Below are 57,671 nucleotides of genomic sequence, written 5' to 3' on the forward strand. Positions count from 1 at the left end.
AAAGGGGATTTTTTGCTTATTCAGTTTCCGACAAAGGTGAAGTTTGGTGGTTTAATAATTATTTTAGAGAACAGGAACCGAAACCAAAAGAATTAGGAAAAACATTAAATACCGAAATTCAGGGCTGTTTAGCAAACATTCATCAGAATGACGATCCTTTATTCTCCAAAATAATCAAAAATAGCCATCAAATTATTGCATATCCTATTTATGATGTACCTAAGCTTTTACATTGGTATAAAGGTAGGGTTTGTCTTATTGGAGATGCGGCACACGGTATCTCTCCACATATTGGGCAGGGAGCCTCCTTGGCATTGGAAGACACGATTGTAATTGCTGAACTATTAAAATTACACAAAGACTTTGCACCTGCCTTTCGGCTTTTTCAGACCGAACGTCAGTCCAGGGTAGAGCGGATAATAAGTAGTGCAAGGAAAGTAGGGAATACCAAAACAAAAATCAATCCAATAGCAGCCTGGTTTCGTGATACTTTAATCGGCTTTTTTATTAAAAAACAAATCAAACAGCTTGACTGGATATATAGTTGGATCTATTCACAGAAGAATGGGAGCTAAGGCAGTTCCCAAAACTTAAACAAATATTTAGGACGGAAGCCATTTCTTGCGAATTTTTCAGGAGATCCCGAAAGTGAGTAGGATGATTAGGACCGTTGTATTCCGAGATTAGATATGATATACTTAGTTGACAAAAACTAAGTATATCATAAAGATCGCATAGTTATCTACGAATCGTAACACCTCCGTCTACGGCTAGGTATGAACCCGAAATATAAGAGGCTTCGTCTGAAGACAAAAAAACAATTGCGTTAGCAATTTCCTCAGCTTGTCCGATTCGTTTCAATGGAACTGCTGCCGCTATAGCATTTTTTATATCTTCAGGCGTTTGATGATTCATAGGTGTATCCGTCAATCCGGGAGCAACCACATTCACCCTTATTTTTCTGTCGGCCAGTTCAGTGGCTGCAGTACGAGCAATCGCATCGACCGCACTTTTTGTTGCAGCGTAAGCCCCCATTTGTGCATATCCGCTGACAGACACGCCTGATGAGAGCAGAACGACCGAAGCTCCTTCTGCTAAATGAGGAATTAATTTTTGCAGAGTAAAGAATAGTCCTTTGACATTGATGTTGTATAGGTCATCAAAAACTTCTTCGGTTGTATCTTCAATTGAATATTGCTTTGCTATTCCCGCATTCAAAACAAGCACATCCACTTTTTTTCCGCTATCTGCAACTGTTTCCGCCAATTTCGCAATATCTGCCAGTTTGGACGTATCCGAAGCCAAATTTTTCAATTTTGGGCTATTGATACTTGCTGATGCTGTTTGCAGGCTATCCATATTTCGGCCTGTTATCAATACATTTGCTCCTTTTTCAATAAATGTTTTAGCGGTGGCTAATCCAATTCCTGCGCTTCCGCCTGTAATTACAACGTTTTTATTTGTGAAATTCATTTTTTAAATTTTTGATAGTTAAAATTCAATTCTTGTCAAGACTTTTTAAACTGTTTATTTTTGAAATCGATTTCTTTTACTATGCAAAGTTAATTTGATTAAATTTATTTTGGTAACTTTGTAACTAAAAGTAACGGTAACTTTTGGGTAACGAGGTAACTTATGATGGAAATTGAATGCTCTAATAACGACATGAACAGAAAACATATTATGGCTGTTCACGATGCCATGGATGTGTTGAATGGTAAATGGAAAATCTCAATAATATCGTCAGTTTGTTATTACAACAAACGACGTTTTTCTGATATTTTAAACGATGTGAAAGGTATCTCCAATAAGATGCTCAGTAAAGAGCTCAAAGAACTGGAAATGAACCAGCTCATTAAACGCATAGTTCTTGATACGCAGCCGATAACAGTTCAATATCAATTAACAGAATACGGTTTGACGTTAAAAAAAATCATCAATACTTTGGCTGAATGGGGAATTGAACATCGAAGAGTGATTGTCGGGAAGTAATATCAATTTTTCCGGCTTCTTCGAAGTGAGATTGAACAGGACTTCAGGTTATTTCCTCTATCATCTGTTGTGTTATAACCTGAAGGTTTCAAGCCAAGTTTAAACTTAGTGGATCATTTTGTTATTTTGGGTGCTGTAGACGGGCCTGAAGCGCTGGAGATACAGCATGGTTAATGCAATATTTGTAATTGACGATTTGGAAGCTTTTTGGAAAATACTTGAAAAAGAGTCAAAAAGAATAATTATTCCAGTTAACAGAGTCAGTACAGGAGTTCAATTTATAGTAGAACAAAAAGACGGAAAAGTAATTGAATATCTTCAACTTAATGATAATTAATTCGGAGGTATTGCTCCGGGCTATACTATCTGTGATTTTAATGATAATAAAAAAAACAGCTTTCGAGGTTGAAAATTTTACAACTTCGAAAGCTTAATAATAAGCCTCCTTATAATCACTCTTTAAATCTATGTAAGCAAAAATTATGGAAGGAGAAGACTTTTAACAAGTATTAATCTCAATTATTTTTTGTCTTAAATCGATAAAGAATTATTTTAATTTACAATTCAATATAAAGTTTTCCTGATCTTTTGTAAGTACAATCGGTTCAGTCATTATTTTTTGAACGGCTTTATCATCAGCAGCACGGAATCCGTTAACAAACTTCTCCAGATCTGCTTCGCTCTTAGGAAGGAAAGATGCCGCATTATTCTTTGCATTGGTCTGAAATTTTTCTACAATAGGCTGCATCAATGTGTTATAGCTATCACAGGCGGTTAAGATATCATCCGGATATTCCGCAATATAGTGTGCCAGTGCCTTTGCCCCATAAATAGACAGAGAGGCTCCCATTCCTGATAAAGCCGTAGGGCAATAACCTGCGTCTCCCAACAAAACCAAACGGCCATTACGCAGGTTTGGAGCATTTACCATGCCCATTTTATCCATAAAAAACAAGCCATCGTCCAAAAAATTTTCTAATAATTGCTTTACTTCCGGATTATAATCAGCAAACGTACCCTTAAGAATAGATGAGGCATTATTTTTAATATAGCCAATGTCTTCGGAGCTACGGATGTAACACTGAATGGCTATTTCTTCCTCTGCTATGGGGTATATGGACAGCATTTTGTTGACATCTATATAGACCTTAAATACACCAACTTGCTTTCCATGGTTTTGTTTTAATTTTCCTCCTACATAAAGCGTATTGAAATCTTCTAATTGGTAATTGGTAAAATACCGTTCTCTTGTTGGGGAACGCAATCCTTCGGAAACAATGACTAAATCAACATCTATCGAACTTCCGTTTGAAAGTGTAACTTTTGTCTTATCTGATTTATCTTCCAGTTGTGAAATCGTTGTGTCAAAAAATATATTTACATCGTTTTTGATTGCCTCATACAAAACGTAATGTAATCCACCACGAGTTATAAGAACGGAACGTTCAATATTCTCATGCATTTTATCATATTCAATGCTTTGAATGATTTGCTCATTAGTTTCTACAAAATGAACCGTTTCAGAGGGTGATGATTCTGCTTGTAGATTTTGAGTTAGCCCCAATTCGTCCATGATTTTTACACCGAAACTCTTGAGGGAAATAAGAAATCCTGCTTTACTGAATGAAGGCGATCTATCAATTACAGTAATGTTATGACCTTGTTTTGCCAAAAAGTTAGCAGCTGTTAAACCTGCAATCCCTGCTCCGGATATTAAAATGTGTTTTTTCATTTCTTCTATTTTTAAATTGATATTGCAAATTTATTTATACTTTTAATGCTAAAATATCGCATTAAAAAATAAAAATAGTCCGATAAAATGAGTGATAATAAAAAGAAACAAGAGATGTACTATTGGGTGGAGCGATTAGGCGTTTCGCTCACACCATCCAGATCTGAATTAGATATCCTTCATCTCAATGAGCTGAAAATCTTAGATTTATTGCCCGATATGTTAGTTATGGTTCGCTCTGTAGTGGCGAAGAAAACATTCTGTATTCGGAGAAAACCTATAACGGCTTTTAAAAACGGAATATCTATTTCATTTCAAAATATTATTCATTCTCGATCAGACACATCTGTCAAAGACATAGAATTACAACAAACACAACCACACGTACGCATTATCCCGCTGCATGTTGAAAGTGACGTTTGCTTTCCAAAAGATATAAATATTCAGCAGGTAACCATAATTATAAGTCTTGATTATTTGAAAAGCTTTATCGGAAAAGACCATAAAAAATTCGATTATCTTTTTAATAATGAAAAAACACTTTGGATTGAGGAGTTCATGTCTCCGGAAATAGCAGAAGTGGCCAATGAGATTTCGATTACAAAAATGCCGGATACACTATCAGATGCTTTCTACAGGCTAAAGTCGCTTGAACTACTATTTTATTTGTTTAAAAACCTATCAAGAAGAGCAAATGTTGCACATCAACATCTGTCAAAATATGAACTGGAATCGGTTTATCGTGTCCGGGACAAAATCGCAGCTTCAATAGACAAACCGTTTCTTCAGGACGAGTTAGTGCATTTAAGCGGTATGAATGTCATTAAACTTCGGAAACTTTTCACGCAAGTATTTGGTAAAGGTATATTTGATTATTATCAGCATCTGCGTATGCAAGAGGCAGCAAGACTTTTACGAGAAGAACATCTCTCGGTTTCTGAAGTCGGTTACCAGTTGGGTTTTAGTAATTTAAGTTATTTCGGTAGATTATTTGCGGGACATTTTGGATCCACACCGAAGAAATGGACTCAGAATAATATGAATAAACATTAGTCCCCTTCCATTCCCTTAAATTCAGTAGGTATCAATTGGTGAGTTGATATCCTGGGGAATTAAACTATCCAAACTCGTCTGATAAAATAATTGGGGAGTGAATTTTTTGTATCCTTGCATACTTAAAAACACCCAATATAGACCTATTTATCAAGTAAATTAAAACATATTGGAGTTGTGCAACAAACATATCGGTTTTGCGTAATGGAGTCTGAACGGCTAAAATTGAGCATTTTGCTCCTAATAAACTTGCCGTATGCAGACAGTGAGTTAGTCCATAATACCCCGCACTACGCTTATTCTTGACCGTTGTGGTTACCGGACAAAATACACAACAACACATACACAACAAACTGATTGAAAAAGCCAAAGAACAACTTTCTACAACAGACCTTTTAATCAGCGAGATTGCTTACGGATTGGGATTTGAACATTCACAGGCTTTCAGCAGACTTTTCAGAAGCAAAACCAATCAATCGGCTTAAGAGTTTAGGCGATCATTTAACTGACAAGCGACAAACAAAGACCGACAAAAGCCCGTGCTGGTAACACCGTGCAGACATTAACCGATAGACAAAAACGGAATACCAAGCCCACCCACCATCCCAAACCATTTGACTGTTTTCGTTGACAAATCACTTTTGACTAACACAAAAGTCGTTTTGGCTAAATCTGTTTTTTTAAGTAGTTGCAACTTTGCTTAAACTAAAAGACAGAAATTATGGCAACAAAAAATTGGAACACATCTAATATTCCACAAAGAAAATAAGGATTAGCCGTAGTGACAGGTAGCACAGAAGGAGTCGGATTTGAAGACGCAAAAGCCTTAACATCTGCTGGTTGGACTGTAGTAATGTTAGGACGCAACCCACAAAAAGGGGCAGAGTCAATCGAAAAAATTAAACAGACCAATCTAAATGCAAAAATAAGTTTTGAAAAACTTGACCTTGCAGACTTGTCATCTATAGAAGCATTTGCTAATAAAATGATAGAAAGTGGACAAGCCATAGATCTTCTCATCAACAATGCTGGCGTAATGACACCGCCAAAACGTCTCGAAACCAAAGACGGATTTGAGCTTCAGTTTGGCACTAATTATTTAGGTCATTTCGCTTTAACAGCCCAATTGCTTCCTTTACTTCTTAAAGCCGAAGATGCCCGAGTAATTACCTTATCAAGCGTTGCAGCTAGAGACGGGAAAATTAATTTTGACGACCTTCAATCAAAATCTTTCTACAAACCAATGGTAGCTTATGGGCAATCAAAACTAGCAGACCTTATGTTTGCCTTCGAGCTGCAACGCCAAAGTGTTAAGAATAATTGGGGCGTTACCAGTATTGCCGCCCATCCGGGTATTTCTCGGACCAACCTACTCATTACAGGTGCAGGGCGATGGACTGCCGCAGGAATGGCGAGAACTTGTCTTCCATTTTTGTTCCAGCCATCTGCACAAGGAGCCTTGCCAACATTATTTGCAGCTACCGCTCCAGAAGCTAAAGGCGGATTGTATTACGGACCAAACAAAATGAGCGAAACCCGTGGATTTCCATCTATTGCAAGAATACCAGCACAAGCACAGAATTTGGATGTTTCTTTAAAATTATGGGAAGTATCGCAAAAGTTAGCAAAGATTGAGTTCCCAAATTCCTTTTGAAATTTGGACACAGAGCTTTTAAAAAATTTAAAGAGTTAAACAAGAACAATCAAAAATAAGAAAAATGAGAAAATTGCTTTTTATAGTCACAATACTACTTGTATCGGTTGCGACCTTTGCACAGGCATTGCCTGCCGATAAAATAATCGGGGTTTGGGAAAGTGTGGATTCTGACCCAAAGTTAAAATTTGAGTTTTATAAATCAGACGATAAATACTTTGGTAAGTTATTATACGCCTCAAATATGTTTGAAGGAGACGGAAAAACACCAAAAAAAGATTTCAAAAATCCCGACAAAAACCTGCGTAGCAGGTCAAGATACGGCATAACCAACATTACCAACCTTTCTTATGAAAATGGCGAATACACCGGCGGTAATCTATACAACCCTTCGGAAGGCAGAAATTACAGCGTAAAAGCAATATTAAAAAATGAAAAAGAAATGGATTTTCGTGGCTATGTTGGTTTTTCTCTATTTGGAAAAACAATGAAACTTAAACGAGTTCAATAAAACAAAAATGAAAGGCGAAAACAACAAAGACGAATTGTCAAGACTTTGGTCTATGCTTTCGCAAATGTTACCACCAATCGGATTTTTCCTGTATGTAAAACACAGAAAACCATTTCCAAACAAAGCAAAAAAAACGTTCAGAAATGCTTTAATTGGTCTTCCGATTGCAATAGTATCGGGTTACGTTTTTAATAAAACTACATCTTAAATGATAAAGAACATAATTTCATTAGTGTTGCTGATTGTTTCGGTAGTATTAAGTTTCAAACACGGCTGGGATACATTTAACTACAAGAAAAATCACGAAACACTAAAAATGTTGAGTGAGTTAGGTATAAGTGAATTGTTTATACCGTTCTTTGGCGTTTTAACCATTGCGATTGGCGTTTTATTGCTGACACCCAAAACATTTTTCTTAGGGAATGTCTTGAATGCAATGTCAATTCTTCTCATTATGGCGTTATCACTAAAAGTGGGAAATTTTAAAATAGCTTTGATAGAAATTCCGTTCTTGATAATTCCTTTGGTAATGATATGGCTGAAATATCCGTTTAAAAACTAACTTTGTATTATGGCAGATACGAAACCATATAGAATACAATCCATAACAGACATACACCGTTTAATGGGGCTTTCAAAGCCGCATCATCCGCTCATTGGTATAATTGATGTATCAGGGCTGAAAAATGGTTCAGGTATAAATGCGGTAATATTTGACCTTTATGTCGTATCGCTGAAAAGGGGATGCGATAAACTTCTTTACGGACAACAAAAATATGATTTTGATGAAGGTTTAATGGCGTTTATGTCACCAGGGCAGATACTACGCGGTGAAGAAGGCGGGATACCACCAAACCTAGAAGGATGGATGTTGTTTATACACCCCGATTTTTTATGGGGAACTTCGTTAGCCCAAAAAATAAAGAAATATGAATACTTTGACTATTCCGTAAACGAAGCATTATTTCTTTCTGACAAAGAAGAAAACCTCATCAACGACATTGTAGAAAACATCAAAAACGAATATCACGCAAACATTGACAAGTTTAGCCAAGACATTATAATTTCGCATCTTGAAACGTTGCTGAACTATGCGGAACGATTTTACGGGCGACAATTCATTACCCGAAAAATAACCAATCATCAAATTCTTGACCGATTGGAAAAACTACTTTCCGACTATTTTAACAACGATGATTTGGTAACAAAAGGTTTGCCGACAGTTCAATATATTTCAGACAACTTAAATGTTTCGCCAAGCTATTTGCGTAGTTTACTCAAAACGCTGACAGGACAAAGCACACAACAATACATTCACGACAAACTAATTGAAAAAGCGAAAGAAAAATTATCTACTACCGACCTTTCAGTTGGCGAAATTGCTTACGAATTAGGCTTTGAACATTTACAATCATTCAGCAAGTTGTTTAGAAGCAAGGTTAAGGAAAGTCCTTTAGAGTTTAGGGCGAGGTTTAATTAAGCTCTTTGTAGGACTGCCACTATGCAGTAGTTGAAATAGCAAAAGATGCATCGGATAAATTTCAGAATCGTATCGGTAAGGAATTTTATCTTATATGCAATTACCCGAGAAAAAGATTGGAATAAGAATTGCAAAATAGTTTGTTTTTTATAAGTTTGGAGGATGCAGAGTATTAATATAAATGACTTTTTAGATAAATCGGAAATTAGACACAAATCTAGTCCAGGCAATTTTAATATTCTACGGATCACAGAAAAGGATCCCTGTGCTTTACAACCTATACCTTATAACCGGAGGTCGTTCTATAAGATAAATTTACTGAAGGGCTCCTATAACATTCATTTTGCTGAAGAGACCTATGAAATCAAGAAAAACGCAATTTTCTTCGCTAATCCTTTGAACCCGTATAACTGGATACCAAATGATGGGGAACACAGCGGGGTTTATTGTATTTTTGATGCTGACTTCTTTCATAATTTTGGTTCTTTGGGATCATATTCCGTTTTTCAACAGGATGGATTAAAAGTGTTTGAATTGGAGGAGGAACAATTTTTTCGCTTAGATAACATTTTTAATGAAATGGAAGATACGTATGATAGCCATAATGAGCATAAGTATGATTTCATTAGGAGTAAAATATATGAACTTCTTCATTTTGCTTCGAAGTTGTCTCCTCAAAAATCGAACGTAGACAGGCATAATAAAACTTCGACACGTATTGTTAAAGCATTTCTGGATTTACTCGAACAGCAGTTTAATAAAGCAATAATACCGAGTGGGCACATTTTAAATAGAGCTTCTGATTTTGCAGAGGCATTGTCTGTACATCCAAACTATCTTAACCGTATTCTGAAGGTAAATATGGGAAGCTCAACAAAGCAACTTATCCAAGAACGGTTTTTACAGGAAGCCAGGCTGCTCTTAAAGTATACCGATCTTGATATTTCCGAAATTTGCCATATTTTGGGATTTCGTGAGCTTACCCACTTTTCCGGCTTTTTCAAAAAGTTCGAAGGTATATCTCCATCTTTATATAGAAAAGTTTGATTTTTATAACTATCGGTTTTTATTTCGTTAACTACTAATACACGGTTAGTTCGAAATTTGCCCTATAAATAAGAACTACTATGAAAAAAAAATGGTTTGTCACCGGCGCATCAAGCGGTATAGGACGTAATTTAACAGAACAACTTTTAGAGGCAGGGCATACAGTTTTTGCTACACTAAGAAAGCCGGAACTGTTAAAGGAATTAGTTGAAAAGTACCCCGGAAGACTTTATTTGGATTATTTGGAACTAACGGATTTGACAAGTATCGAAAAAGCGGTCAGTAATGCTTATGAAAAATTAGGCCAACTTGATATTGTGGTCAGCAATGCAGGAATAGGTGTTTTTGGAGCGGTAGAGGAATTGGATAGTTCGACAATCATAAAACAACTGAACATAAATTTACTGGGTTCCATCATGCTGATAAAAGCATTAATCCCTTTTTTAAGAAAGCAACCTGAAGGTGGGCATATTATTCAGGTATCATCGGAAGGCGGGCAAATTACCTATCCAGGATTCAGTCTTTATCACGCCTCTAAGTGGGGAATTGAAGGTTTTGTAGAAGCTACTGCCCAAGATGTCTTATCATTTAATATTAGGTTTACCATTGCAGAGCCAGGACCTACGAGTACTAATTTTGGAAACAGTCTAAGCATTGCAGAACCTATGGAAGCTTATCAAGGTACCTCAGTTAATGAAATACGAAAACTTATCGACACAGGCTTTGGTAAACTGGATGATGTTGCAGATGTTGCAAAGGCGATTATTGAATGCACTACATTACAAGATCCTCCCTTACGTTTGCCGATTGGTTCAGTAGCTACAAAAAATCTGATTACAGGTTTGCAAAGAAGACTTGATAGTATTAAAATGATATAAATAATACTATTTGTTTTGATATTTAATTGGGAACAACCTGATTTTAAAATTCGGCTGTTCCTTTAAAAATTACAACGGTAGTGTATGCCGATTTTGAAGATTTGAAATACCAGGAACTTTTAATTATCTTACTAAAAAACCAACCAGAACTCTCAGCCATTTTGTTTGATTATGCACCACAGGAGAAAATTAATCTGGAAGCATTTATGAATAAAAATTATGCTGTTAATGTAAGTGTCGAACAATTTTCCATTTTAACAGGTAGAAGTTTATCAGCCTTCAAAAGAGATTTTAAAACCATTTTCGGTGAAACACCAAGCCGATGGTTAACAAGAAAAAGACTTGAAGAAGTCCATTTATTAATCTTCCAGCAAAACAAAAAACCTAATCAAATCTATTTAGATTTGGGCTTTGGAAGTTTATCACATTTTTCTGTAGCATTTAAAAAGGAATTCGGAACCGCACCAACGAAATTGCAAGAAAAGTAGAATAACCATCCTACAATACCACAACTTTTTGCCAAATGACAAATGCCAACAAACGACAATTTCTAACTTTGCACAATGGAAAAATTTATTGATTACATATTGCAGTTTGGCAATTTGAACAAACAGCAAATTGACCTCATTAGAAGCAAAGGGGCAGAAATTGAAATCTGCAAAGACGAATATTACTGGGAAGCTGGGAAAACCGTAAAACAAATTGGATTTCTTACCGATGGTGTAATCCGTGTGTTTTATTACAACAACAAAGGCGAAGAAATTACCCGTTATTTTATTGACGAAAACCATTTGATTTTATCGGGAAATACGGTTGATGAAGTTTATACTCCGTCTGAATATTTGTCGGCAATTACCGATTGTACATTGGTGGTTTTTACAAAAAAGGATTGGAAAGAAATTTTAGATACCATCATTGGCTGGGATGCGATTGTTCAAAAAATAGTAACCAAACATCACAGCGAAAAAATTACAAGAAGAAGTGAATTAATTTCGCAAGACGGAACCGAACGCTACCTTGATTTTATCCAAAAATTTCCGACATTGGTTAATCGTGTTCCGCTGTCGTACATTGCTTCGTATTTAGGGATTACGCAATCGTCTTTGAGCAGGATAAGAAAAAATATCCGCTAAAATCGCTTTTTGCCAAATGGCAAATGTTTTCATTTTTTATTGAACAACCTTTGTGGTGTCAAGTTTTAAAATCAAGAAAAAATGAAATTAAGAAAATTAGGAAACAGCGGATTAGAGGTATCTGCATTGGGTTTTGGTGCAATGGGTTTGAGTTTTCCAAACGCACCGACAAAAGAAGAAAGTATAAAATTAATTCGCTCGGCAGCTGAACTAGGCATTACGTTTTTCGACACGGCACAAGGCTATGGCGAAAATGAATTGTTGGTTGGCGAAGCACTTGAACCATTTCGTAATAAAGTTGTAATTGCAACAAAATTCGGCTTCAAAGACGGAAATGTAAGACTTGGGTTAGACAGCCGTCCCGAAACAATAAAAACCGTTGCCGAGGCATCTTTGAAACGATTACGAACTGACGTAATTGATTTGTTCTATCAACATCGTTTTGACCCGAATGTGCCAATTGAAGATGTCGCAGGAACAGTAAAAGATTTAATTCAACAAGGTAAAGTAAAACACTTTGGTTTGTCAGAAGCACCTGCTGAAATCATTCGCAAGGCTCACACTGTTTTGCCTGTAACGGCTTTGCAAAGTGAGTATTCCATGTTTTACCGTGAACCCGAAACAGAGGTTATTGCTACATTGGAAGAATTAGGAATTGGCTTAGTTCCGTTCAGCCCATTAGGCAAAGGTTTTTTGACAGGGACAATCAACGCAAATGTTGAACTCGACAAAGACGATATAAGAAATTTTTCTCCACGTTTCAGTAAAGAAAACCGGGAAGCCAATCAGGCATTGGTTGATTTGGTTGCTTCCATAGCGACAGAAAAAAATGTCACACCTGCACAAATTGCGTTGGGTTGGTTGTTGGCTCAAAAACCTTTCATTGTTCCAATCCCAGGAACATCAAAATTGAATCGTTTACAAGAAAATATTGGTGCAACAAACGTTTTATTGACGAATGACGAATTGAGCAAAATAAATGCAGCATTGGCTACAATCAAAATCGTAGGCGAACGCTATCCTGTACAAGTACGGGACACCGCAGAAAGAAAATAGACAACAACGTAACGACCGACACAAAAAACAGCTGGCAATGGGTTTTATGCAATGCGGGGTTGAAGGAATAATAGAGCGTGTTTGACAAAACGTTATGTATGATGCTATTCTGGGCAATGCTTTAATCATATTTGTCTTTTTCATGTACTAAATTTCCCACTGTATCAATGACAAAAGCCATCTTCGGATCAGCGTGCAAGAAATCAATGTTGGATGATTGAATAAAATTGAGTTAATCCAAAATAGGAGGCTCAGCAAAAGCCTGCGATAACAGGCTTATTGATAATAATAGATATAAATGATAAAACATTTTTTGCACTTCTATTTTTTAATCTTATTTATAATACTTTCCGTCGCGGAAACCCGTAGTTCTGTCTCTTATTTCTATTGTCCATTCTGATGCATTGTATTTTTACTGCATCAATCAGATTATAGTAAAATGAACAAGAGTGAAACGATAACAAACGTGTCCGAACGATCAAAGGTAAGTCCGGATTAAAGATGATCTATCTGGACATCTCTTTATTCCTCCAATATCTTTTGTCAATTCTCCTGACATTTTCAACATTTTTAAATTTCTTTAAATAGGAAGCCAATAGGAGTAACTCATCATCGTTAGCATTTCCCGTGAACTCAGCTATTTGGATTGCGTTACCATAGTTCAGCATTGATTTTTCAGCGGTGTCATCTATTATAAGCGTTCTTTCCAATAAGAAGCCCTTTCGTTTTACTTTGGATAACCTTTTTACGTAATAGTATTCATCAGTCAAACTCATCCGTTTTTTTGTCGTGCGAGATCGTCCCCAGATAAATTCAAAATCGACAGCGGCTGGTTTTATTTTATCAACGAGTTCATGCACATAACTATCATCCGCAGAGCTCCAAATGGCTAGTTTAAAATCTCCAGCCATCTCTGATAAAAAATAGGCTAAATTTGGACGGACATATACATAATATTGCCCTACAACAAATTCTTCCTGCTGTATCAGCTTATCTTTTGTCGCGTACAACAATGTTTCGTCCAAATCCAATACTAAAAGAGTTTCCTTCATATTATGCACCATCAGAAATTGCATAGCCCGAGTTGCCCAATGTGCAATCCGATAGTTCAGCTTTGACGATATCTTTCGAAACGAACCACTTTAAAATATCATTTACAACAACTTCATCAACAGCGTACCTGGACACTTTAGGCACAAGCGAAATAGTATAGTCACTCATAGACTAAAAATAAAGAATTATTGGAACAATGCGCTAGTGGTTTCATACAAATTTTTCGCGAAGTAGTTGGGTCATGAAAAGATTTCTTGATTTTGAGCTTCTGCCTTATCAACTAGAGGTTTAGCAGGAGCTGAGCGCAGAAAAGCTCTTGAGACTGCTAATCCAATTAAATCAAAATGATCCAAATACAAAATCAACTTTGAATTTTATTGGGTATCTAATGTACTGTTACTACTAATAAAGTTTAAAGTGTTACACTTTTGTTCAATAATTGATCAGTTGGTGGCAATTTTTCTGGAGTATTTCTATCTTAACATAACAATTAACCACTTATAGATCAACTATGAAATCATTTATTTTACCATTTTTATGGCTATGTTTTGTCGCGTGCAACAAAATAGCACCTTCAAAAGAAGAAGCTGAATTTCTGAAATCAGCAAACTCGACTGTCCATGCTAATTTAAGCACAGCAGTAACAACTTATCCTTTGCCCAGCGGTCTACCAAATCAGTACAAGTCAACGGCCTTTACAGTTAGTGCGGGTGGAAATCCAGTCGGCCTATATAACGCCGGAAATAACAGCTGGGGAAATAGCGTTAGTTATGGTTACTTTGATTTCAGCGGTACTGTATCGATATCGGTTACCCCTTCCAGCGGCTTCAGTAGCTTCAAATTAGTGCCTTCATCATTGGGTATCACAGGGGTGAGATCCGGCAACACGATTACTTTCACACTCTCTCAGCCGACCAATATATCACTTGTATTAGACAACGATTACCAAGGAAAGGTATTGCATTTATTTGCCCAGGAGCCAGAAAGTGATATTCCATCAGCGACAGATCCCAATGTCTTGTATTATGGTCCAGGATATTACGATTTGAGCGCACAGCCGCCACTGACTTTGAGTTCCGGAAAAACCTTATATATCGGCGGCGGAGCCGTTATCAGAGGTAGAGTAAAAATAGATAATGCGTCAAATGTGACAATAAGGGGTAGGGGCGTTCTGCTCAACGATTACAACAGTCCCACGGATGATATCGCCCTCGCCTTAGGCGCAGTAAGCAACTCGACTGTGAAAGACATCATTGTCAATCGAAACATAGGAAGCTGGACTTCTGCCATGCACAATTGTTCCTTTGTAAATGTAACTAATTATAAAGCTGTCAGCCCATATTTTGCCAGTTCCGATGGATTTAATATCAACAGCAGTCACGATATCACTTTTGATAAATCTTTTATCCACTCTGCAGATGATGCAGTCGCCATCAAAGGAATGTCGGATCAAATTCCTGCAAATTCACTGCCCGTTTATAATATAACCTACAAAAATGCACAATTATGGGCTGATGCAAATAATACCATCGGTATCGGTGCTGAAACACGCGCTGCCTATTTTCAGAATATTAAGTTTCAAAACATAGATATCCTATATAATTACGATGACAAAAATCATCCGGATGTTCTCCCTGATCGTTCCGCTATCAATATTTTTGCCTTACATGGCACCTATTTTAATGATATAACCTTTGAAGACATCCGGGTAGAAAGAGCAAAAAGACTGATAAACGTTCAGATGGATGAAACATTTTATTTTGGTTCGTTGACTGGAAACTGGAATTGGCCTGGAGCAATGACAAACATACTTTATAAGAATATTACATCCACATCTGGCGGTAGTAACGAAATCAAATTGATCGGTTGGAATGACAGCCATCGTATTGAAGGAGTGACCCTGGAGAATGTTAAGATTAACGGTAACTATGTTAAAGATTTTAAAGATAGCCATTTGACCATGAATCAGTATGCGAATTCGGTCAAGATTGTCAGTCCATCCGGAACAGTTAATAGCGATGTCTATAATGCATCGACCGATTTTTCGCCGGTACAAGGAACCCGCAGGTGGTACTATAAATACTGGCAGGCTGGAATAGGAACAAGTTTGATGAGCTGGAATCCGGACGGATCCAACCATTGGTGTGGTTCGGGTAGTTATGACGCGATATGGAACGGTAGCGGTAACATCTATATTCATCCCGATAATAGCCAGCCGATCCTTGTTTGGAATGCGCCAAAATCGGGTACCGTAAAAATTACCGGATTGGTTCGTAAAAATGATATCGGGGGTGGAGATGGTGTCAACGTAAGCATTTGGAAAAATAATATGATGGTCTGGCCATCCAGCAGCTGGCAGACTGTGGTTTATAATAATACCACTGGATTTTGGCATGATATTAATGTGTCTGTCACCTTTGGCGACGAATTATCCTTTCGTGTGGATCAGCGTTCCAATTCAGGCTGGGATACTACATACTGGAATCCAGAAATTGCATATCAATAAGCATTTTTGCTATCCATTTCAATCGTCAGGATTGAAATGGATAGTGATTATTTAGCCTTTCTATAGTGGCTTGGCGTTATACCAAAGAAATCCTTAAACTGCTTGCTAAAATAGTTTGCATTGGAATAGCCTAACTTATATGCAATTTCAGAAATGCTAAATGATGGGTCTTTTAATAAGGTTTTAGCATAATCAAGTTTGACTTTAATAATGAAATCAGTAGGAGTGAGATCTGTTATTTTTTTTAGCAATAGATACAACTGGGTTCTGCTAATACGCATTTCCTGCGCTAGTTGATGGACTGAAAAATTATTTTCCGCAATGTTTCTAACGATAATCTCCTGCACTTTTAAAATAAAAGTTTCCTCCTGAGAGTTTGCTTCTTCTTTAATTCGTAAAGGCTCCGCCTGACTGTAGTAATGGCGTAGCGTAGCTTTATTTTTTAATAAACTACCCATTTTAGCCAGTAGCTCCTGCGTGCTGAAGGGTTTATTGATATATCCATTTGCAGCTAATTCATAACTTTTGATTTTATTGGCAATCGTATCATAAGAAGTCATTAGGATAATCGGGATGTGTTTGGTCTTCGGGTTACTTTTCAAATGCTTGCATAATTCATATCCATCCATGATGGGCATCATAATATCACTGATCACCATGTCGATCGGATTATTCCTAATGTATTCTAAAGCTTCTTGTCCATTGTGAGCGATGATGACATGGTAGGATTCCAGTAATTTATTTTTAAATAGTTCTGCCAGATCAGTATGGTCTTCTACTAGAAGAATTTTATGCGTATTGCCTTCCAACGGAACATCAAATCTTATTTGGCTGTTATCAGTGTAAATCACGTCGTCTATGAGCTCAATTGTAGCATTTAACTCGAGATCAGGGTCATCCGGAAGCTCGGATGCAAAATTATCCACCGGTATAGTGAGTGAAAATTGTGTTCCAGTTTCAATGCTGCTATTTACATCGATCTGTGCGTTTATACGCTTTGTGAGACCTACGACCAAAGCTAGACCAATGCCATTATTGTCATAATAATTGCCGGTTGACTTTTGTCTGAAATAAGGTTCAAATATTTTTTCAATCTGGTCCGGTGGTATATAACTGCCCGTATTGCTTACATGAATAACAACTTCATTGGTATCTTTTGAAACGCATAGTACAAGAGCTATCTGGCCACCCACCTCACAGTTTTTAAACGCATTGCTCAGCAGGTTGCTGATTATTTTTTCCAGTTTGTCAAAGTCGAGGTCGACATTTACTTCTGTTGATGGGTTTTCAAATCGATATTTAATGTTTTTACGGTCGAATAAAGGCGCAAACATCGAAAAGATATTTTGACAAAAGGTGACCAGGTCTCCGTTAACGGTATTTAATGGCAAATTACTGCTTTCAATTTCTCTAAATTCCATTAATTGACTTATCAGGAACGTAAGCCGTTTGATATTTTTTTGGGAGATTTCATATTCTTTGATGTTTTCAATCTTATGATTGGAAAAAAGGTCTTCCTGTATCGCCATAATAATAGCTAAGGGAGTCTTAAGTTCATGGGACATGTAGGTGAAAAAATCAAGCTTACTTTTATTCAGTTCCTCTAATTTAGACGTTTCTACTTCAGCCAGTTTTATCTTCAAGATTTTCAAATGCCGTCTTTTTAAGAACTTTCTAAATAGGATGAGGGCCACAATAACCAATGCCCCATATACCCACAGGATAATATTGCTCAACAAGAAATGGGGTTTGATTTTGATCAGCATTTTTTTTGTCGCAATGATATTATTGTTCAGATCTACTAACTTAATATGGAGTTCGTAATTTTTTGGTTTTAAGGAAGTAAAAGTTATTGTTCCTGAAGCTTTCGAAAGTTCATACCAACGCTTGTCAATGTCTTTTAAAGTATAAAATATGCGGTAGTTTTCGCGGCTTTGCGGATCGAAATTTACTTGGTTCACTTCAATAGAAATCATATTTTGATCATAAGGTAGTACGATTTCATTCGTATGATCAATGCCTTTTTCAAAATACTTTTTGTTTCTAAGTTGGCTGATATTAAATATTTTAAAATCAGAAAAGTAGAGTAAAGGTTTATGTGTTGGAAGTGGGTCTAACTGTGGCGCCTTAAAAAAACATATTCCATCAACAGACCCAAAGTATAAGGTGTCATTGTAATAGTAGGCAGAGCGTTCGTTAAACCAGGACGTGTTTAAACCCCAGCTGACATTAAAATTTTTAATGGACCGGTCGGTATCAACACAGTACAAGCCATTTGTTGTTGATAGCCAGTACCGCTTCAAGTTGTCTTTCTTGATACCATGTATTTGAACATTGATTTTTCCTCGACCGGGATAAGGAAGTAGGTGACCATTTCTGTCAATAAAATAAAGGTAGTTTTGCTTTGTCCCTAAAAGGACATTTTCTCCATCAAGGAGCATCGAAAGAAATTGTATCCTATTTCCCTTACTCAGTTCTTTCTTATATATTTTAGTTGTCTTTTTGCTCCAATCATAACATACGATCTCATCGAGGCAGCAAATCCATATCAGATGATTGTTTACCATGATGTCATTGATCGTCGAAGTCGTTTTAAGTAGAGTTGTAAAATTATCTTTATGGCGGTCATATATGCTTACAAAACCATCTGTCCCCACAAGTAGATAATCCTGGTTGAGGTTTCGGATGGAGAATATTCTATTATTCGGTAAAGATGACGTGATGTTCTTGTCATATTGATAATGCTTGATTTTGCTTCCCTGATCAGCTAAACAGTATAAACCGTTTGATTCAGAACCAGCCCAAATATTTCCCTGAGCATCTTCTTCTAGTGATATGATATTATCACTGATTTTGCTTTTTTCCTGATTAAACCTTTTTATTACCTGTGATTGTCCATTGTATACATTTATCCCGATGGCGTTGGTTGCAACCCAAAGCTGTTTTTTAGATGACATGAGAATATTGTTGATCACGATTCCACGGGCTCTTCCGGGATTGGTGACGTGTAAAAAATCTAACCATGAATCATTTTTCGAGAGACAGAATGCTCCATTAAAATAAGTCCCCAATATCATGTCATCAGACTTACTTTTGTAGATTGCGCATACTGTAGAATTAAGTTCATTGTCAAAGTTCTCTATCAACATCCGATATTCTGTATACTGGTTGATATAATCAAATACAGCCACACCTTTGTTATGTCCTATCCAAAGTCTGCCCTCTGCGTCTTCGGCAATACTACATACATTTTGGATCTGTGCGGGTTGAGGTAGCTGCGCCTTAAATTTATTTTGGATGGGATCGAAGCGCAGGATACCGTGTCTTTTTGTTCCTACCCAGATCAGATTTTTGTTGTCACAGTACAGCGAGGTGATGAGCACATCCCTGTCGTAGCTCTCGGCGAAATTAAAACTGGCTAAGACATTCCCTTTTTTGTCACATTTAGCAACGGTGGTGAAGGTAGCTCCCCATAGGTTACCTTGATTATCCGCCTGAATCCTATTAAAATATACATTGTTATTGAGTATAGAAATTTTTTGTTCAGCCCATTTGTATAACGTGTTGTTGCAGAGTATTACTACAGCATCTGTTGTCAAGGCTAAGGCTTTCGACGTATTATGCAATTCAGTTTTGATCAATAGCCTATATTTATTGGTGGTGAAATCATAGCAATATATGCCATTGTCGGCAGCGATGATCATTTCCTGTTTGAATGATTTAATTTCGATGATTTTGCCGGGTTGAAAAAGTGAATCACTCATCGACTTTGGATTACCCATTATGTGAGCTCCATCATATAGGTTAATGCCGTCGCTGGTTCCTATCCAGACACGCCCAATAGGGTCTTCGGAGATTGCGGTTACCCGATTTGAGAGAAGGCCATTTTCTTGTGTTAGCTTATTATATTTTCTGATATGCTGTGCATCCAGTGATAGACAAGTAAACAGTAGATAACAAAATATGAAAAACGTTTTTAGAGTCATTTTCTTTAGGCTTTGCTTATTTATCAAATAAACAACTATGTATAGATTAAAAAATATAATATCGTTTATTTAATTGTAATATCGTTCAGCTCCTCAAAAAAAAATGATGAAAAATTAAATTCATCCATATTTAAACCATATTATCTTTTTTAGTTGGAATAACTCCTTATTTTCGGGACGAAGTTGCGGATCACCTTGTTCTGCGGCACAATATAACCAATTACCAAATTTAGAAAGAGATGAAAAGAAAAAAGTTAAACCATAATGTACTCTATTTTCTAGTTGTTTTTCTATTGGAGCCACCTGTCGTTCATGCGGCATGGAAAGCGAAAACTATTTCTGTGGAGCGATATATCCGACAGGAAATTCGCAGCGGGCGTGTCCTTGACCCGCAGGGAATTCCACTCGCTGGTGCTAATATTAAAATAATGGGAACGCAGACAGGTACCAAGACCGATAGTGAGGGACGGTTTAGTATTAACGTTCGTTCTGGACAAAGTCTGCAAGTCTCATTTTTGGGTTATAAACAGACTGTTGTTCAGGTCGAATCTGGCGTGGGAGAAATAACGATTAAACTTGAGCAGGACAGTTTTGGACTACAAGATGTCGTTGTCGTAGGATTTGGAAAGCAAAAAAAAGTAAATCTCACCGGGGCAGTCACATCTGTTTCAATGGCTGATATAGAAAGCCGTCCTATCACAAATGCTTCTATGGCATTAGCTGGAAAAGTGGCCGGACTGCAGGTGACCCAAAATTCAGGGCAGCCAGGTGCTGATGGCGGTACCCTAACGATCCGTGGGATCGGTACATTGAACAATACGTCACCCTTGGTCATCATAGACGGGTTTGAAGCAGCTATTAATGATGTAGATCCCAAAGATATCGCCTCCATATCCGTACTAAAAGACGCTGCATCGGCATCAATATATGGCAATAAAGCGGCTAATGGTGTTATTTTGATTACGACAAAACGGGGGCAGGAAGGAAAACTGAAAATAAAATATGATGGATATGCCGCAGCGCAACAAGTGACACGATATCCAAAATTGTTGAATTCCTATGATTATCTAACGCTACTGAATGAAGCGAAAATGAATTCAGGTTTCCAGCCGCAGTATGACGATGAATATATAAGCCATTATAAAGATATTAAAGACCCTGTGCGCTATAGGGATTACAATTGGGCAGATTTCTATTTTAAGCCTGCATTACAGCAAAACCATTATTTACAGCTTAGTGGCGGCAAGGAAAATATTGTTTATGCCATTTCCGCAGGATACCTCAATCAAAAAGGTATTGTTGAGGGCACAAATTACGATAGATATAATTTCCGGTTCAACACCCAGCATTCATTTTTAAACAATAAAGCACATCTGGGGCTTACTGTGTCGGGCTATATTGGCAAGACAAAGGATCTGATTGAAGGAGCTGGAGCCACGATTGCACGAATTACCCAAATGGCGCCGTTTGTAATCCCAAAGATAGAAGGTTACGGATGGACCGATTGGTTCTATAGCGATGCAATTAAAGAAGCAGGGGGAGGGCAGACCTTTGATAATAGCAATTTGAATACAATCGCCAATTTGACTGTTAACCTTACGCCCCGGCTTACATTTGAAAGTGCATTGAGCTATGTGGCCAATAATGATCGGCAGCTGTCTTATGCGCCAAATGTAGATCTATTTCTGGTTACTAGGGCCGCGGACGGAACCAGCATCATTGGAAAAAACAATTCTAGAGAATCTTCCATTAGCAAAAGCTCAAATAAATATGGTACTATTTCCAGCTGGGCAAACCTCAATTATGCTTATGATTTAGCAAAAGATCATCATTTTAAAGCTCTGGTAGGTTTTCAGCAATTTCAATGGAAAGGCAATTATTTCCAGACATCAATCAGGCGGCTGTCCGCCAATCTGCCTTACTTTAGTGTGGGCGACCCTTCCTCTGCCAAAAATAATGATTGGGGAAGCAAGGAAACCTCCGTTGGATTTTTCGGTAGGTTAAATTATGATTATAAGGGCAAATATCTATTTGAGGGTAACTTGCGGTACGATGGCGCTTCCAAATTTGCACGAGGCCACAAATGGGGTACATTTCCTTCATTTTCTGCCGGATGGCGTCTGTCGCAAGAACGTTTTTTCAAGAATATTAGTTTCGTTCAGGATCTAAAGATAAGAGGATCCTGGGGGATACTCGGCAACCAAAATATTGGCAACCCCTATGCTGGTGCTGATATATTAGCATTGGGAGGAAGACAGAACAATTATATTTTTAACAATCTCGACAACGTAGGTGCTGCCGTATCGGTGATCGCCAACAAGGGGCTTACCTGGGAACAGACGACACAGACTAATATCGGTATTGACCTACAGATTTTTAAGGATTTTAGTGTAACAGCCGACTACTACGTTAAAAATACAAGTGCTATCCTGCTGCAGCTGCCTATTTCCAGTACATTTGGATTTACAGATGTTCCCTTCCAGAATGCTGGTAAAATGCGCAACAACGGACTTGAGGTGGCGCTGGGATACCATAAGAAAGTCAATGAATGGCTCTTCAAGGCCAATGTAGCCGTCGCCCACAATCAGAATCGCGTCACTGATCTGAAGGGAATGAGTCCGATTATTTTCGACGGTGCAATATTAAAAGAAGGCGTAGAGTCCACTTCGTTATTTGGATACGATACCGAAGGTATATATCAGAGTGAGAGTGAGATTCAGCAGCACCTCCGGACTTTCGATGAGGATGGATATTCCTTGTTAAATTCATACGCAGGCCTGAGAGCTCAACCCGGAGATGTTAGGCTGAAAGATCAGAATGGTGATCGTATTATAAATGATAAGGATAAGGTGGTTTTGGGGCATACTTCTCCAGATTATATATTTTCTGCCGACCTTAATGTTCAATACAAGGCTTTTGAGCTGCGTACTCTTTTGGAGGGTACACAGGGGGGCAGAGGATGGAGTGCAGGACAGCTCGTTACACCATTTTTTAACGGAGGGTATAATGGGGCTAGCTGGCTTATGGACAGGTGGACGCCCGAGCAGCCCAATAATACCTATCAGCGTGTCTATTTTGACAATCAACGGAGCAATTTAAAGTCCAGTTATTTCGTAGAAGACCTCTCATATATTCGGGTCAAAAACATAGAATTCAGTTACAGCCTGGCTGATCAGGCACTTCGTAGGCTTTCGATACAAGGCTGTAGATTTTTTATAAGCGGACAAAATCTGCTGACATTGACAAACTATAAAGGTTTTGACCCGGAAGCTTCGGGCAATCCAAGAGAAGGAACAAGGATTGGAAACTATCCACAAGTGAAAACCTACACCGTTGGCGTGAATTTGACATTCTAAACTAATCGACATGAACTCAAAACTATTGCTTTATACATTTATTATTTCAGGAATGCTATCTGCTTCCTGCCAAAATTATCTGGATACGGTTCCCGAGGACAAAGTAACCCCTGAAAGCTTTCTGACAGGAGCGGAGCAAGCTAACACGCTATTAAACGGAGTATACAATCAATTGTATTATGACAGTCCTGATAAGATGGTTCCTTATGTCTACGACAATATGAGTGATAATTCCTTCAATTCGCATTCCTGGGATCCTGCGCCACAATTTGCGTCCGGAACGCAGACGGGTGATAGTGATTTTACATTGGTCAAATGGAAATATAACTTTAGAGGTATCTCACGTGCAAATTCACTGCTCAAAGGACTCGCAGGCGCAGATGCGATCGCTAATTCGGACAAGGCCAAAATCAGTGCTGAAGCGCGTTTTTTAAGGGCATACTTCTATTTTGACCTCGTCTGTTTTTATGGCGAGGTACCCATTTTGGACGAACAGACCGTTTTAAACAATCCCGAACGGGGCAAATTGGATGCGGTACTATCGTTTATAAACAACGATCTTGATTATGCCATAGACCAGCTTCCGGTCGCGTTAGGAGGAGAGCGTGCATCCAAAGGCGCGGCTTTGATGTTGAAACTTCGGGTGGCCGAATGGATGAACAAGCCTGAGCTTGTCATTTCCCTGGCCCAGCAAATACAAAAACTGGGTTATCAGCTGTATCCTAATTACTTTGAGCTTTTTCAGCCAGCCGGTATTGAGCAAAAAGATAACCCCGAGATTATCTTTAAGATCAACTATGCCAAAGATCTGCAGAGCAGCGAGGTTTCTAAAATCTTTGGCAATTGGAACAACTTTACGCCGACTCTCCAGATGGTTGATAGTTATTATACTACGAATGGATATCCAATCCGTGACATCCGTACCACTGATGGTGCATTTGTTGCAGGCGACCCTAGTTACAATAAAGACCGCCCTTTTGACAATCGTGATCCGCGGTTGCAGTTATCCATCGTTGTTCCCGGTTCCGAGTTTAGATTGGATGGCCAAGGTTGGTATCAGGCACATTACATACCGGCCAACTGGGATGTCGCCACATCTTTTACTGTCCGTAAATTTGTTGATCCCTATCTCAAAACATTGACCAATGAAACTACAGATCGGATTGTGATGCGTTATGCAGAAGTGTTGCTTGCCTGGGCTGAGGCAGAGAATCAGCTTCATGGCCCCACGGCTCAAGTTTACGAACTGCTCGATAGAGTAAGATCACGTGTTGGGATGGTGAAAGTATCTCAAGCGATGCCCAATATTTCCCAAGCCGTTATGACAGAAGTAATTCGCAATGAGAGACGAGTAGAGCTTTTTGCGGAAGGAAGACGATGGTTTGATATTAGACGCTGGAAAATTGCTGAAACCGTTATGGTCGATGCACAAGGTTATGATAAATCCAAGCTTTCCTGGTATTCCGATGGTAATCTTACAGCCTACTGGCAATATATCCCTATTGTCGTTGACCGTAGGTCTTTTAATCCGAACAGAGATTATCTCTGGCCGATACCGAATGAAGAGCTCAATGCTAACCCCAATATACAACAGAACCCAGGATATTAATGTTCAATTCCTTAAAACTGAAACGTATGAAGATACAATCCATCTATTTATTCATGCTCCTATTATCCATTTCCTGTACAGAAAAGATAGAGTATGTTAATCCTACATGGGTACAACAGCTGTTACCGATGAATAGCACACAGATTAAAATTGATTATTTTGACAATGAGACGATGCAGGAATTCAGCTGGGTACAGCGGGAGGGAGCGACCTACACGTTGATGTTGGACGTTGACGAGAATTTTGGCAATCCAATTCGATACGAAGTGGGAACAAAAGCCAGCTATAAAATTACCAATCAGGAATTTTTGGATGATCTGAAGAAATTAAACCCATCATTTAAAAATTCAGGTCGCTTTTTTTGGAAATTAGAACAGCGAAATCAAGGCAAGGTCGAGAGCGTATGGCGCTATTTTGATGCCTTGGTTTCAGTATCCAGCTTTGTCGACCCCCGTGACCAAGAACATTACAAGGCATTGCAATTTGTCTTGCCCGGAGGCAAACTTGTTACTATGATGTCGGATAACCTTAGGGCAAAAGTATATGCAGACGGTACAGCCCTTCCGCTACCTCGAAAACTAGCACCTGAAGACAGTCCAGCTGCTATTCGGAATATTGCCGGTGGATTTTATTCGTGGGGCACAGTCGTCCGTGATGAAGCCATCGCACGGGAGAAAACCCTGGCTGGTGAAAATATTCAGGGTATTTGTCCAGATGGCTGGCATGTTCCTGCGTTAGCAGAGTGGAAAGAAGTCATCAATTACCTCGGACCAAACTCAGGTAATAAAGTCAAAAACCCACAGTTCTGGATTCAAAATGGAGCAATTACAGATGAGGTCAAATTCAATATTGTGCCTTCAGGATTTTATTGGAATGAAGGGCTTTCGTTTCTCACCGATCCGGGGACTATGTGCGGATTCTGGACTTCGTCGCCAGCCTTAAAAGGATATCAATATTCATGGGAAACACTCTCAGCGGATCGCTCGGGTGAAGCATCAGCGGTGATTATTTACAATGATCCCGGTAATCCGGATATCAATACACAATCAAGGAGCAGCGCAGGCGGAGGTAATTTTCACTACAATGTACGTTGTATCATGAACTAAATTTAAGTTAACCATTATGAAAAATAATATATATATCAGTTTCGTTTTCCTTAGCATCAATCTGTTTTTTTCCTGCAAAAACGATAATGAATTTTATGAGGTCGGGTTTCAGCCGACTGTATTGCTCAAACCGGTGGCAGATTCACTGGTTATATTGGATAAGAATAATCCAAGTATGCTGGTCGGATTCGAGTATTTTTCAAAGAGACCCTATATAGATTACAATCTTCTTATTGCTGTAGACCCCACGCTGACCACTAAAAGAAAAGTGATATCTGCCGGAGTAGGTGAAAAATATTTTTTGACTCACTTTGTTCTGGATTCACTGATGAACACGATGCATTTTAAATCGGGCGAACAAGGAAATATTTATTGGAAAGTTGAAGCTAAAAATTCCGAGTTCAGCACGACCGATGAGGTACGACGCTTAAAAGTACAGCGGTTTAAATAATGATTAACCATAGAATTAAAAGTAGAAATTATGAATAGGAAGTGTACTCCAAAGGCACTCCTGTTATTCCTTTGCTCAGTTTTGCTGGCCGGGATTCTAACAGGCTTTAAATGGATGTCTGATCAACATGATGAAAAGATAACGATCGTTATGTTCGGTGATTCGATTACCAAAGGGGGAGATTGGGCGACATTATTAGGACGTAGCGACGTCAAAAATAGCGGTTTCCCTGGGTTTACCACCTCACATCTGGTCTGGCTATTAAAGGAAAACGTTATTGATTTAAAACCTCGTGTATGTTTTCTCGAGGGCGGTATTAATGACATCGGTGTGGGGATCCCTTTGAAACGTACCAAGAGCAATTACCGTTCGCTCATAGATGGGCTGAAAGAACATCAGATTGTACCCGTCGTCCAGTCCATTTTGTACCAACAGGATAATCCGGAGAGTAAGGTTCAGGTCGATAGCCTCAACAGCTATTTGAATGCCTATTGTCAAAGCAAAGGAATTTACTATTTGGATATAAATACCAAACTTAGTTCGCCTACAGGCCTCAAGGCTAAGTACACTACTGATGGCACACATATCAACCAAGAAGCTTATGGGATTTGGGCGAGCGAAGTCAGGAATCTTTTAAAATCTATATTATAGTATTGATCTTATAAGTCGTTTTTTATGACCCGATTAACCTTTTTCAGACTTGGCATACTGGTTCAATTACTTTTAGGTTGGACAGATTTAAATGCAAAAATTATAAACGTTACACATTTTGGAATGCTACCAAATGACGGGCAAGACGACCGTCAGGCTTTACAGTTGATTTTAGATCGTCTCCAAGATGGTGATAAAATTTACTTTCCAGCGGGGACCTACTCGTTTTCATCGTCATTGAGACTCTCCGGCAAGATCGGAATTGAGATCTATGGTAGCCTCGGTAAGGAAACATCCACGCTTATGGCTACCGGGTTCGATCCGTTCAGTTCCAATGCCAGCTGGACCAGTTTATTGGAAGTCAGCGACTGCAAAGATCTTATTATACGTAACCTTTTTATTGATGTAGACCGGCCCGTAAGTGTCAATGGTACAGTCGTAGGGACTGGTGACAGTCCGGACGGGTCATTCTATGAAATAGATCTTTTACCTGAGTTTTCTGAATATACGGATCGTTTAGCTGAGCTCAAGATCATGCATCAGCTCAGCTATAATGCTGATGGAACACCCAATTATCATATTTCCACACATTGTGATCTTAAGAACGGAAATTGGCCACACATCGAAAAGCTAAGTACCTTACGTCTGAAAATTTATAATAATGAGGCTCATAAACTCAGCAAAGGCGAACTTATCAATCTAAGACTAAAGATTACGGGCAATCCCTGCTTTAGTTTTTTAGGTGTCAACACATTAACAATGCGCGATATCACCATCTGGCAATGGCCTGCATTTGCGATGTACGTATCAGATCTAGCAAATAGTCGTCATCGCTCCGGGGATATGACGCTGGAGCGTATTCGTATGAAGCCCAAACCAACTTCCGGGCGTTTGATGTCGATTAGTGCGGATGGAATACATGTAGCCTCAATGGCGGGTACGTTTAAGGCTGAGCATTGTGAATTTGTTGGATTGGGCGATGATGCCATTAATATACACAGTCGTTTGTGCCATATCGGCAAGATCAGTGCTGACTCGGTTTTATTGATCAATGGCTGGACGAAAGCTCCCGTCGAAGATGATTGGGCCTTCAAGGATGATATTATCGAATTTTTGGACGGTAAGACAGGCTTGCCCAAGGGCAAAGCAAAGGTCAAGTTTCGCGGCAAAGGTCAGTATCAATTAAAATCTATCCCAAAGCATGTCAATGTAGGTGATTTTGCCGCAAAAGATACAGGTACACCATCAACCATTATACGGGATTGCATGGTTTCAAACAGCCGTGCTCGGGGTTTTGTAGTTCAGTCCAAGAAAGTTGTGATCAGCAATAATAAAATATGGAATATTTCTGGTCCGGCGATCCTACTTTCCTGTGATATGGAGCGCTGGTTTGAAGCGACAACCGTGAAAAAGGCCACTATAACAGGCAACAGGATAGATAATTGCGGTAACTATCTCAGATGGGACGATACCCTGACAGGTTATGGCGCCATAGCCGTTAAGACAGGACATGAAATAGGAGGGATTGATAAGCCCGCGGGTGTACATCACAATATTACGATCCAGGCAAATACGATCAGCGACTGTTCCAATTCAGCGATCTTTGTATCTTCGACTGATGGTGTCAAAATCAGAAAGAATCATATCAAGAATTGTAGTAATCGTTCCAGTATACCATTTTATGGAAATTACGCGATCTACCTAAAAAATTGTGTCAATGATCAGGTTTTTGACAATAGCTTTAATCAGGTTAAAAAGCTATTAGGAAAAGATTGACTTATAGAAATTGAAATAGCATAAAGGCGAGCTATTAGCCTATATGACACTTAACGAGAAATACGACGATGAATACATCGGTTATTTGTTAAGCCGGCTGCCCAGGGGCGTGGTATTTCAAACAAAATGATTGAGCACCATCAGAAATTGCATAGCCCGAGTTGCTCAATGTGCAATCCGATAGTTCAGCTTTGACGATATCTTTCGAAACGAACCACTTTAAAATATCATTTACAACAACTTCATCAACAGCGTACCTGGACACTTTAGGCACAAGCGAAATAGTATAGTCACTCATAGACTAAAAATAAAGAATTATTGGAACAATGCGCTAATGGTTTCATACAAATTTTTCTCTAAATAACTGGATCAGTTCGGAAACAAAGCATTCGGGGCTTACGAATTGCCTTTCAAGTCTTCTTACGATTTCCCGTAACCAATCCTACTTTCAAACCAATACTTTAGCCTTAACAAAGTAATCATCTTGAAAGTTAATAACTGTAAACCTATTAGTTCAACATACCACAACCAATTCTTGTGTTCCAATAGCAGCCAATGTTGTCATTGGTACCACTGTCTTTAGCAATATAGGAATCAGCTATGTAGATTTCTTTGGCAGTCGCTCTACCAGCTATGAAAAGACAATGGGGGAAATGTTTAAGCGATCACATTTATTTGACTGGAAATTTGGTAAGTTTAGAGCTAATACAACATTAAAATATGCACCAGTTATTTCTTTGTCAATTTAAAGGAGAAGAGTATCTATCAATCAGCACCTTAGAAGAGGTAATGGCTATAGTGGAGCGTTATAAACCAGAAAACTGGCCCGAATTTGAAAAGTATCTGCGACGTGATGATCCTCCAGGCTATAACGAGTATTTTGCTAAATTGTATGATGGAGGGTTACCCTTCGATAAGAGAAATTTAAAATCATTGACGATAGATCGTTATAAGGATAAGGCTCTTGATAATCTATTGTTTGAACAATTACAGCATTTTCAGTTTCAAAAAATTATCTTTTCAGAATCCTTATTGGATGTTGAGCTTCCTAAGAATGTACTGGAGGTACGACAACTCTTTTGCAATGGGAAATCGACAAAGGGAACCATCGATTTAGGCAAATATCGTATGCTAGAGGAAATCCATATTTTGGATTTTAATAAGAGCATTAGATTCGAAAATCAGAGTAATTCTGTAAAGCATATTACATTATGGTATTTCAACCCTACAAGCAGGTCTATTGAGTCGATCGTGGATACTTTTCCTAATGTGGAAGAAATATTGATCCATCATACCAATGTGCAAAGTTTGGAAGGTATCGAGAAGCTCAAAAATCTTAAAAAACTTAAAATAAGCTACGGCAGAAATTTACAATCTGTCAAGGATGTAAACGAATGTGAGCACATTGAAATGGTTATTTTCAATAATTGTAGAAAAATAGATGATTTCGAGCAGGTCGAAAAGAGTCCAGATCGGACTGTCCTGCATACTAGATTGCCAGGGTAATTTTTAAAAAATTAAGCAATATGTTAGATACAATTTGGGTTTTTCATGGAGAAGGAGGGCGGTTTTCAAGTGGAGTTTTTACTTCAAATGAAAAGGCGGAAATATGGATAAATAGACATAAGTTATCAGGAGTTTTAACAGCATATCCAATTGATGAAGGCGTGTACGACTGGGCATTATTTAATGATTTTTTCAATGTGAAAAAACAAGCTCAAATGGAAGCCAATTTTATCCAACAATTCAGCCAAACCTTAGCGATGTGATTTACTAAGTCGCAAGGATAGGTTCAAAGTAGAGAATAACTTCACCGCTATTAAAGTTTTTAGTCTTCGTTCTTTATTAAGTAACAATGGGTGGAGTGGGTTAGGAGATATACCAGATTTAAACCAAATTTTTATTTTCGGATATACTCTTTAGGTATAGGATGCTTTTTCAGAAATTCAATAGCATCTTCGTTTTTTTTCTTAAAAAATGAAGATTTATTATAAATACTTTGACGATCTTGAGCTGTCATATCCTCATTACTCTTATTTTTTTTATTTGTATTTGTGCTCATGTTTTAAACCTCCTGATCCAAAGTTCGTTATTATTTTTTGAATATAAAAAAAGCATCATAGTTTTTACCTTTCTCAAAAGATTCCCAATTGTCTCTATAGTAGGCTTTCACTTCAAACATTTCTTGGATATCCTCCCAAAACTCCGCTATTCCCATCTGATACAATCTCGTTCTTGATGCCGTGCTGCCTTTTGCCATTACGATGACATGAGGATGTTTATGAATAAAGTCTAAGACAGCTCTAGCTACTGTAGTAAGGACCTTCTTTGTATCTAGATTATTTGTCGTTGTTAGATCGCTTATTTCTTTTGTGCTAGGATCAAAATCTCCAAATCCAAGATTATATACGTTTTCCTCAATATTGATCTGTTGAAACTGAATTACTTTTCTTATGTTACCTTTTGGGCCTATACTGAAAAATTCGTAATAGTGTATGTCAGGCGTTTTTTCAAAACTATAATACTCCTCATGCATAAAAAATTGGTTATTTATCCAAATAGGTTTGATAATCCTCTTACTCTGGACTGACACAAAAATACACAATTTCTTGGAAAGCTAGAAAGAAGCAACTTTATTCATCATAAAAGCTTACGTTTTGCGCCCTCAAATTCTGCTTGTGTAATCATTCTTTTTTCCATCAATCCATGTAGTCGCTATGATGGTTTGTATTGTCTTTTCAAACTATGGATTGCTTTTCAAGCCTTCTTACGGCCTCCGGTAACCAACTATTCTTTCAATCCAATTAACAAAGTGTAATAATCTTGAAAGTTAATATCTAAAAACATATTCATTCAGCATAAATAATGTATATTAGGCTTGGGTATTAACCTTGGCCGATTGAAAGATAGCATACCATGATAGTAAGCACGAGCAATTCCAGTGTTCCCATAGCTGCCAATGTTGTCATCGTAGCCGTTATGAAGTATAAAATATAGAGCTACCAACCCTTAAAAAGGATAACCAAGATATGAAGATACAATTGACAATGATTGTCCTGCTGACAACATTAACATTGACCAGCTGTGGACAAAATAACGATCATAAATCTGTACATAACTCGGCAGATACCACTTTTATAAAATCATTGGAAAAAAGGCAATTAGGGGAAAGTAAATATTCCATTTCTTTACCCACAGATTATGCTATAGGTGAAACCAATGGAGAAGATTTTTCCGTTTACTATTTTAATCCTGCTGACACCACAAATCATACAGGTATTTCGGGCGGCTTGTATTTCGGTAATCATCCTAGCCAATTTCCAGCTAAAAACAAAAGTTGCAAAACCGAGCATCTGAAAAATGAAATATTTGATCAAGATGTAAGCTGGACCATTTATAACTGTAATGGAGACTATTCAATTCAAAGCATAATGTATAGCAAAAGCGGCGAGGGGTGGAATGAATTGGTTCACATGTTTGGCAATGCGAAATCAACTAAAGATCTCGACAGACTGCTGTTTATTTTTAAGACAATGAAAAAAAAGGAATAATATGCATTACCACTTGGAGTTATCTATACACAATCTGAAGTGCAACGGATCCTGAGCGAATTGGTCAAGCAACGTGCACAAGCAATTCAAGTTGACGCTATTATATGGCTTAGTGTTGATATCGACGAAATCTCAGGAAAAGGGAGCCAGCTATTTATGATTACTGCAGTGGGTACGCCAGTAGATCTTAGAGAAGTTGCTCGCGTTCCCGTGGAGAAGTAAGAAGATCTATTGAATGGCGAACCGATTCTGCAAAAGGTCCGATCAGATATTATCTTAGAAAATTATAAGTTGGTAGAATCTATCAATAAGGAAAATACATTAAAAGAGATGAAAAGCCTGATTTTAATAAGTAGTTTTTTGATTTTGCTATGGCAAAATCAAAAAAAAGAGGTATATATTTTAAAAGATGCAGAAGGGAATGTCGGTATTGAGTATAATAAAACTAATAAAGATGTTAATATAATAATAAGTGACGAATTGGTAAGAAATAACTCTGATAGAAGAGCAATAAAAATGTATTTAGCATCCTTTTTTTTTATAGATAATGATGATCTTAAACGGGACTTTAGGAAACTATTTAATATATCTATGTCTGGCTTTGCGAAGAATAATAAAAAACAAATCTGCAAAGTCATTTATTATTTAGAACACATTGATCATGGTAATTTGCCAGATATATATGGCTTGGAAGCGTATAAGTTATTTGAAATTTCGGATTTGAAACCAGAAATATCTACAATAGAACAGTGCCTAAATAAAGGGAAAATTCTTAAAATCATACATGAGAGTGAAGAAGATTCTTTACCACTTAAAACTCCGAAAAGAATAAAGAAATAATCTCGAACTAACATATATTATAATAACCAGTTGAGCCGAAAACAGCATCAGCAATCGCTTTTAGATAGTGAGGGACTGTCCCGGTAATAATGCAAGCTCTCATTTCCGGATGGGCTTGGGAGTGTAACGCCAACTGTGTAATAGGATTAAAACTTAGGCTGTTTCCAGTTTCCGACTGCTGTAGACATTGCTTACATAGCCAAACACTAGGACCTTCAACAGCATTTGCGGATGATAACTGGAACAGCCTTTTATCTTGTAGGCATCAAAAAGACCCTGTATGTTGCTTCGGTTGATCACATCGTTAACAATACGTACCGGATGTCCTTTGGAGAGCAATTCGTCCAAAGCTGGGGGAATTGCCATAATCTGATCCTGATAGTAGAGCTTAAAAGTAGGTCTTTGAGATGACATATATCTTTTTTTAAATGTAAAAATATGAAAATCAATCAATTAAATCAAATTAAATGTCATGAAATAAGATAAAAAAGAGGCTATCGTTTTGAGACAGCCTCCTAGTTTTTTCGACTCGAGAAATCGGGTAAAATCTCCCGTCAAGTGGCGTTTTCAAATCTCTTGTTGAATAAGTTTGATAAACGCACGAAAAAGGAAAATTCATTCCTTATATTGCAATTTACTAACATATTAAGTATTTATATTTATTAAAAATTATATTCCAAGTGTTATTCATGTGTTATAAATGTGATATGCTTAGGTAATTTTTTATAGTAGCTAGCTTTTAACTTTGGTTATTAATTAAAAACTTATTAATCACTAAAAATTAAGAAATGATTTTACAAACTTTGACAAAAAGTTGTTGGAGAGTGCTGGCTCTTTCGACGCTAATTTGTGGAACTTTGTATTCCTGTAAGGAAAGCAAAGACAGTATAGTGACGAGCGAAAAGGCTAGTGTCAGGATACAGGTACTTGGCGTGGAAAACCCGGAATTGACGACCAAGAAAGCTAGTGGTAAAGGCCATAACATGAGCGAACCACAGAAGCAAGTGATACCATTTACAAAGTCAAGTTTTATTGAAGCTACCTTGACAGATGAATTCCCGGTCGCGAGCACCAACCAGTTACGGGCCTCATCCGGAACCCGTGCAGCTGTTACTGAAGAGAGAACGCCTTTGGCGGCAGGTGTCTGTTATATGATTTACGTTTATGACAGCAATGGGGCTTTTGTTACTTCCAAAGGCTTTAAAAACCTTGTTGACAATACGGCCGAAATATCACTGGTTCCAGATCAGACATATACCTTTGTGGCTATTTCACGTAACATAAATAATTACATTGGACTGGAAGCTGCTGGTAACTCGAGTCTTTCTACGGCGGTTTTTGAAGGGGGGATTGAAAATAGTACGACTCCTTCCGCATTTCCAATGTCGATGATGTATTTCAAGAAAAATCTCACGGTTCATGCAGGAGATAATCAGCTGGATGTGGTGTTGAAACACTTGACCAGCCAGGTAACAGTTAACTACACCATGGCAACTGATATGACCGGAAATATAGAAAACTTTGCATATGGTACGATCTCACCTTCATATCTAAACGCAACATGTAATTTAAGTGATGGTACGTTAACCTATAATGGTAATGGTAATCTTGCTCTTCCTGTAGTTTACAATACAAGTCTTTTGCCTGCTCGGACATTGGCATTTTCACCTCGTTTGCTATTGAATCCTGGTACATCGACTGGTGTTTATACAATTTCATCGATCACTATTGATGGTGAAACCAAGAATGGATTGACTATACCAAATCTGTCGATTATTCCGGGGCAGCGTTATAATTTAAATCTGAATTTCAAGACGTGTACACAGCCGGTTACTGGCGGCGCAAATCTATCTTGGGCATATCCAGCTTCTGGAACTGGGGCTGTTGTCGATGGCGCGACTGTCCCAGCCGGAACAGTGCTGGAGCAAAATCTAACTGCTCCTGGAGCCGATTACGGATTTGTATTTGATATCCAACGGTTGGACAATTCCTTTAATATGGTCGTGAATGGCATACAATTAGCAACGCAGGAAATTCAGTTTGAAAACATTGGCGTAGCGCCTAAAAATGTCCAATTCGTCGATGGCAGCAATTATGGGGAAACTGTCAATGGGGTTACAGTTCCTCAAATCTTCAATATGCTGGGTACAGCGACAAATCCTATTCTTCGTGTCGTGATCAGCCGTACTGGTGAAGTAACTATGTATGGAAGCAAAAGTGCTGGCGGCGAACTATTCCCGTTAAAATTAACACAGGGTTCTTTCAATACTGTGCCTTGGAGTGCGACTTCAAATGCTGTTAAAATCACCCAAATTGTGCAAGGTGCTACCAGTATGGTTGGATCGGGTAGTGGTAGAAAGAAAATTGCTTGTACCTCATAACCGCTGTAAAGAATTATAACTTAGCAAAAAAATAAAGTCATGAATAATAAGAAATTAAAAAAGAATTATATAAGTCCTCGTATAAAGTCGTTAAATATTGAACTGGAACAGGGGCTTGCGGCTGGTTCTGCGCAGCCTACATCAAATGTCAGTAATGATGTGCAACAATCTTGGGATAAGGCAGATGATGACAATCGTGGAATCGACTGGTAATCATTGATTAAGAACAAATTCTGGAAAGATTTGGCTAATGCTCGATAAGTATTAATATATACTTGTCGAGCATTTTAGCTTTTAAATGCACATTTAGAAAGATATAAAAACTAAAAATAATGGGTAAGTGCTTTTTCGCCGGGACGATAATGGAATATCCCGTTGGAGTTTTATGATGGGTTGCAATACCGCTATACGGCCTTTCCATAGTCAATTTGTTTTATAGGTTGTACCAATTCAAATGGTCTAATTTTCTGATGGCCAATATGCAATAAAAAAACGAATTTCAATATTATATTTCGTTCGAAATTCCAGCCCCGAGAAGTGCGTTGCCGCATGCGTAGTTTATGGTCGCTATTTAATATGTTTGATCCGTAGGCGTTTGTACATATCATAAAAATAGCACTTAATTTTTATCAAATATTATGGGAAATTAGAATTAAGGAAATGCACAAGTGTGTCACTGAAACGCTCAAGCAACGAGCGCAGAATCTTTCGATGGAAGAAGCTGCATCGGTTCCTTTGGTGGCACTCACAGCGTGGCAGGCTCTGGTGGAAATTGGTCGGTTAAAAAAAGGACAAAAGGTATTTATTCAGGCAGGTTCGGGAGGAGTAGGTACCATTGCGATCCAGCTGGCGAAACATCTTGGCGCAACTGTTGCGACAACTGCAAGTGCCAAAAGTTTTGATTTCCTGAAAGAAATAGGCGCTGATGTTTTAATTGATTATAAAACACAGGTTTTTGAAGCAATACTGAAAGATTATGACCTCGTTTTAAATAGCCAGGATAATAAAACACTTGAAAAATCATTAAATATTTTAAAAGCAGGAGGCAGGGTCATTTCAATTTCCGGTCCGCCAACACCTGAGTTTGCTGAAGCTATCCATGCGAATTAAGCCTATTATAGACAAAGTATTTCCGTTTGAAGAAACCAACAAATCTTTGGAATATGTCGAAAATGGAAGAGCGAAAGGAAAAGTTGTGGTCAAAATAAAATGAAAATGAAGAGTCTTCTATTTTCAAGCACTTATGTGTACAAAACAAAGGACGTTGTTGCAAACTTAGTTTTGCAGGCCAATTTTTTTCCTACACGAAATCCGGCCGCATTTACCTGATAAAACTATCAGCTAGCCGAATATTGCAAATTAAGCTGTTTTTAATAATTATTTATCCCAGTTTTATTAAAAAAGTGTTAAGTCGTTCTCTAAATTTCAGGGTAATATTCAATTTATTGAAGAACAGATACTAAAAGCTAGACAGTATCTGTTCCTTATGGCTAAGTACAAATTTATGGTTATTCGAACTTTTTGCTAAACGTTCAGTCCGTTACGTACTGATCTGTTGTGTTTATTCTCGAATTGTTGTTTTATCCTTTAAGGCTAATTCTGCGATTTCGTCTTTACGTTTAAAGGACACGCCCTGATGGCTCTGGATATATTTTATTAGTTCATGCGCAGTCTGTACCATTTGCGGTGTTCCTCCTATACGGTCATGGAAACTTATGGACATCTGTCTCTTTCTGTTTTCACTTTCCAGATATAGTTGATCGAATTCGGCCTTAGCCTGACTGAAAAACTGGTCTACCGAGAAGTTTTTTCCTTCAATGAGTACAATATCATTACAACGTATTGTATAGGGAACAATTACAAAATCCTTGCTGTTAACCATGGTAATGAATGGTTCATCGCGGCTCAGATCATCAATGTGGTATTTAAACCCCAGTTCCTGTAGGATTTTAAGCGTATTTTCTCCCCTGCGGAGCCAGTTGGCGTTGTATCCAACCGGAGTAAATCCTGTGATTTCCCTGATTGCATCTGCTCCATCTTTAATGAATTTTTTCTCTTCCTCGTAAGACATGCTATACTGGGAGCTCCAGCTCATACCATGAGCTGCTGCTTCATGTCCTCTGTCCACAATTTCTCTTGCCAGAGCAGGATTTTTTAAAATAGCCGTTCCAACCATATGCGAGGTGACCTTTATTCCTAATCGATCCCAGTTGTCCAGCATCCTTGGAATTCCTTCTTTGTATCCATACTGATACCATGTTTCAGCAGGCAGATCTGTATATCCTTTCTGCATATTCTGGGGAAATGGACTCTCCGCATTATCGGGCTGCCCGCCTGCTTCAAACTGCATTGAAACAGAAACCACTAATCTTGAACCGTCAGCCCATTTACTGCCTTCGCTTTTTGTTTCTGTACCCTTTTTTGCCTGTGGTGCAGCAGTAAAAGCTGCCAACGGTATACCAACTCCGGCTAATCCTGCCAGACTGGATTTTTTGATGAATTCTCTTCTATTAGCCATTTTATTTGTTTTTCGATAAAAGGTTGTCCAGTGAAAATGTATTTGATTTTAGAAATTGTAGCAGAACCGTAAAAAAAAGTAAATGGATCAATTGAGAGGGGATAGCTTCCCAGTTTTCTATCAGGCTTGTTCCAAAAAGTAAAAACAATATCACCACAGCCCCAGTAATCAATGCAATCCTAGTGCAAATTCCGAGTAGGAGTGATAGTCCCACAAGAAATTCAAGAACCGGCAGTAGGTAACTGAATGGGACGACAAGCAACTTAGGGATAAACGAGGGTTCCAGAGATTTTATCATCCATTCGCTGAATAGTTGAAGTTTGGGTAATCTGACAATACCATGTCCGAACATGCTAATAGCAATGCCAAGACGCAATAGTAAAAAAACGGTTGTGTTCATGGAGTTTAGTTTTTTAGGTTTCTATTTATGAAAATGTATAATCCGGATTGCTCAAAAAATTGCGACCAAAGCCTATAAGGTCGACAAGATCTTCAGTCAGTAAAGGTATCTTTTGCAGATATTCCGGATGGATCCAGTGGGCGAAGACCTTTACTCTGATTGAAGAAACTCTGCCTACATGCCATAGCTGCAGAAAAATCGGAATTTCCTTAGCATGGACTGCATCTGTAATTTTTTTCCAACCCTCAATTTGTTCTGGAGTGTAAATGCCCAGAGTACGGGCATAATCTCTTCCCTGAAGACTTATCTGTGTTGCTTCGGTAACAATGATACCTGCCGAAGATCTCTGAACGTAGTATTCCAACATCAGTTCATTGGATACGTCGCCAGGTTCCGTGCTGTGGCTTCTGGTTATGGGAGCCATAAGAAATCTGTTTTTTAGATTCAGGCCCATCAGATTATATTGACTAAAAAGATTCTTGTATTTCATAAAATTTAAAAGTAACTCTACAAATTTCAGTATTTTAGCTTTATTTTAATTGTCAAAAAAAAGGATACATTTGTATAAAAAAAGGACGATGAAAAGAATATTCAGTAATCATTCCCTGAATGTATTTGAATTGACACTTCATGAATGGCCGTATAATACCCATACCCATAATTTTTGCGAATTGATTATGGTCAAACAGGGCAGTGGATATCATGTGATAAATGACACGAGGTTTCCGTACGGAAAAGGGGATATTTTTTTACTCACTCCGGAGGATCACCATAGATTTGAAATTGATGACGTTACGGTTTTATTATATATAAAATTCACGGAACAAGTTTTTTCTGAAAAGCAGGTTTGGACAAAATCGGCATGGATAGATAGCAATCATGGATTTCTTTTCCGTTCAAATATGATAATCGGTAGTATAATCAAAAATGAAGCAGATTCATCGCGGATCTTCTATTTGTCCGATATGCTTTTAGATGAATTTCGGTCTCCGGGCATTTATTCCAGGGAATTGATGCTGGAGCTTTTTGGTGCTATTATTATTATAGCTTTAAGACACCTCTCGGTCGAGTTACAGGATAGTAAGGTAGGCAAAAAAGAAAGTGAAAAGATTAATAATATACTTGCTTTTATTCGATTAAATATCAATAATGAAAGTAAGTTGACCTTGGCCGAAATTGCTGAAGAATTCAATATATCGGTCAATTATATAGGTGAATATCTGAGAACCCAGACGGGTAAAGGATTCAAAAATTTAGTTTTGGAAACAAGATTAGAGCGGGCATCTGTGCTACTGCAGAAAAGCACGCTTAGCATTTCGGAAATTGCGGAAAAGACTGGATTTACTGATGCCAGTCACATGAACAAATCATTTAAGAAATACCGCAATATTAACCCATCATCGCTCAGAAACTCCAAAAAGTAATCTTCTTCTTACCGACGTTAAAATTGAGCTCTTCCCGAACCTATACTTTTAAATACTCCGGTTTTTTGGGGGAGAGGTCAGAATCAAAAAAAAACAGATAACATAAATGCTATCTGTTGAACTTAACTTAAAGAAAGTTTTGAGGCTTCCTACTTAATTATGCTACGCGCACATTAACTGCGTTAATGCCCTTTTTACCGTTCTCTAAATCGAATGTTACAGTGTCGTTTTCGCGTATATCATTGATTAAACCTGATGAATGTACGAAAACATCTTGACCTCCATTTGATGGTGTAATAAAACCAAAACCTTTGGTGTCATTAAAGAATTTTACTGTTCCTTGTTGCATTGTGTATATTATAAAATTATGTATTTATTAAAACTTCTTTGGCATGTGCCATTGCTATAGTGATACTTATATCATTAAGGCAATTAAATCAATCTGTAAACAAAAAATGAAGTTGGTATTTTTATCGTATTGAAAATATCAATTTGAAAAAAGGAACTTTACCTTATATGTTGATGACAAAAATAGCGGCTGAAACGGCGAAGACTGAGAAGAAAGAGTAAACTCAAAAGTTTCAGAAGAAGCAATGGCAGAAGCCTGATTATTGTACGAATGTAAGTATAAATTATTGAAAAACAAAATGTTTAATAATTATAGCGTAGTTCTTCATTACAAAAGGGCTTGGTTGGAGTAAGGTAGTGCCGGGATAAAACGAAAAATCTAGTTTTCTTTTATTAAAGAATTTAGATCAAAGGCTAAGAAATATTATCTGCCTCTCTTTTTGATATGAGGTACGGATTATGATATTGTTCATAAAAACGTTTCTTGTCGTCCCTATAGTCAGTCATTGCGCCCATTTTATGCATCAGTTTGATATATTACCATGCAAGGTCAACCTGATGAGGCCTGAAACCGCTACGCGCGCTTTTGGGAAAAAGGTGGTGATTGTTGTGCCATTCTCCAGCTACAATTCCGGGCCAGAGCTGATTGATAGATTTATCATTTATACTGAAATCTATTCCTTCACGTTGTTTGTCTTTCCCCTTAGCGTGCCCTTCATAGTTAAAGGTCCGCACACCTATCGCCCAAAACCCTGCGGCACCAAAGAGGCTGTAGGCCAACGCATTTCCTCCGATAAGGTAAAATGCAAGATACCAGAATGACCAGTTCAGCAACCATGACAATACTGCGTACAGAGGCGTTACATATGATCCCCATATTCTGTATTGATCGTAGGAATTACCAGGTACCCCAGTATGTTGCATGAGTAATCTGCCCCGATTATAGTCGCTTTCGGTCAGGTTTTTTGATATCGGTTGATGATTGACATCGGCTAGAAAACAATATAGAAAAATAACGGAAAGTATTAGTAGACATTTTGCATTTTCTTAGTTAATTTTCGATTTTCCCACTACCATCGGTCTGTCTGCTCCTTTATTAATAAATGAAAACACATTGCCTTTTTTAGCCAGAATTGGCCATGTACGGTTTTCACCTTCATAATTTCTTCTTAAATTATCATACCTAGGCTCTAAAATTATCTTTCCATCATTATCTGCAAGGCCAGATTTGCCTTTTAACGTGATCTCCATTAGCTCAGGTGAAAAGTTATCGATCATATCATATATAGGCTCAAGTATAATTTTGCCTTGACGATTCAGCACACCATACTTTTCTTTCTCTTTTATCAGCATGAGATCCGGATGGTCATTAATCGCTTCCAGACGGTCAAATCGAGGATTAACAACCACATTTCCTTTCGTATCAATCAATCCATAAAGCATTTCATCTCCTTTTTTACTCACTACCCACGCTAGGTTGTCATAAAATTCACCAACATAGGCAAAGTCATTAAAGCGAACCTGCTTTCCATTCTCATCAATAAATAGATTTTCTCCCTTAATATTGATCTTGAAAAGTTCGCTTTGAAAAGGTTTGGCATCCTCTTTTCTATTTTCCGGTATATTAAAACTGCTGTAGTAGCCATTTCTGTTCCATTCTGGACGTTCAAACACTTTTTCACCTTTCATATTAAAAATGACATATTGGGATCCTTGTTCTGCCAGTAGGAGCTTATCGCTGAGCATCTTTAGGAGATAAATATCTTGAGTATAGGGTATTAACACTTGTCCATCACTATTGTATACTGCCGATTCTTTGGTATAGCTCTTTCCATCCACTTTCCTCCTAATCTCAAAAATTCGTGCATTTAACCACGTGATTTCTACATCGCCTACTGGAACAATAAACTGTTTCTTTAGACTGTTGTAGATCCCCAGTCGTTTATCATCATAAACAGGGAAGATAAAAGGACTGTCGTTAAGATCGCCATAGGTGTAGCTTCGATTGATATAGATATCAGACTGTAGGCGATATTCTGGCGGTAATATTTCTTTACCCAGTTTATCGTAAATTCCATAGAGATTCCCATTTACAGCATAAAAATAAGTTTCTCCATGCTGGTTTACGATGGCAATTTCCGTAAAATTTGTAGGAAAAATAGGTTTTGCGTTTTCCCAATCGAAAATTCCTACTTTACCCTTGTCTTTTACATGCAGATAATAGGGCATCGCATCCAGTTTGGCTTCGGCGGCTATCCTTTCAAGATATTCTTTTGAAGCATTTGCAACAGCAGGCATGAGTGATACACGGTCACCATAAAAAACTGTCTGTCCCGCTGAGTTTTTGAACTGGATCTCGTCATAGTGGGGAGACAATAACAATTTGCCGCTTTCATCAATTAGCCCCATTCTTCCCGCCTTTTCTACAATAGCATGACCTCTTACAAAATCATTTATTCTATCATACAATGGAGGGGTGACTTCTTTTCCGGCAGCATCAATCAGCCCCTGCAACCCCTGTTTTTCAATCTTAAGAAAGTCACTACCTCTCACCGGAATTAATGATTTGTAAACTGCAGGAAGTACTACAGTCCCCTGCGAATCAATCAGACCATAGGCCTTATTTTGAAAAAATGCTGTATACTTTTTGGTTTTAAGTAAGATGCTGCTCAAGTCTTCATATGTTGGAGAGACAACTACTTTACCGCTTATATTTGCTATTCCTTGTTTTCCATTAAGATGAATTTGAAGCATATCCTCAAACAGATAATTCTTGCCCACTTCATCATAGATAGGGGGCTGGATAATTTCACCATCTGCTGCACGCAGCCATCCCCATTTATTGTTTTCTTTAAAACCAATGATATCTTTATTGATGATCTCCAGAGCCTGGAAACGTGGTTTGGAAATTACTTTTCCTTCTAGATCGATAAGCCCATACATTCCCTTTTTTTTCGTTTGTGCAAACTGGTAATTGTAATGGATTCCCGGATACCATTGCCCGTCATAATGTTTGGGTAAAGTCACCTCATCGTAATCAAAGTTGCTTAGTAATTTTCCATTTTTGTGGATCACTGCGTATGCTCCGTCTTTCACTACAGAAAGCAAATCACCTGAATGATCTTTGACATCATCAACCAACAATCCAGTAACTGGATGACAGAAATAAATTTTACCTTCTTTTTGCACTTTTACAAAAGGAGTACGATAATCACCAAAGCCGATAGCATCAAAGATAATAGGAGGCTGGGCTCTTGCTGAACCGGCAGTGGAAAGTATGAGGAATAATAATAAAAGTTTGTTGATCATCGTTTTTATTCGTCTATTAAATTATTTTTAAAGGAAATTTCAGCTCCTGCATGTTCGATACCAATGGATTTAGATGAGATTTACTGTCCATAAAAACTGTAACATCATCGTTCACGTCCAAAGCATAAAATCTCGATCGTGCACGTTTACTCAGATTAGCAACAAATTAACAGTGTAAAAGGCCCAGCAATTTTTTGTATGCCATAAAGAACGTCGTCTGCCAAAACTACGCTTATCCTGTTTACAAAAACATCCCTGAATACAGCGAAATTTTTAAATATTTCCCTCCGGCCTCAAATTTAATGATCACCACCACAATAGATCCACATCGGCTCCGTCTGACCAGCTCGTTCAAAGCCGTTCTTTTTATAAAAGTCAATAGCCTTTCCGTCGGCGGTGAGCATCTGCATATGAAAACCCTTATAAATCTCTTGCATTTTATCCATAATCAAACGACCAATCCCTTTCCCTTGATAGGAGGGTAGCACTAGTAGATGAGGGTAATAAACCACGAGATACCCATCGGAAATGGCGTTCCCTAGGCCTACTAATGTTGTGCCGTCCCAGGCCGTAACCAAAGAATGCGAATTTAAGAGTGCTTTTATCAATAGTTCTGGTTTATCGGCAGCACTCCATTTATTAGATTGATATAACTGCAGAATGTCATTTGCGTTCAAATCTCTATTTAGACTAAGTTGTATGTTCATATATTATTCTGCAGTTTTTGTCAATATATTGAGTAAATATCAATCCCAAGATGGCTAGTCCTACACACAACCAGTAACAACATATATAGCCCAGCTGCGATAGTTATAATTGCGGCAATAATAAGTTTGCTAAAATGCATTTCAAGAGTGATCGTCAATTCTCCTCAGCTTTTTTCATAATATAAATAATTCCAGAAGTTCCGCCGGAACCGTTATAGTTATCAGTTAGATCGAATGTACTTACTAATTCATAGCCAATTTTAGACATATGGTTCAATATGGAGGCATACGACTATTTATTGGTTAATATTTCGGAAAGCTTTTCACCTTCTGCGATCTGTTCATCTGAGTCACCCAAGTCCACTTTCACCTTTAGTTTTTTCGATAAGAATTTTCCTTCTACACGTATATACGCATACGAGAAAGTGTTATGTATTTCACTATTTGAAGAGTGGGTAGTGGATTGGGCAAAGCTACTACTTATGCAACAGATAGTAAAAAAAATAATTAGCGATAATTTGCACATCGGTTTTGTTTCAATAATAAGACTGTTGAATTTACAAAAGAGGATTTAAATAGACAAAATATATAACCCAATAACTATAATTTACATAGCTATTTTGCACCTTGATAGCACATGAATTTGAAACTGCAGATGAAGCCGTTAGAAGAAATTGATATTTTTATTTTTGATACATTAATCGGTCTTTTGTTTTATAAAGTACCAGAGTATAAGGAAATCGTGGAAATGGGAGAGGATAGTCTTTTCTCAGATCGTTCAACATATTTATTTATGAATGAATTTGCGACATTTGATGCATTTGATGCTGGCGTTCTATCTAATTCCTGGAGGCAGCAGCCTGGATCTCCGGTATACTGTACAGACCTAACTCAAAAGGAAATACGATCCTTGATTGATACAGCAAAAAAGGAGCGCTTACCAAAACGAAGAGATTTAGCTATCCTGGCTATTACGGAACGATTGGGTGGAATTTCTAAAGATCTAGATCCAGAGTATCTACTTCGCATCAATCGTGCATTGTATATATAATCTAGAAAATAAATGTAGATTTTGCATTTAGACCATTTCCGATTCTAAGAGCTGTGTTTGTGTTTAGAATAAAATAGGAGACCAAAGTAGTAAATAGCGTATGAAAATAGGAATAATAGGTACTGGTAAAATGGGATGATGTTAATGTTCAAAATAACGCGTTCATCCAAGAGTATTTTAATCACATAGCTATACCGGCAACTACAAATTGAATTTGATCGTTAGTAAAAGTAGGTAAAAACGTTTCATTATTGCCTACTTTTGTATCATAATTACAGGTAAAAATTTGCAGAAATTTGTCCATATCAAATATTTAGAAATAATATAATGGCAAAGACAATTTTTATAACAGGCGCATCCCGTGGGTTCGGAAGAATTTGGGCGGAAGCATTTTTAAGACGTGGCGACAATGTCGTTGCGGCTGTTCGTAATCCTGAGACCTTAGCAGAACTGGAACAAGAATTTTCATCAAATCTTTTGGTTCTTAAACTTGATGTTACAGACAGAATTGGAAGTTTTGAAGCAATTGAAACCGCAAAAAAACATTTTGGAAGTATCGATGTACTCATAAATAACGCAGGTTTTGGACACGTTGGAGCTGTAGAAGAACTTATCGAAGACGATGTTAGAGCGCAATTCGAAACCAATGTATTGGGCTCATTATGGATGATTCAGGCGGTTTTACCAATTATGCGTACGCAAAATTCAGGTCAGATCATTCAGCTTTCAAGTGCTTTGGGACTAAATACAGTACCATTAATGGGACTTTATAGCGCCACTAAATTTGCAGTTGAAGGGCTTACGGAAACATTGGCAAGCGAAGTAAGCGGTTTTGGCATTAAAGTAACCATCGTAGAACCGGGCGGATTCGCTACAGATTTCTTCGGAAACAATTCTCTTGCGATCAGCTCAACAGTTTCTGCTTACGATACCATAAGAAAAGATTTTTATGACCACGCAGCAGACCAAGATTCTGGTAATCCAAATGCCACGGCTACAGCTATCCTGAGTTTAGTCGATGCCGAAAATCCACCATTAAGACTACTGTTAGGTAAAAATGCATTCACCTGGACACAACACACTTACGACGAACGTCTTAAAACCTGGGAATCTTGGCAGGATGTCTCTGTAGCAGCACACGGTTAACAGAAATTTAAAATGAGCGGGATCTGACTTTTCCAGAATCTACTTTTAATATCGTTTAAAAAAATATGGAACATTTTACCAAAATTAGCGACCTGCACGAGGCTTTCGGTATTAAGCCGCCTGAAAACCCGCTTTTTAGTGTGGTCTATGGTGAGCAAGATATGTGTAAAGGGAATAATAAACTTGAATTTTCTTCCGGATTTTACATCATCGGATTCAAAAAATTGAAATCGGGGAGTATGTCGTATGGTAAAACCAAATATGACCACGACTTAGGTTCCATGTCGTTCATAAAGCCACAGCAGAAAGTAGCATTCCAAAACATAATGCTAGAGGAAAAAGGCTTTTTAATTATTATTCACGAAGATTTTTTAGCCGGAACAGCACTTTACAACGAAATAAAAAAATACAGTTATTTCGATTATGAAGTCAACGAAGCTTTACACCTTTCACCTGCGGAAGAAAATATCATCTGGAATTTGTATTTCAATATCGAAAAAGAGTACAATAACAATACGGACGAGCTAAGTAAGTCTATCATTATCAGTCATCTTGATTCAATGTTAAAATATGCACAACGGTTTTATAAAAGACAGTTTATCAACCGAAAGCAATTAACAGGATCAACGGTAACGAAGTTTAATGCGCTGCTTGTTGCAAATTTTGAAAGCAGAAAAACAAAGGACATTGGATTACCCTCGGTAGCGCAGATGGCAGAAAAGTTGCATATATCACCCCGTTATTTAACCGATTTACTTAAAGAAGAAACAGGTAAGACAGCCCTGGAGCTCATCCATCTGTTTTTAATCGCCGAAGCCAAAAATTTACTGAGTGAAGGTGAACTCAATATCTCTGAAATTTCGTACCTGTTAGGTTTTGAAAACACCACTTATTTTTCCCGTCTCTTTAAGAAAGAAGTAGGTGTCACCCCTAATCAATTCAGAGGACGCTTCTTAAACTAACAATGGCAGTTGCCAATAATTGACCTATAAATACAACATCATAACGTATGGAACGTACAGCAAAAGCACATTGGTCTGGTACTATAAAAGAAGGTAGGGGGGAGTTGACTACCCAAAGTGAAATTCTAAACAAGACAAATTACAGTTTCAAAACCCGTCTTGAAGAACATCAAAAAGGAACAAATCCTGAAGAATTATTGGCAGCAGCACATTCTGCATGTTTTACTATGGCGGTTAGTTTTGCATTAACAGAAAAAGGACTAAATCCAACATCATTGGATACCGAAGCTACATTGACCATGGAAGGTCTTGCAATAGCAGGAATTCATCTTTCAATCTCTGGGGCAGTGCCCGGTTAGTGCAGATGAATTCGAAACCATAACAAAAGATGCTAAAAAAAATTGCTTAATTTCTAAAGTATTGAATATACCAATAAGTTCGAAAGCACATTTAATAGCCTAAATAACCAGAAAGTTATTGATCTTTTGCATAGTGTAAACATCCTATTTTAAACTTTATAAAAACAAATAAAACAATAAAAATGGCAAGTAAGATAGCATTAGTAACAGGCGCAAGCCGTGGACTGGGTAAGGATTCCGTTTTGCAACTGGCAAAAAAAGGGTTTGATATTATCCTTACATATCAAACCAAAAAAGAATTTGCCGATGAGGTAGTAACGGAAATTGAAAGTATCGGACAAAAAGCATTTGCATTGTCTCTTGATATCTCAACAACGGCAGGTTTCGATCAATTCACAGCAGAAGTGAAAAACATCTTGGATACACAATTTTCTTGCGCAAAACTGGATGCACTCGTAAACAACGCAGGCATAGGGATCAACCAGAGCTTTGAAACGATGACGGAAGAAAAAGTCGATCTCATGACAAATATCCATTTCAAAGGCCCATATTTCTTAACGCAGAAACTACTACCCCTATTAAATGACGGAAGCAGTATCGTGAATATTTCTTCGGGTTTGGCCAGATTCTCATCTCCAGGATACTCTGCATATGGCGCTATAAAAGCTGCAATAGATGCACTATCAAGATATCAGGCTTTGGAACTGGGAAGTAGAAAAATAAGAGTCAATGCACTTGCTCCAGGTGCAATTGAAACTGATTTTGATGGCGGTGTTGTCCGTGATATGTCAGACGTAAATAAATACTTAGCTTCCGAAGCAGCTCTGGGAAGGGTAGGATTGCCGGATGATATTGGAAGTGTGGTAGCATTCCTTTGCTCCGATGATTCCAAATGGATTAATGCGCAACGGATAGAAGTTTCTGGTGGATATAGAATATAATTAGCTAATGCACAGTTTGCAAAAATCATTGATAAAGACGGTTATGTAAATGGGAGGAAACAAACCACAGTTAATAGCGCAATTGTTTCAAAAATTGCTGCTGATGAAATTGTCTATGGCTTTCCCGATCAAAAACTCGGCGTCTTATAAGCATATCCCCAATATATCCTTTGATGAACGCAGGGCAACATAACGGGCTTGCCGCTGTAAGCTGCCCGCTGTGTTGTCCGGTTCAATATCTCCGCGTTCATCGGCTTTTTGTGCTATGTTTAAATAATCATGTTTTATAATCACCAAGATAAAGTGAAAATCAACACGTAGCGCAGCTATTTGAAAATACAGGGACACAGATTTTCGGCCCTTTTTCGAATTCTCTAAGTTAGGCCATAATTTCAAAAAGTGTCTTTATGATGTATTTAAGGCTATTTTTAAAATTTATAGGGACACAGATGGGGTAAAAAAAGGTGTTTTGGAATACTTTTTGCCGCCACAACCCATTCTTTCTGAAAAAGTATAATTACAATTTTTTTTGATTTTATAGCGCATCCTCATCTGGATGATTTTCGTCCTTAAATAGCATCTACATCCCTTTATACCACTGTCAATTCTATATTAATAAATGATGTTAATCAACTGTATTTTATATAATTATATTTTTTTGGTTAAGTTTGTAGTATTGAATATCAAATGTACAGCCCTTATGCCTTTTTGTACCGACCATACCGAAAAGGAATTGATCCGTCTGCTTAGCGGGGGGATGAAAAGGCATTTACGGTGAATAGCTGATGTGTCATGCAGGGCTTTTCTTTTGCCAGCCAATAGCGAAGAATTTTATTTTTTAGTAACTTTGGGGTAGTATTATTAATATATAATAAATAATGACTGGATGGGAACTTGAAAAACCGGGAGAGTTGCTGCAAACTAGCCGTAACAGGTTAAACAAAACATTGAATGGGTTTTTAAAGCGATACCCGCTGGCTACCGTAAGCGCGGACCATAACATTTTGCTTATCATACGTAAGTACCACCCTTCCCTAAATTGCAGTCCCGATAACGAAACTTATCAAACAGATGATTTCCGATATTGTATGGCGTATTATACCATAAACGCCTATACATATTTTGAATTGCCCACTTATGATTATCAATATGTCTCTATGCAATATGATGCTGCTATAGGAGATTTTACTATTAGGATATCCGCAAAAGGAATAACCCGGATCACTAATATCAAGGAACTGTCACAGCAGCTCAATAATTTTATCGAGCGTGATGAAGCAACAAAACGTACTATTTTTGAATCACTGGCCAACAAGGTGCCAATTGTCACCAAACCGTCTCCCATCACCCAAACCGAGATACAGTCCGCCGTTGTCGGCAGATTAACTAATACGGAGTATGATGATTGGTGGACGGCCATAGATGAGGTCGACATTCCCTTCTTCAACAATGAAAAAATGCCGGTTTCGTTTACGGATTTTAATCCAAATGAAGACCATTCTTTTATCGAGGAAGCGGATGAACTGTTACGTAACTTCTTGGCACAGGATAACAGCCACCGCCTTACGGTATCGGCATATGTGTACCAAAATTGCATGGATTTTTTGGACGCCATTGGTTACGATGATGCTGATGATGCGATGTGGAAGATGAAGCAGCCTGAAGAGGTGTGGCAGTTTGTAAAATGTACCGGGCTATATGTAAGCCGCGAGCCGTATGATGATAAAGGTGTATATCTGCAACTGCTTTGCGATTGCGATTGGGAGCAGGAACATGGGCTGCAGCTGGTGTACAATAAACAGGGGAAGCTCGTTCGTGTAAGTGCGCAGGACGGACATATTATAGGCTAGAAAAGAATTATATTTAACTATGCATATTATTAATCATAATGACAAACATTCACCCTTTTGGAAACTGCTGCCGAGGGTCGGTCTTGGACCTATACGTTTTCCTGATGCCCAGATCGGAGGTAGATAACTATCAGTATGAGCTGGGTTCGATTGTCGGGTAGCGGAGTGATAATTTGGATCAGCAGCTAACCAATAGCGCTATTTAAGGAATGTAATCCACCTTCCGTTAAAGCGCTGAAAAATTACAAACTTTTTCCATCTTTAAGGTTTGGGGATTTATTGGTCATAATATTTTTATTCGATTATATTGAGAAAGTTGTTTCTTCAAATATATATTGGATCAAATCCTTGTGGTATTAATTTTTCTTTGATAATATTTTGTGAATATTAACTATCCATTTGCTGAATATAATTATATTGGCACGGTCAAAATATTTAAAAATTGAATTATTAGCCTTTTATAACCATGAAATTTAGAGAAGCAAAAATTGAAGATATTAAACAGATCCAGATCGTTAGAAATTCTGTCAAAGAAAATACGCTTTCTGATCCAGCACTGGTAAGTGATAAAGACTGCGAAGAATTTTTATTTGAGCGGGGAAAGGGCTGGGTTTGTGAGATAGCTGACCAAATTGTAGGTTTTGCGATTGCAGATTTAAAAGAAGATAATATCTGGGCACTTTTCTTAACACCGGAATTTGAAGGACAAGGAATAGGCCGCAAGCTCCATCAAATGATGCTTGACTGGTATTTTTCTACAGGAAAGCAATTTGTATGGCTGGGCACAGCTCCTAATTCAAGAGCAGAAGGGTTTTATCTGAAATCAGGTTGGGAGAGAAACGGAATGTACGGCAGTAAAGAGGTTAAGTTTGAAATGACAAAAAGCACTTGGGAAAATATTAGGCAGGAGGCTTAGGCAATTGGAAATGTCGGGAAGGAATATTTTGTTTGAAGTTTTGATCCTCAGATCAAGTAGTGGCTATTACAGTTGTTTTGAGCTCTGCTGTTTTTGTTAATAAAAGTCACAGTAAAAATTCCATTCTTCTGTTTTCGCATTTTTAGCAAAATACATCGTTCCGCTATCAACTATATTCAAATTTGCTTTGTCGTCGGATGCAATTTGAAATACAAATTCAAAGTCTTTGCCGAAATAAACGCCTGGTTGACAAAAGCTTGGGTAGCCTCCAAGTTTGTGTCCATATTGATTTTCAGCTATATCATAATAACCTTCAATTATTCCCGAACTTTCAAGTTTTAATATTTCATGTTCCATTTCACTTGTTAAACCACCTCCATCCCACACAGGATAATCTTCTTCTATTTTTGAAGGTTTTAGGGGAAATGGTTTTAGTCCTGAATCAGGATTGTTCAATTCTTTAATTATTAATTTGTCTGATTTTTTATATTCTCGCAATAGCCATTCATTTCCGTTGGCAGTTATATCCATTGGAAGCTCTTCTGCTATAAAAACAGTAATCACCATTGTATCAGCTAAAATATCAGGTCTAATTTCAATATCTTCTAAGCAAAGTTGGAACAGAGGAAACATTAGATTTCCATTTTTGTCTTTCGGAATTTCTTCATCTTCTTTGTATAAGTAAACTTTTCCTATCCAACTTTCAGAAATAGAATTTGTTGGCCTAAAACCTCCTGTTTTAAATTCTATAGCTTTTCTTACAATCTGTTGCTTTATTTTTTCTACTTCATTCATTGTGAATCGCGTTTGGGCAATTGCAGGTAATAACTGTATTAGCGAAACTAATATACTAAAAGTTTCGCCAGTCCATCCTTATATATGTATTTCCACTACCGTCCAAAACGATTAGACAATGCGCCACCAATGCAATGGTACGTATAAACGTTTTCAGTCAGCTTCTATCCTTGATAGACCGGGATAGTGGAATGTGTCCAATCTTGCGAGTTTTATACGTATGAACATATTTGTGAAGAGACTACGGTTTCCCGTAACCAGCCATTCTTTCAAACCAATACCTTAGCCTTAGAATTTGTAATAATCTTGAAAGTTAATATTCACAAACATATTAATTCAAAATAAATAATTATATTCGGCTTGGGTATTAACCTTGCCCGATTGAAAAGAATAATGCCATGATAGTAACCACGACCAATTCCATCGAAGGGAGGGAGATTTCACGATATAATGATCCAATAGCTGCCAATGTTGTCATCGGCACCAATATCTTTAGCGATATAGGAGCGAGCTATGTCGATTTCTTTGGAGGTCGCTCTACCAGCTATGAGAAGAAGATGCAGGAAATGTACAAGCGTATTACCGAAACGCTCAAGCAAGGTGCTCAGGCAATTCGTGCTGATGCTATTATAGGGCTTAGTGTAGATATCGACGAAATCTCAGGAAAGGGGAGCTAGAGGTTTATGATTACTGCTGTGGGTACACCAGCACATCTTTAGGAGGTTGCTCGAGTTCCGATGGAGAAGCAGGACGATCTATTGGATGGCGAATTGATTCAGCAAAAGGTCCGAGCAGATATTATCCTAGAAAATTATAAGTCGGTAGAATCTTTCAATAAAGTTCCAGCTGAATTTATTGCTACAGGACCTATTAGAAAAATAACAAAAGATAGCTATACTATTAAGTATAAATGAAAATACTAATGAATATGGGGAAAAAGAAGAATTTGATTGAATTGTCATTAACAGATTTTGTGGATTATGTTAGTAAAGCCGGGAGCTCGAAGCTAACTAAAGTGAGACAATTAAAGGAAAGGGATATTGTTTATAATCCTGCACATGACTTTTATAAAGCATTACGTGAAGGGATAACCGATATTCATAAAACGAATGGAAAAAAAGCAGATCTCACTAGAATTATCGACAATCTCAAAGATAAAAAAAAGCTAGAAAATTATAAACTAGCCCTTGACGGATATAGGAAGTTTTGGGGAAGGAAAAATATCAATTATTTTGATCCTCCTTTCAAACATTGGGTAATAGGGGATTTGGATGTTAGAATTAACCCTGAACTCGGGCTAGAATTTAATGGTGAATTTTATGTTATAAAGCTATATTTTAAAAGTGATAAGCTTTCTAAAGACAGGACAGCTCAGATTCTTACACTTATGGAATCGGAACTTAGAAATGTTGATGGGGTAGAGGAAGAGGTTAAAATGGCTATTTTGGATGTTAAAAATTCAAAATTGTACATTAAGGATGATAAAGATCTACCACTGATTATACTTTTGGCTGGTGAGGCTAAAGGGCTTCAAGAAATATGGAAATCGCTATAAATGCACAATTGTAAGTTATAACCTAAATAATGAAATTAGATACTTTATATTCTCTAAGAAAGAATTTTACAGTTATTGGACTAACCGGCAGAATTGGCTCTGGCTGCTCGGAAATAGCTAAGACTCTATCTGACAAAAACTTTGTAGATAAGATTGATATTGCCGAATGGAAGTTGAATATGGATAGTCCAGAAGATATAAAAAGTAAAATATGTTACGACTATTTGAAGTTTCCGGGAAATTTTCTTGCCTATGAAATTATAGAATACAAATCCGTTGTATTATTACATTTACTTCATGAATCTTTAATCAAAATTGGACCAAATGCTTCCATTGATGTTGTAATAAAAGAGATCATTAATATAATTGGTCAGAACGGTAAAACAGGAAAATTTGGAGATATTTTTACAAATCGATTTGACATAAATGACGATTACAGTTCACTAAACCAATTTTTAAAGGACGACACTAGATGGTTTGACCATTTATTGAAAATAGATTTAGATTTGAGTTTGAATGCCTATTTAAAAACTGAAAGAGGTAAAATACTTTACGACCTGTATTTTAAGTTATTCAAACCTTTTTCGGATCAATTTTTCAATATTCTATTTCACTTGAATGCTACGAAAAGATCTCGACTTTTACATGATCTAGGTAATAATTTAAGGTGTTACGGCATAGTGAGAAACCAGGGCACCACTAATATTGATACTAAAAATATTTATACCGTTGCCGAAACGATAAATTCGATTATTAAAATATGGAAACGAAATAATTCCCATAAAGGTAAGACTAAAATAGTTATAGATTCTTTGAAGAATTCGTTAGAGCTTATGTATTTTAAAGAGAAATACTCTGCTTTTTACATTCTATCTACAAATAAAAATGAGGAAAATCGTCTTGATTCTTTATCGCAGAAGACTAAACTGGCTAAGGATGATGTACATTTCAAAGAAATATTAAAGTTAGATGAAAGCGAGTATTCAGGTAGTTCTTTCACACGAGGTGAATTTGGATATCCAGACATTGAAAATTGTATTCAAAAAAGTGAGTTTCACTTATCATTAGATAATGAAATATTTCCTATAGCGAGGCAAATTATCAAATTACTAGCTCTGATTCAACAACCAGGTATAATTACTCCATCATCTGTAGAAAGATGTATGCAAATAGCCTTCAATTCCAAGCTAAATTCTGGATGTATCTCTAGACAAGTAGGTGCAGTTGTTACAGATAGAAATTTTTCAGTAAAAGCTATAGGGTGGAATGATGTGCCGGAAAAGCAACTTCCATGTAATCTTAGAAATATACAAGATCTGATAAATGACGAAGTAAATAATCCCAATCACTTTAGTTTATATGAAAGGACAGGTACCGTAACTATCAATAAAAATAGCAGTCTCAAATTCAAGGAACTCGTAAAGAGTGATTTTTCCAACTTTCATAAAGAAAGCTTAGAAGGGAGGAATTGTAGCTTTTGCTTTAAAAGTCACCAAAACACCTATGAATTCGAAAAAAACCAAGTCCATACTAGGTCGTTACATGCTGAAGAAAATGCGATGATGCAAATTGTAAAGTATGGGGGAGAGCCACTTCTCGGAGGAAATTTGTTTACAACAGCTAGCCCTTGTGAACTTTGTTCAAAAAAAGCTTTTCAATTAGGTGTTAAATATATTTACTATATAGACCCTTATCCTGGAATCGCTACACAACACATCCTCCAAAATGGCATTGATAAAGAAAATAATCCTATCCTAAGACAATTTTATGGCGCTGTCGGTAGAACATATCAGAAATTATATGATCCTTTTATGGCTTATAAGGATGAGTTACTCTTATTGACTGGAATTTCACCCAAGGTACCAGAACAATTAAAAGCAAAAAAGGTAGCTGACGTTCTACTATCAAAAGTGACAGATGACTCGGTGAAAAACAAAGTCAAAGAAATTCTGAATGAAGACAATTCTTTGGAAATTATTGTGGACTTAATCACCAAGAGCCTAAATAGAAATGATCATTAACTAAAAAATTAATCTAACTAAAGTTATTATTAAATGGACAGACTTTCAGTAGAACTTGAAAATTGCTACGGAATTGGCAAGTTTAAATTCGACTTTGAATTTTCAAGAAACAAATCAAATACCTTTTTAATTTATGCTCCTAATGGAACTATGAAAACATCTTTCGCAAAAACTTTTGATGGTCTTGCAAAAAACGATTCTGCAAGTATTCCTTGCGATAGGGTGTATAAAGATAGAGTTTCTAAATACAATGTTTTGAACGATGATCAACCTATTCTTCCAGAAAGTATTTTGGTCATCAATGCTGAAAATGATACCGTGGATGGGAGTGAAAAGTTAAGTTCATTTATTGCAAGTAAAGAACTAAAAACACGACACGATGCAATTTATAAGGATCTCGATGTTAGTAAAAAGGAATTTATTAAAAGATTGAAGGGAGTTTCTAGAAGTAATGACTGTGAGGGTGAGGTTTTGGAAACATTTTCAGAAAGCAGCCATGATTCTTTTTTCGATGTTATAGTACGTGCTTCTAAGTTACTAAGCGATAAATATGAAAAGTATGAATTTAAATACAATAGCGTGTTTGATAAAGCAGATAAAGTAAAAGATTTTCTTTTTAAAAATAGAGATGAAGTGGAAAATTATATGTCTGGCTATAAAAAACTGCTATCCGAATCGAGGTTTTTCAAAGACATTGGAGAAAAGTCATTTGGAACTATTCAAGCGAATGAAATATTAAAGTCTATAGAAGACGATTCTTTTTTCAATGCGGGACATAAATTTGTGCTTGAGGATGGAACAGAAGTGAAGGACTCGGCACATCTTAGAACAATTGTACAACATGAAATTGACAATATAGTTAATGATAATCTATTGAAAGATAGCTTTAACCGAGTGGATAAAGCTTTGTCAAATAATGCTCCATTAAAAGAGTTTAAGAATGTTATAGAAAAAGATAATTTGTTGCTAATAGAATTAAAAGACTATGAGGGCTTTAAGCAGAAAGTATGGATTAGTTTCTTGTGTGAATTAAAAGCAGATACAGAAGCGTTAGCTCATCTGTATCTGTCAAAAAAAGAAGAATTAGAAAAGATTATCAATGAGGCTAAAACGGAATCAGCTCTTTGGAAGCATATTATAGATACATTTAACGCTCGTTTCTTTGTTCCATTTAAAGTCATGTTAACAAATCAAGATGATATTATTTTAAAGAAGCAAAAAGCCAATTTAGAATTCCATTATTTTGATAATTCTGAATTGTCGTCTGTAAAAAAAGAAAAAGGGGAACTTTTAGAGGTTTTAAGTCGAGGTGAAAGACGAGCTTATTTTATTCTGCAATTTTTATTCGAGATCGAATCTAAAAAAAGTAGTCAAGTGGACCAACTTCTTGTTTTTGATGATGTCGCTGACTCTTTTGATTATAAAAATAAATATGCTATCATTGAATACATCAACGAACTACACCTGTCTGATAAATTTAAGATCCTAATTCTAACGCATAATTTTGACTTTTATAGAACTATATCGTCACGTCTGGGCCTAAACAGGAAATCTTTTATAGCTTTTA

At 37.4% G+C, this 57,671-nt stretch carries 57 protein-coding genes and 2 pseudogenes (2 of these 59 only partly in view); 42 read left to right on the plus strand and 17 right to left on the minus strand.

Annotated features, from left to right (window positions below):
- A protein-coding gene (locus D7322_RS08235; RefSeq protein WP_121123097.1) for an FAD-dependent oxidoreductase crosses the window boundary here: on the plus strand, positions 1-575 show its end. Its footprint begins 610 nt before the window's first position; 575 of the gene's 1,185 nt are visible here — the last part of the coding sequence; its start codon lies beyond the left edge, outside the window; it ends in the stop codon at positions 573-575.
- Positions 576-738: 163 nt separating this feature from the next.
- Here D7322_RS08235 and D7322_RS08240 read toward each other — a convergent pair whose 3' ends face one another.
- On the minus strand, positions 739-1,473 hold the full coding sequence (locus tag D7322_RS08240; protein WP_121123099.1) for an SDR family NAD(P)-dependent oxidoreductase: 735 nt from the start codon (positions 1,471-1,473) through the stop codon (positions 739-741).
- Positions 1,474-1,665: 192 nt separating this feature from the next.
- Here D7322_RS08240 and D7322_RS08245 point away from each other — a divergent pair, with 192 nt between their 5' ends.
- A complete protein-coding gene (locus D7322_RS08245; RefSeq protein ID WP_245971290.1) occupies positions 1,666-1,992 on the plus strand; it encodes a winged helix-turn-helix transcriptional regulator in 327 nt (108 codons plus the stop codon).
- A gap of 547 nt (positions 1,993-2,539) precedes the next feature.
- On the opposite strand, the gene D7322_RS08250 is transcribed toward D7322_RS08245, so the two are convergent.
- A complete protein-coding gene (locus tag D7322_RS08250) occupies positions 2,540-3,724 on the minus strand; it encodes an FAD-dependent monooxygenase (RefSeq protein ID WP_121123103.1) in 1,185 nt (394 codons plus the stop codon).
- 87 nt (positions 3,725-3,811) lie between these two features.
- Between D7322_RS08250 and D7322_RS08255 the strand changes: the two genes are divergently transcribed.
- The 11 genes and pseudogenes from D7322_RS08255 (at position 3,812) to D7322_RS08310 (ending at position 12,536) form a co-directional block, all read left to right on the plus strand.
- Positions 3,812-4,777 carry a helix-turn-helix domain-containing protein gene (locus tag D7322_RS08255; RefSeq protein WP_121123104.1) on the plus strand — a complete coding sequence of 322 codons (966 nt, stop codon included), beginning with the start codon at positions 3,812-3,814 and terminating at the stop codon, positions 4,775-4,777.
- 311 nt (positions 4,778-5,088) lie between these two features.
- A pseudogene (locus D7322_RS08260) lies at positions 5,089-5,262 on the plus strand (helix-turn-helix domain-containing protein); the annotation flags it as partial.
- A gap of 296 nt (positions 5,263-5,558) precedes the next feature.
- Complete coding sequence (locus D7322_RS08265) at positions 5,559-6,431, plus strand: SDR family oxidoreductase (protein ID WP_220700040.1); 873 nt, start codon at positions 5,559-5,561, stop codon at positions 6,429-6,431.
- Between the two features lie 64 nt (positions 6,432-6,495).
- Entirely contained in the window at positions 6,496-6,942 is a 447-nt protein-coding gene (locus D7322_RS08270) for a DUF2147 domain-containing protein (protein ID WP_121123106.1), read from the plus strand.
- A gap of 208 nt (positions 6,943-7,150) precedes the next feature.
- Positions 7,151-7,504: a hypothetical protein gene (locus D7322_RS08280; protein WP_121123110.1), complete on the plus strand. Its 354-nt coding sequence runs from the start codon at positions 7,151-7,153 to the stop codon at positions 7,502-7,504.
- 9 nt (positions 7,505-7,513) lie between these two features.
- Positions 7,514-8,422 carry a helix-turn-helix domain-containing protein gene (locus tag D7322_RS08285; protein WP_121123112.1) on the plus strand — a complete coding sequence of 303 codons (909 nt, stop codon included), beginning with the start codon at positions 7,514-7,516 and terminating at the stop codon, positions 8,420-8,422.
- 162 nt (positions 8,423-8,584) lie between these two features.
- Complete coding sequence (locus D7322_RS08290; RefSeq protein ID WP_121123114.1) at positions 8,585-9,469, plus strand: helix-turn-helix domain-containing protein; 885 nt, start codon at positions 8,585-8,587, stop codon at positions 9,467-9,469.
- 80 nt (positions 9,470-9,549) lie between these two features.
- Entirely contained in the window at positions 9,550-10,347 is a 798-nt protein-coding gene (locus D7322_RS08295; protein ID WP_121123116.1) for an SDR family oxidoreductase, read from the plus strand.
- Between the two features lie 80 nt (positions 10,348-10,427).
- A complete protein-coding gene (locus tag D7322_RS08300) occupies positions 10,428-10,835 on the plus strand; it encodes a helix-turn-helix domain-containing protein (RefSeq protein ID WP_220700041.1) in 408 nt (135 codons plus the stop codon).
- Positions 10,836-10,910: 75 nt separating this feature from the next.
- Positions 10,911-11,480 carry a Crp/Fnr family transcriptional regulator gene (locus tag D7322_RS08305; protein ID WP_121123120.1) on the plus strand — a complete coding sequence of 190 codons (570 nt, stop codon included), beginning with the start codon at positions 10,911-10,913 and terminating at the stop codon, positions 11,478-11,480.
- An 81-nt stretch (positions 11,481-11,561) separates the two neighbouring features.
- Positions 11,562-12,536, plus strand: a complete 975-nt coding sequence (locus D7322_RS08310) for an aldo/keto reductase (protein WP_121123122.1) — start codon at positions 11,562-11,564, stop codon at positions 12,534-12,536.
- A 506-nt stretch (positions 12,537-13,042) separates the two neighbouring features.
- Here D7322_RS08310 and D7322_RS08315 read toward each other — a convergent pair.
- Both D7322_RS08315 and D7322_RS28415 read right to left on the minus strand, forming a co-directional pair.
- Complete coding sequence (locus tag D7322_RS08315; protein ID WP_121123503.1) at positions 13,043-13,588, minus strand: HAD family hydrolase; 546 nt, start codon at positions 13,586-13,588, stop codon at positions 13,043-13,045.
- A gap of 1 nt (position 13,589) precedes the next feature.
- Positions 13,590-13,757, minus strand: a complete 168-nt coding sequence (locus tag D7322_RS28415) for a hypothetical protein (RefSeq protein WP_183078642.1) — start codon at positions 13,755-13,757, stop codon at positions 13,590-13,592.
- A gap of 343 nt (positions 13,758-14,100) precedes the next feature.
- Here D7322_RS28415 and D7322_RS08320 point away from each other — a divergent pair, with 343 nt between their 5' ends.
- The gene (locus D7322_RS08320) at positions 14,101-16,095 is read left to right on the plus strand and encodes a glycoside hydrolase family protein (RefSeq protein WP_121123124.1); all 1,995 of its coding nucleotides are present in this window, start codon (positions 14,101-14,103) and stop codon (positions 16,093-16,095) included.
- A 47-nt stretch (positions 16,096-16,142) separates the two neighbouring features.
- On the opposite strand, the gene D7322_RS08325 is transcribed toward D7322_RS08320, so the two are convergent.
- Positions 16,143-20,081, minus strand: a complete 3,939-nt coding sequence (locus D7322_RS08325; protein ID WP_121123126.1) for a hybrid sensor histidine kinase/response regulator transcription factor — start codon at positions 20,079-20,081, stop codon at positions 16,143-16,145.
- Positions 20,082-20,320: 239 nt separating this feature from the next.
- Between D7322_RS08325 and D7322_RS08330 the strand changes: the two genes are divergently transcribed.
- Genes D7322_RS08330 through D7322_RS08355 form a run of 6 tightly spaced genes read left to right on the plus strand, consistent with a single transcriptional unit; the run spans position 20,321 to position 29,030 of the window.
- Entirely contained in the window at positions 20,321-23,437 is a 3,117-nt protein-coding gene (locus D7322_RS08330; protein WP_121123128.1) for a SusC/RagA family TonB-linked outer membrane protein, read from the plus strand.
- Between the two features lie 10 nt (positions 23,438-23,447).
- Positions 23,448-25,046: a RagB/SusD family nutrient uptake outer membrane protein gene (locus D7322_RS08335; RefSeq protein ID WP_121123130.1), complete on the plus strand. Its 1,599-nt coding sequence runs from the start codon at positions 23,448-23,450 to the stop codon at positions 25,044-25,046.
- Between the two features lie 26 nt (positions 25,047-25,072).
- A complete protein-coding gene (locus D7322_RS08340) occupies positions 25,073-26,152 on the plus strand; it encodes an FISUMP domain-containing protein (protein WP_183078643.1) in 1,080 nt (359 codons plus the stop codon).
- A 16-nt stretch (positions 26,153-26,168) separates the two neighbouring features.
- Positions 26,169-26,603 carry a hypothetical protein gene (locus D7322_RS08345; RefSeq protein WP_121123134.1) on the plus strand — a complete coding sequence of 145 codons (435 nt, stop codon included), beginning with the start codon at positions 26,169-26,171 and terminating at the stop codon, positions 26,601-26,603.
- A 30-nt stretch (positions 26,604-26,633) separates the two neighbouring features.
- Positions 26,634-27,254 carry an SGNH/GDSL hydrolase family protein gene (locus D7322_RS08350; RefSeq protein ID WP_121123136.1) on the plus strand — a complete coding sequence of 207 codons (621 nt, stop codon included), beginning with the start codon at positions 26,634-26,636 and terminating at the stop codon, positions 27,252-27,254.
- A 24-nt stretch (positions 27,255-27,278) separates the two neighbouring features.
- Entirely contained in the window at positions 27,279-29,030 is a 1,752-nt protein-coding gene (locus tag D7322_RS08355) for a right-handed parallel beta-helix repeat-containing protein (protein WP_121123138.1), read from the plus strand.
- Positions 29,031-29,118: 88 nt separating this feature from the next.
- Here the strand turns inward: D7322_RS08355 and D7322_RS08360 are convergent, their stop codons facing one another.
- A complete protein-coding gene (locus D7322_RS08360; RefSeq protein WP_121123140.1) occupies positions 29,119-29,328 on the minus strand; it encodes a hypothetical protein in 210 nt (69 codons plus the stop codon).
- 422 nt (positions 29,329-29,750) lie between these two features.
- Between D7322_RS08360 and D7322_RS08365 the strand changes: the two genes are divergently transcribed.
- Together D7322_RS08365 and D7322_RS08370 are read left to right on the plus strand one after the other, a co-directional pair.
- Positions 29,751-30,536: a hypothetical protein gene (locus D7322_RS08365; protein ID WP_121123142.1), complete on the plus strand. Its 786-nt coding sequence runs from the start codon at positions 29,751-29,753 to the stop codon at positions 30,534-30,536.
- Positions 30,537-30,556: 20 nt separating this feature from the next.
- Positions 30,557-30,799, plus strand: coding sequence for a DUF7710 domain-containing protein (locus tag D7322_RS08370; protein ID WP_121123144.1), 243 nt, complete (start codon positions 30,557-30,559; stop codon positions 30,797-30,799).
- A 131-nt stretch (positions 30,800-30,930) separates the two neighbouring features.
- Here D7322_RS08370 and D7322_RS28420 read toward each other — a convergent pair whose 3' ends face one another.
- Positions 30,931-31,092, minus strand: a complete 162-nt coding sequence (locus tag D7322_RS28420; protein ID WP_183078644.1) for a hypothetical protein — start codon at positions 31,090-31,092, stop codon at positions 30,931-30,933.
- A 30-nt stretch (positions 31,093-31,122) separates the two neighbouring features.
- Entirely contained in the window at positions 31,123-31,566 is a 444-nt protein-coding gene (locus tag D7322_RS08375; protein ID WP_121123146.1) for a DUF6934 family protein, read from the minus strand.
- A 493-nt stretch (positions 31,567-32,059) separates the two neighbouring features.
- Between D7322_RS08375 and D7322_RS08380 the strand changes: the two genes are divergently transcribed.
- The 3 genes from D7322_RS08380 to D7322_RS08390 all read left to right on the plus strand — a co-directional run bounded on the left by D7322_RS08380 (position 32,060) and on the right by D7322_RS08390 (position 33,421).
- Positions 32,060-32,581 carry a hypothetical protein gene (locus D7322_RS08380; protein ID WP_147430334.1) on the plus strand — a complete coding sequence of 174 codons (522 nt, stop codon included), beginning with the start codon at positions 32,060-32,062 and terminating at the stop codon, positions 32,579-32,581.
- 39 nt (positions 32,582-32,620) lie between these two features.
- Positions 32,621-32,803: a hypothetical protein gene (locus D7322_RS08385; protein WP_121123151.1), complete on the plus strand. Its 183-nt coding sequence runs from the start codon at positions 32,621-32,623 to the stop codon at positions 32,801-32,803.
- A gap of 108 nt (positions 32,804-32,911) precedes the next feature.
- Complete coding sequence (locus D7322_RS08390) at positions 32,912-33,421, plus strand: hypothetical protein (protein ID WP_147430335.1); 510 nt, start codon at positions 32,912-32,914, stop codon at positions 33,419-33,421.
- Positions 33,422-33,577: 156 nt separating this feature from the next.
- On the opposite strand, the pseudogene D7322_RS08395 reads toward D7322_RS08390, so the two are convergent.
- Positions 33,578-33,835 (minus strand): annotated as a pseudogene (locus D7322_RS08395) (transposase); the annotation flags it as partial.
- A 374-nt stretch (positions 33,836-34,209) separates the two neighbouring features.
- On the opposite strand from D7322_RS08395, the gene D7322_RS08400 reads away from it, so the two are divergent.
- From D7322_RS08400 to D7322_RS29085, 4 genes are all read left to right on the plus strand, one after another.
- Positions 34,210-35,802, plus strand: a complete 1,593-nt coding sequence (locus tag D7322_RS08400) for a fimbrillin family protein (protein WP_147430337.1) — start codon at positions 34,210-34,212, stop codon at positions 35,800-35,802.
- A gap of 39 nt (positions 35,803-35,841) precedes the next feature.
- Positions 35,842-36,015, plus strand: coding sequence for a hypothetical protein (locus D7322_RS28425; RefSeq protein WP_183078645.1), 174 nt, complete (start codon positions 35,842-35,844; stop codon positions 36,013-36,015).
- 498 nt (positions 36,016-36,513) lie between these two features.
- Positions 36,514-36,912 (plus strand): NADP-dependent oxidoreductase, encoded by a 399-nt coding sequence (locus tag D7322_RS08405; RefSeq protein WP_262707630.1) that lies wholly within the window; start codon positions 36,514-36,516, stop codon positions 36,910-36,912.
- On the plus strand, positions 36,902-37,015 hold the full coding sequence (locus tag D7322_RS29085; protein ID WP_262707631.1) for a zinc-binding dehydrogenase: 114 nt from the start codon (positions 36,902-36,904) through the stop codon (positions 37,013-37,015). The genes D7322_RS08405 and D7322_RS29085 overlap by 11 nt, the downstream gene beginning before the upstream one ends.
- A gap of 348 nt (positions 37,016-37,363) precedes the next feature.
- Here D7322_RS29085 and D7322_RS08410 read toward each other — a convergent pair whose 3' ends face one another.
- The 3 genes from D7322_RS08410 to D7322_RS08420 are packed head-to-tail and all read right to left on the minus strand — an operon-like array spanning position 37,364 to position 39,210.
- Positions 37,364-38,320 carry a polysaccharide deacetylase family protein gene (locus D7322_RS08410; protein WP_121123157.1) on the minus strand — a complete coding sequence of 319 codons (957 nt, stop codon included), beginning with the start codon at positions 38,318-38,320 and terminating at the stop codon, positions 37,364-37,366.
- A 1-nt stretch (position 38,321) separates the two neighbouring features.
- Positions 38,322-38,720, minus strand: a complete 399-nt coding sequence (locus tag D7322_RS08415) for a DoxX family protein (protein ID WP_121123159.1) — start codon at positions 38,718-38,720, stop codon at positions 38,322-38,324.
- Between the two features lie 25 nt (positions 38,721-38,745).
- Positions 38,746-39,210: an oxidoreductase gene (locus tag D7322_RS08420; RefSeq protein WP_121123161.1), complete on the minus strand. Its 465-nt coding sequence runs from the start codon at positions 39,208-39,210 to the stop codon at positions 38,746-38,748.
- Positions 39,211-39,298: 88 nt separating this feature from the next.
- Between D7322_RS08420 and D7322_RS08425 the strand changes: the two genes are divergently transcribed.
- A complete protein-coding gene (locus tag D7322_RS08425; RefSeq protein WP_121123163.1) occupies positions 39,299-40,144 on the plus strand; it encodes an AraC family transcriptional regulator in 846 nt (281 codons plus the stop codon).
- A 157-nt stretch (positions 40,145-40,301) separates the two neighbouring features.
- Here D7322_RS08425 and D7322_RS08430 read toward each other — a convergent pair whose 3' ends face one another.
- The 4 genes from D7322_RS08430 to D7322_RS08445 all read right to left on the minus strand — a co-directional run bounded on the left by D7322_RS08430 (position 40,302) and on the right by D7322_RS08445 (position 44,508).
- Entirely contained in the window at positions 40,302-40,493 is a 192-nt protein-coding gene (locus D7322_RS08430) for a cold-shock protein (protein WP_121123165.1), read from the minus strand.
- Between the two features lie 536 nt (positions 40,494-41,029).
- The gene (locus tag D7322_RS28915) at positions 41,030-41,416 is read right to left on the minus strand and encodes a fatty acid desaturase (RefSeq protein ID WP_245971292.1); all 387 of its coding nucleotides are present in this window, start codon (positions 41,414-41,416) and stop codon (positions 41,030-41,032) included.
- 123 nt (positions 41,417-41,539) lie between these two features.
- Positions 41,540-43,801 carry a WG repeat-containing protein gene (locus D7322_RS08440; RefSeq protein WP_121123167.1) on the minus strand — a complete coding sequence of 754 codons (2,262 nt, stop codon included), beginning with the start codon at positions 43,799-43,801 and terminating at the stop codon, positions 41,540-41,542.
- A gap of 299 nt (positions 43,802-44,100) precedes the next feature.
- Positions 44,101-44,508 carry a GNAT family N-acetyltransferase gene (locus tag D7322_RS08445; protein ID WP_121123169.1) on the minus strand — a complete coding sequence of 136 codons (408 nt, stop codon included), beginning with the start codon at positions 44,506-44,508 and terminating at the stop codon, positions 44,101-44,103.
- A gap of 637 nt (positions 44,509-45,145) precedes the next feature.
- Here D7322_RS08445 and D7322_RS08455 point away from each other — a divergent pair.
- The 8 genes from D7322_RS08455 (at position 45,146) to D7322_RS08490 (ending at position 51,733) form a co-directional block, all read left to right on the plus strand.
- On the plus strand, positions 45,146-45,559 hold the full coding sequence (locus D7322_RS08455; RefSeq protein WP_121123173.1) for a hypothetical protein: 414 nt from the start codon (positions 45,146-45,148) through the stop codon (positions 45,557-45,559).
- Positions 45,560-45,886: 327 nt separating this feature from the next.
- Positions 45,887-46,705 (plus strand): SDR family NAD(P)-dependent oxidoreductase, encoded by an 819-nt coding sequence (locus tag D7322_RS08460; RefSeq protein ID WP_121123175.1) that lies wholly within the window; start codon positions 45,887-45,889, stop codon positions 46,703-46,705.
- 65 nt (positions 46,706-46,770) lie between these two features.
- Positions 46,771-47,667: a helix-turn-helix domain-containing protein gene (locus D7322_RS08465; RefSeq protein WP_121123176.1), complete on the plus strand. Its 897-nt coding sequence runs from the start codon at positions 46,771-46,773 to the stop codon at positions 47,665-47,667.
- 47 nt (positions 47,668-47,714) lie between these two features.
- Entirely contained in the window at positions 47,715-48,026 is a 312-nt protein-coding gene (locus D7322_RS08470; RefSeq protein ID WP_245971293.1) for an OsmC family peroxiredoxin, read from the plus strand.
- A 182-nt stretch (positions 48,027-48,208) separates the two neighbouring features.
- Positions 48,209-48,967, plus strand: coding sequence for an SDR family NAD(P)-dependent oxidoreductase (locus tag D7322_RS08475; protein WP_183078646.1), 759 nt, complete (start codon positions 48,209-48,211; stop codon positions 48,965-48,967).
- 49 nt (positions 48,968-49,016) lie between these two features.
- Positions 49,017-49,160, plus strand: coding sequence for a hypothetical protein (locus D7322_RS28430; protein ID WP_183078647.1), 144 nt, complete (start codon positions 49,017-49,019; stop codon positions 49,158-49,160).
- Between the two features lie 685 nt (positions 49,161-49,845).
- Complete coding sequence (locus D7322_RS28745; RefSeq protein ID WP_220700042.1) at positions 49,846-50,817, plus strand: DUF6985 domain-containing protein; 972 nt, start codon at positions 49,846-49,848, stop codon at positions 50,815-50,817.
- Positions 50,818-51,283: 466 nt separating this feature from the next.
- Complete coding sequence (locus D7322_RS08490) at positions 51,284-51,733, plus strand: GNAT family N-acetyltransferase (protein WP_121123183.1); 450 nt, start codon at positions 51,284-51,286, stop codon at positions 51,731-51,733.
- Between the two features lie 96 nt (positions 51,734-51,829).
- On the opposite strand, the gene D7322_RS08495 is transcribed toward D7322_RS08490, so the two are convergent.
- A complete protein-coding gene (locus tag D7322_RS08495) occupies positions 51,830-52,528 on the minus strand; it encodes a DUF1963 domain-containing protein (protein ID WP_121123185.1) in 699 nt (232 codons plus the stop codon).
- 398 nt (positions 52,529-52,926) lie between these two features.
- Between D7322_RS08495 and D7322_RS08500 the strand changes: the two genes are divergently transcribed.
- From D7322_RS08500 to D7322_RS08515, 4 genes are all read left to right on the plus strand, one after another.
- Positions 52,927-53,205 carry a YbjQ family protein gene (locus D7322_RS08500; protein ID WP_121123187.1) on the plus strand — a complete coding sequence of 93 codons (279 nt, stop codon included), beginning with the start codon at positions 52,927-52,929 and terminating at the stop codon, positions 53,203-53,205.
- 251 nt (positions 53,206-53,456) lie between these two features.
- Positions 53,457-54,083, plus strand: a complete 627-nt coding sequence (locus D7322_RS08505) for a hypothetical protein (RefSeq protein ID WP_147430338.1) — start codon at positions 53,457-53,459, stop codon at positions 54,081-54,083.
- Between the two features lie 29 nt (positions 54,084-54,112).
- Positions 54,113-56,104 carry a cytidine/deoxycytidylate deaminase family protein gene (locus D7322_RS28750; RefSeq protein ID WP_220700043.1) on the plus strand — a complete coding sequence of 664 codons (1,992 nt, stop codon included), beginning with the start codon at positions 54,113-54,115 and terminating at the stop codon, positions 56,102-56,104.
- A 33-nt stretch (positions 56,105-56,137) separates the two neighbouring features.
- Positions 56,138-57,671: the 5' portion of a hypothetical protein gene (locus D7322_RS08515; protein WP_121123191.1), read on the plus strand. 650 nt of this gene lie beyond the right edge of the window; only the first 1,534 of its 2,184 coding nucleotides appear in the window; its start codon is at positions 56,138-56,140; its stop codon lies beyond the right edge, outside the window.

It is taken from the genome of Sphingobacterium puteale (genome assembly GCF_003627955.1).
In the GTDB taxonomy this organism is placed as follows: domain Bacteria; phylum Bacteroidota; class Bacteroidia; order Sphingobacteriales; family Sphingobacteriaceae; genus Sphingobacterium; species Sphingobacterium puteale.

Excerpts from the sequence above, each read along its gene's own strand:
- D7322_RS08240 (WP_121123099.1), bottom strand. The coding sequence starts at position 1,473 with ATGAATTTCACAAATAAAAACGTTGTAATTACAGGCGGAAGCGCAGGA.
- D7322_RS08245 (WP_245971290.1), top strand. The coding sequence starts at position 1,666 with ATGAACAGAAAACATATTATGGCTGTTCACGATGCCATGGATGTGTTG.
- D7322_RS08250 (WP_121123103.1), bottom strand. The coding sequence starts at position 3,724 with ATGAAAAAACACATTTTAATATCCGGAGCAGGGATTGCAGGTTTAACA.
- D7322_RS08255 (WP_121123104.1), top strand. The coding sequence starts at position 3,812 with ATGAGTGATAATAAAAAGAAACAAGAGATGTACTATTGGGTGGAGCGA.
- D7322_RS08270 (WP_121123106.1), top strand. The coding sequence starts at position 6,496 with ATGAGAAAATTGCTTTTTATAGTCACAATACTACTTGTATCGGTTGCG.
- D7322_RS08280 (WP_121123110.1), top strand. The coding sequence starts at position 7,151 with ATGATAAAGAACATAATTTCATTAGTGTTGCTGATTGTTTCGGTAGTA.
- D7322_RS08285 (WP_121123112.1), top strand. The coding sequence starts at position 7,514 with ATGGCAGATACGAAACCATATAGAATACAATCCATAACAGACATACAC.
- D7322_RS08290 (WP_121123114.1), top strand. The coding sequence starts at position 8,585 with ATGCAGAGTATTAATATAAATGACTTTTTAGATAAATCGGAAATTAGA.
- D7322_RS08295 (WP_121123116.1), top strand. The coding sequence starts at position 9,550 with ATGAAAAAAAAATGGTTTGTCACCGGCGCATCAAGCGGTATAGGACGT.
- D7322_RS08305 (WP_121123120.1), top strand. The coding sequence starts at position 10,911 with ATGGAAAAATTTATTGATTACATATTGCAGTTTGGCAATTTGAACAAA.
- D7322_RS08310 (WP_121123122.1), top strand. The coding sequence starts at position 11,562 with ATGAAATTAAGAAAATTAGGAAACAGCGGATTAGAGGTATCTGCATTG.
- D7322_RS08315 (WP_121123503.1), bottom strand. The coding sequence starts at position 13,588 with ATGAAGGAAACTCTTTTAGTATTGGATTTGGACGAAACATTGTTGTAC.
- D7322_RS28415 (WP_183078642.1), bottom strand. The coding sequence starts at position 13,757 with ATGAGTGACTATACTATTTCGCTTGTGCCTAAAGTGTCCAGGTACGCT.
- D7322_RS08320 (WP_121123124.1), top strand. The coding sequence starts at position 14,101 with ATGAAATCATTTATTTTACCATTTTTATGGCTATGTTTTGTCGCGTGC.
- D7322_RS08325 (WP_121123126.1), bottom strand. The coding sequence starts at position 20,081 with ATGACTCTAAAAACGTTTTTCATATTTTGTTATCTACTGTTTACTTGT.
- D7322_RS08330 (WP_121123128.1), top strand. The coding sequence starts at position 20,321 with ATGAAAAGAAAAAAGTTAAACCATAATGTACTCTATTTTCTAGTTGTT.
- D7322_RS08335 (WP_121123130.1), top strand. The coding sequence starts at position 23,448 with ATGAACTCAAAACTATTGCTTTATACATTTATTATTTCAGGAATGCTA.
- D7322_RS08340 (WP_183078643.1), top strand. The coding sequence starts at position 25,073 with ATGAAGATACAATCCATCTATTTATTCATGCTCCTATTATCCATTTCC.
- D7322_RS08345 (WP_121123134.1), top strand. The coding sequence starts at position 26,169 with ATGAAAAATAATATATATATCAGTTTCGTTTTCCTTAGCATCAATCTG.
- D7322_RS08350 (WP_121123136.1), top strand. The coding sequence starts at position 26,634 with ATGAATAGGAAGTGTACTCCAAAGGCACTCCTGTTATTCCTTTGCTCA.
- D7322_RS08355 (WP_121123138.1), top strand. The coding sequence starts at position 27,279 with ATGACCCGATTAACCTTTTTCAGACTTGGCATACTGGTTCAATTACTT.
- D7322_RS08360 (WP_121123140.1), bottom strand. The coding sequence starts at position 29,328 with ATGAGTGACTATACTATTTCGCTTGTGCCTAAAGTGTCCAGGTACGCT.
- D7322_RS08365 (WP_121123142.1), top strand. The coding sequence starts at position 29,751 with ATGCACCAGTTATTTCTTTGTCAATTTAAAGGAGAAGAGTATCTATCA.
- D7322_RS08370 (WP_121123144.1), top strand. The coding sequence starts at position 30,557 with ATGTTAGATACAATTTGGGTTTTTCATGGAGAAGGAGGGCGGTTTTCA.
- D7322_RS28420 (WP_183078644.1), bottom strand. The coding sequence starts at position 31,092 with ATGAGCACAAATACAAATAAAAAAAATAAGAGTAATGAGGATATGACA.
- D7322_RS08375 (WP_121123146.1), bottom strand. The coding sequence starts at position 31,566 with ATGCATGAGGAGTATTATAGTTTTGAAAAAACGCCTGACATACACTAT.
- D7322_RS08380 (WP_147430334.1), top strand. The coding sequence starts at position 32,060 with ATGAAGATACAATTGACAATGATTGTCCTGCTGACAACATTAACATTG.
- D7322_RS08390 (WP_147430335.1), top strand. The coding sequence starts at position 32,912 with ATGAAAAGCCTGATTTTAATAAGTAGTTTTTTGATTTTGCTATGGCAA.
- D7322_RS08400 (WP_147430337.1), top strand. The coding sequence starts at position 34,210 with ATGATTTTACAAACTTTGACAAAAAGTTGTTGGAGAGTGCTGGCTCTT.
- D7322_RS28425 (WP_183078645.1), top strand. The coding sequence starts at position 35,842 with ATGAATAATAAGAAATTAAAAAAGAATTATATAAGTCCTCGTATAAAG.
- D7322_RS08405 (WP_262707630.1), top strand. The coding sequence starts at position 36,514 with ATGGAAGAAGCTGCATCGGTTCCTTTGGTGGCACTCACAGCGTGGCAG.
- D7322_RS29085 (WP_262707631.1), top strand. The coding sequence starts at position 36,902 with ATGCGAATTAAGCCTATTATAGACAAAGTATTTCCGTTTGAAGAAACC.
- D7322_RS08410 (WP_121123157.1), bottom strand. The coding sequence starts at position 38,320 with ATGGCTAATAGAAGAGAATTCATCAAAAAATCCAGTCTGGCAGGATTA.
- D7322_RS08415 (WP_121123159.1), bottom strand. The coding sequence starts at position 38,720 with ATGAACACAACCGTTTTTTTACTATTGCGTCTTGGCATTGCTATTAGC.
- D7322_RS08420 (WP_121123161.1), bottom strand. The coding sequence starts at position 39,210 with ATGAAATACAAGAATCTTTTTAGTCAATATAATCTGATGGGCCTGAAT.
- D7322_RS08425 (WP_121123163.1), top strand. The coding sequence starts at position 39,299 with ATGAAAAGAATATTCAGTAATCATTCCCTGAATGTATTTGAATTGACA.
- D7322_RS08430 (WP_121123165.1), bottom strand. The coding sequence starts at position 40,493 with ATGCAACAAGGAACAGTAAAATTCTTTAATGACACCAAAGGTTTTGGT.
- D7322_RS28915 (WP_245971292.1), bottom strand. The coding sequence starts at position 41,416 with ATGCAACATACTGGGGTACCTGGTAATTCCTACGATCAATACAGAATA.
- D7322_RS08440 (WP_121123167.1), bottom strand. The coding sequence starts at position 43,801 with ATGATCAACAAACTTTTATTATTATTCCTCATACTTTCCACTGCCGGT.
- D7322_RS08445 (WP_121123169.1), bottom strand. The coding sequence starts at position 44,508 with ATGAACATACAACTTAGTCTAAATAGAGATTTGAACGCAAATGACATT.
- D7322_RS08455 (WP_121123173.1), top strand. The coding sequence starts at position 45,146 with ATGAATTTGAAACTGCAGATGAAGCCGTTAGAAGAAATTGATATTTTT.
- D7322_RS08460 (WP_121123175.1), top strand. The coding sequence starts at position 45,887 with ATGGCAAAGACAATTTTTATAACAGGCGCATCCCGTGGGTTCGGAAGA.
- D7322_RS08465 (WP_121123176.1), top strand. The coding sequence starts at position 46,771 with ATGGAACATTTTACCAAAATTAGCGACCTGCACGAGGCTTTCGGTATT.
- D7322_RS08470 (WP_245971293.1), top strand. The coding sequence starts at position 47,715 with ATGGAACGTACAGCAAAAGCACATTGGTCTGGTACTATAAAAGAAGGT.
- D7322_RS08475 (WP_183078646.1), top strand. The coding sequence starts at position 48,209 with ATGGCAAGTAAGATAGCATTAGTAACAGGCGCAAGCCGTGGACTGGGT.
- D7322_RS28430 (WP_183078647.1), top strand. The coding sequence starts at position 49,017 with ATGGGAGGAAACAAACCACAGTTAATAGCGCAATTGTTTCAAAAATTG.
- D7322_RS28745 (WP_220700042.1), top strand. The coding sequence starts at position 49,846 with ATGACTGGATGGGAACTTGAAAAACCGGGAGAGTTGCTGCAAACTAGC.
- D7322_RS08490 (WP_121123183.1), top strand. The coding sequence starts at position 51,284 with ATGAAATTTAGAGAAGCAAAAATTGAAGATATTAAACAGATCCAGATC.
- D7322_RS08495 (WP_121123185.1), bottom strand. The coding sequence starts at position 52,528 with ATGAATGAAGTAGAAAAAATAAAGCAACAGATTGTAAGAAAAGCTATA.
- D7322_RS08500 (WP_121123187.1), top strand. The coding sequence starts at position 52,927 with ATGATAGTAACCACGACCAATTCCATCGAAGGGAGGGAGATTTCACGA.
- D7322_RS08505 (WP_147430338.1), top strand. The coding sequence starts at position 53,457 with ATGGGGAAAAAGAAGAATTTGATTGAATTGTCATTAACAGATTTTGTG.
- D7322_RS28750 (WP_220700043.1), top strand. The coding sequence starts at position 54,113 with ATGAAATTAGATACTTTATATTCTCTAAGAAAGAATTTTACAGTTATT.